We start from the raw sequence: 57671 nt of genomic DNA on the forward strand, positions 1-57671 counted from the left end.
ATACCCTCCGACCGCCGCAGCCGCCGGATCTCCGCCCAGTCCTCCACGCTCAGCACCTCCCGATGCTTCAGGAGGTGGTCCCGATTCAGCCGGAACCACGTGGTCAGTTTTCAGGCGGAACCGACAGTTGCTGTGGGTGTTCGGCTTTGCCACGGCCATTCGCCCAGTCCAGCCCCGCCAGCGCATCCGGGCGCCGAACTAATCACTGCAAACGCTCGCCCGCCAGCGCTTGAGAGCCGATGCCACGCGGGTGCTCCGTGGGTGCTCCGGCGCGATGGACGGGCCGGCGCTCAGCGGACTGGGTGGGACGTTGTCCAGCTGAAGCTGGGGACTGCCCGCGAACAGATGGACTCATGCGGCCGGACTGGACCCAATGCTTGATCGCTATCTATCTCTTAATCCGCGGGTTCGGGGTTCGAGTCCCTGGCGGCGCACCAGCAAAAAAGGCTCTGACCTGGGGTTTCACCCTGGGTCGGAGCCTTTTTCGTTTCCCCGTCGGTGGCCCGGTGCTCGGTAGGTGCTCGGGAGCGGTCGGACCGTTGCGGCTTCCCGTGGACGGGTGGCGTTGCCGTGGACGCTGGCGGTTGTCCAGGGTCTCCTGGTGCGGCTCGTTTGTGGTGGTGGTGACCGTGCCTCGTCTTCTCGCGTACGCCTGATCTCGCTGTGGTCTGGTCACCGTGGGGGCCCATCGTGAGGGTTCCCGATGCTGCGGCGTGCCTCGATTCTGTGGTGGATATTCATCGGCTTCGGCCTGCCTGTTGACTTGCTGTCACGCGGCGAATGCGCCGAGCTGCTGGTCCGTGTAAGGGTCGTCCGGACGGGGTGGTCGTGGGCGTGCAGGTGGATCCCGAGTGGTGGAGTTCGGGAGTCTGGAACGGTCGGCCGATCAGTGAGTTCCTGCGGCAGCGGGACGTAGCCGCTCTATTCCGGTTTCTCCATGCTCGCGGTGTCTCCTATGGCAGGATCGCGGCTCTCGTCGGCGTCTCGCCCAACCGTGCAGCGGAGATCGCCAAGGGGGTCCGGCAGGTCACGGCCTACGAGGTACTGGAACGGATCGCGGTCGGCCTGAGCATTTCGCGTCCGGCCATGGGGCTCGGTCGGGACGAGGACGCAAGCGCGGTGCGGGACGGCAGCAGTGCTTTCGGTTCGGGCGGCAGGGCGGACCGGCCGCTGGCCGGTGATGGCACCAGTATGGAAGTGAGTGGTCTTGCTCGGCTCCGACTGGCGATGTAGGAGATGTCAGGTTCGGTCTGCGTCTCGGCCACGCGACCGACCCTACGGGCTCGCCCGTGGCGCATAGCCCGTTACCGAAGGAAGACCGGCCGCGCCCGGTCCGCCGGCGGCCCGCCCCTGCCGGCAACCGCTACTTCGAGCACCGCACCTTCACCACCCGCGAGACCGCCTACTGCCGCACTACCCGGCAGGCCCTCGTCCGCGCCACCGCGGACCACCTCACCCCGACTGGCGGAGCAGCATGACCACGCCCTCGCCGCACTGATCAACGCCGCGCCGCAACGCCTCGACCGTCTCGGTGTCAAGCCGTCCCGGGCGGTAGCGTCGGTCGACGCCGCGACGTTCGACAACCGGCCTACCTGGGACAACCGAGGCAGCTTCGACAGCCGCCCGGGCTGGGGCAACTGGAACAAGAAGAAGTGACCCGCTGACAGCGGATCCGACACCCGGCGCGTGGGGCGGCCCGCCCGCCCCACGTCGCCTAAGAAGCAGGTAGAGGACACATGCGAACCACCACAGTCGGCGACCTGCGGATCCTGGTCCCGGATCTCGACCCCGACGGCCTCGACAGCACCAGCGAACTGACCGACGATCTCAGCGACGCCGTCGTGGAGGATGCCTCCTGGCGTGGGGCTGAGCTCGAGGGTGTCAGGATCCGCAGCAGCCGGATCACCGGAGCGGACCTCAGCGAGAGCACCTGGGAGGCGGGAACCCTCTTCGGCTGTGAGGTCACCCGCACCGACTTCTCCGGCGCGGCCCTGTCCGGCGTCACCATCGAGCGTTGCGCTGTCACCGGCTCGCGGTTCACGGGCACCAGACTCACCGACATCCGGTTCAAGGATGTCCTGTTTGAGGGATGTCGTTTCGACTACGCCACCCTCACCCGGATCACCGCCGCCGGAGCCGTGGCCTTCGTCGACTGCATCCTCACCGACGCCACGTGGTCCTCCTGTCGACTCCCCAACATAGTTCTCAGGTCCTGCCAACTCGCCCGTCTCGAACTCGTCTCCTGCCAACTCCAGGGCGCAGACCTTCGGGAGAACTCGCTGCACGACCTGAAGACCAGCCTCGGCAACCTGCACGGGATCACCCTCGACGAGGACCAGCTACCCGACATCACCCATCTGGCCGTCACCGAGCTCAACCTCACGGTGCAGCGACGATGACTCCTGGGACGCAGCAAGCCGTCTCGGTTGCACCGGGACCCGGCCGGTTCAGCAAGGTCGGCTACTTCACCTGCCACCACCCGGTGCTCCGCACAAGCCGCCGCTGTTGGCCGGACCCAGCCGAAACGCCCAGTACCTACTGATGAGAAACACCGTGCGCTACATCGAGGCCGAGAAGAAGTACAACCTGCCCGACGCCGAGGCCCTCAAGGCCAAGATCGCCGAACTCGGCGCGAAACCCGCTGAGCCCACCCGGGCGACCGCCGTCACGGCCGCCCGTCTGGCGGCCCCAAATCCCAGCTCATGGACAGTAAGGGTAGTCCGAATGGCAATACGGCCTCGCGGTCGGCAGCGACGGGAGGCAAAGAATATGCCGAACCGCCTTCCGGCTCTCGGCGAACGCCGGCGGCCGCCGTGCCAGCACTCGCGCCATGACATGGTCGGCCCGGGTGGGATCGCGTCCTGCCCGGCGGGCGCATCCAGGTCAAACGCGGAAAGCGTGCAGCCCTGTTCATGGTGTCGACCTTGATCAATGGCGCCGACTCTCGGGTAGTCCGTGAAGCGAAGCGCTGATCGGTGCCATCTTCATGTACGATCTCCATCGTCGCCGTACGAGGATGGGGATCGCCTGTGCTGCTTCGTTCGTCATCGAGTTCGCCGCATCGGGCGCGCAAGCAGTCAGTATGGGCTTGCCGCCGGGACCGACGGTCCGCGCCTGTGTCTCCGCAATCATCGGCACGAGCGACAGGTCCGGGGGCGCCGGTGTGATGCTGCTTGATGCTCGGCAGCGGCTCGTGCGATTGGGTGGGTTGGCATCGCGCACCGCCGGTCATCCGAAGCCGATACACGCAGCGTGAATTTGTGCCGATCAATCGTCATCGCGCTGATGGTCATCGACCATCTAATTGCGCCGCATCGCCCGGCCGGTCAGGAGTGCGATCGTGGACGTGCTCTTCTCCCCGATCTCGGCGGATAGGCACCGCCGTTACCCATGGACACCAGACCGGGTCCTGGTGAGAGTGGGGATGCGGAGAACGAGTGTGGCGCTACCGTGGTCGGGGGTGTTCCGGGATTCCGTAGCAATGTCCACGCTGCTCAACAGGCCGCGGAATCACGTGTTGCTGCTGGAAAGGGGGAGTTGCCTCGGTATCAGATCAGCGGATTGCTGCTGCGAGTTACCGTGCACGGACGTGATCTCCTCGAGTTCCCCTGGCCGACCTCGTTACGTTCCGGGTCGAACGGGTGAGGTTCGACAGGATCCGTCTCCGCGTCAGTGCACGCCTCGATGGCGCGCATGCCCCAGTCGGTTGGAGCAGACAGCGCCCCGCCGGCCGGCACTACGTCCCTGATTCCGGCTGCGACCCTGGTCGCAGCCGTGGAAGCGCTCCGCCGATGTCCAGGCGAGCCAGCTGCTACGGCTGGCCGAGCCGCAGTTCGACTTCAGGAAAGACGCCGTCACATCGTTGGCGAACCCATCCCCTTGGCTACGGCCAGAACGGCAAGGTGGCAGAGACATGAAGGTTCTCGTAATCGGCGGTGGTCCAGCCGGGAGCACTGCGGCAACGGCAATGGCCCAGGCCGGGCTCGACGTGCGGCTCATCGAGAGCACCCATTTTCCGCGATACCACGTGGGTGAGTCGCTTACGCCGTCGTGCCGGGTGGTGCTGGACGTGATCGGCGTGTCTAAAATTCTCGATGACTACGGTTTTGTGAAAAAGAATGGAGGCGTCATCCACTGGGATGATGACCAGTGGGCGTTTGACTGGTACCAGCAGTCCGGAATGCAATCATGGCAGGTGGATCGGAGCGAGTTCGACACGCTGCTGCTGGAGCATGCCCGCCAGAACGGGGTTACTGTCACCACCGGCGTCACCGGTCGGTCGGTTCAGTTTGCCGACGGCCGGCCAGTGGCCGTGGAGTGCTCCCCGGACGACGGTGAATCCTTTACTATCGACGATTTCGACTTTCTGATTGACGCCACCGGGCGTAACGGGCTGCTCAGCACCCGACACTTCGGCAACCGTGAGCCGCTGGATAACCTACGGAATGTCGGCATCTGGGGCTACTGGACCGGCGCCAGGCTGCTCCCCGAAACGCCGACCGGAGGAATTAATATTATTTCTTCGCCAGAGGGTTGGTACTGGGTGATCCCGATGGCCGGCGGGCGGATGAGTATCGGTTACGTTACCACTAAGGACGCCTTCGCACGTGATCGCCACGAGCACCCGTCGTCGGATGGACTGTACCTGCACCTCATTGCAGCCTCGCCGACCATAGCGGGCCTGACCGCCGGGGCGGAGTTTCTTGGTAAGACGAGAGTCGAAACCGATTACTCGTATATCGCAGATCAGTTCTGCGGACCAGGTTACGCGATTGTGGGCGACGCGGCATGTTTCCTGGATCCGCTCTTGTCCACCGGCGTGCATCTCGCGCTCTACAGCGCGTTGACCGCGGCCGCGTGTGTCGCTTCGATGGACCGTGGCGAGGTCAGCGAAACGGAGGCCCTGAGGTTTTTTGAATTTGCCTACCGTCGTGCGTACATGCGCCTCTTCGCGCTCGTCAGCATCATGTACGAGCGCTATCTCGGGAAGGACGGCTTCTTCCTCACGTCAAACCGGTTGATTGGAGACGAGCAGTCCACGCAGGCGGACGAGGGTGTTTCCTCCCAGTCCTTCGCCGAGATCATCGGTGGTCTGTCTGACCTACGTGAGGCAGCCAACTCGTCCACCCGTGTCATCACTGATCAACTGCGGGCGGAGGCGGTGAGAGCGCAGATGCGGTCAGTGCGCGCACCGGACTCCGCAGGGCCCGACTTCACCGCAGTTCGTGGCAACCCTCTCTCCGATGCGGAGTCGGCTGACTACCGCCTCGTCACCAGCCCGCAACTCGGCCTCGAGCGGGTCCGTGAGGCGCGCCCCTGATCCCGGTCAAGGTTGCTACTCGCTTCTGATCCCGATGATCTGCGCCTGACGCGGGCTCTCCGGGCACGACAGGTCTGCGCCTGGCGTGCATCCTGTCGCCCGAGGTCCGTGACGTGCTGACTGCGGAAAACAGTTTCGCGGTCGCGTAGATGATCGTGGTTGCCCTGGCCGTACGGCCAGGGCAACCTGAGGTCCCTCCGGGCTGTGGACACCGGGTCATGCCGCCTCTTCGAACCCAGGTGGGGTTGTGAGGGGGTCTGCTGCGCCGGTTCCCGGTTCACCGGCGCCAGACTCGCCGACATCCGCGTCAAGGATGTCCTGTTCGAGGGATGCCGCTTCGCTACGCCACCCTCACCCGGATCACCGCCGCCGGAGCCGTGGCCTTCGTCGACTGCATCCTCACCGACGCCACCTGGTCGGCCTGCCGACTCCCCGACACCGTCCTCCGGTCCTGCCAGCTCGCCCGCTTCGAACTCGACTCCTGCCACCTCCACGGCGCCGGCCTGCGGGGCAGTTCGCTGCACGACCCGAAGGCCAGCCTCGGCAACCTGCACGGGATCACCCTCGACGAGGACCAGCTACCCGACATCACCCACCTGGCCGTCACCGAGCTCAACCTCACGGTGCGGCGACGATGACCCCAGGGACGCAGCAAGCTGCGCCACCCCCGCTTTGATGGACTCGCCAGTGACTCGAGGGCGTACCGATCTCCAGTCATGGGTCGGCACGACACCGGACCACCGCTCCGGCCGTTCGGTGCTTTACCTGAACCTTGGTTGATGTACGAGAGTCGGGTCGGCATACGGCGAGACGAGGGGATTCCGATGACGCAGCCCAGGATCCTGGTGACCGGTGCGACGGGAAATGTCGGCGGCGCGGTGGTGACCCGACTGCACGCGGCGGGCGTCCCCGTTCGGGCGCTGGTAAGAGGGGAGGCGGACTTCCCGGAGGGGGTGCAGGCGGTACGCGGCGATCTCGGTGATCCCGCGTCGCTGGAACCGGCTCTGGAAGGCGTCCATTCGGTCTTCCTGGTGTGGCCGTTCCTGAGCGCCGAGGGTGCGTCGGACGTGCTCGACGTGATCGGGAAGCGCGCCCACCGGGTGGTCTACCTGTCATCTGCCGGGGTCCGCGACGAGGAGGACCCGGGCGAGGCGATCACCATGTTCCACACGGAGTTGGAGCGGCTGGTCGGGGCGTCGGGCCTGGAGTGGACGGCGTTGCGGCCCACCGGGTTCGCGAGCAACACGCTGGGCTGGGCGGAAGAGATCCGCAGGACCGGTACGGTACGGGCGCCACTGGCAAGGCTGGCCCGCCCGCTGATCCACGAGGCGGACATGGCTGCGGTCGCCGTCTCGGCGCTGACAAGCGACGCTCTGCTCGGCGCCCGCCCCCTGATCACCGGCCCTGAACTGATCAGCCAGGAACGGCAGGTGGCGCTGATCAGCGAGGCGATCGGGCGGCCGGTGCGGTTCGAGGAGGTTTCACTGGACGAGGCCATCGAGCAGATGAAGGCCGCAGGCTACCCGGCAGAGCTGGTGGAGGCCGTGATGCCGGCCCAGGCGGCGATGCTCGACAATCCGGAGCCGGTCAACGATGAGGTGGAGCGCATCACGGGCACCCCGGCGCGAACCTTCCGGGAGTGGGCGATCGACCACGCGGCGGACTTCCGCGGCCTGTGACATCTCGCAGTGCCGTTGTCAGCGGGGCTCACCGTCCGCGAACTGCCGGACGGGCGGCGGAAAGAACCCGCCGCCCGTCTGGAACTGCGGGCACGCTGCCGCCGCATCACGCGGAGATGTCCGGTTACGGCGAGGTCGAGGGCTTGGCCTTCTGCGGGTAGATCGTCTCGTGGCGGGCGAGCATGGCGACGAACTCGACGATCTTCCGCTCGCGGGTCTGTGCCCGTTTGACGGCGTTGAGGCGGTGGATGAGGGCGAACCGGTTGGTCTTGGTGAGGACGTCGAACATGGCCTGGGCGGCGGGGTCGGCGGCGATGGCGGCGAGGAGGTCGGCCGGCACCTCGGCCTCCGAGGGTGGGGCGTACGCGGCCGCCCACCGTCCGTCCGCCTTGGCGGCCTCCACCGCGGCGCGGCCGGAGGGCTGCATCCGTCCCTGGGCTTCCAGCCGGGCCACGTGGGTGACGTTGCGTTGCGACCAGGAGCTGCGAGGTCGGCGTGGAGTGAACCGGATCCAGGAGGTTTCCTGGTCCCGTTTCCGGGCCTGCCCGTCGATCCAGCCGAAGCACAGCGCCTCGTCGACCGCCTGCTGCCAGGTCAGCGTCGTGACGGTGCCGCCCTTCCTGGTCAGGGCGAGCCAGATGCCGGGCGACGTGGCGTGGTTCGCCGACAACCACGCGCGCAGCGCGTCGGCGTCCGCGACGATCAACTCATCCAGTTCGGCGTTCGCCATGCCGGCAGGTTAGCGCTGCGGCTGGGCGCGCAGGTGTTCAGTCTCCGTGCACGGTCGGGAACTGCTGGCGGAACTCGGTCGGCGACTGGCCGTAACGGGCGCGGAACGCCTGGCTGAAGTGTGCGGCGCTGGTGAATCCCCACCGGGCGGCGATCGCGTTGACGGTGCGGCCGGCGAGCCGGGGTTCGGCGAGGTCGCGTCGGCACCGGTCGAGGCGCTGTTCGCGGATCCAGCCGGCGACGGTGTGCTCCTCCTGCTCGAACAGCTTGTGGAGGTAGCGCACGGAGATGTGGTGCGCTGCGGCGATCGCGTTCGGGGTCAGGTCCGGGTCACCGAGATGGTCGCGGATGAAGGCGTGGATGCGGGCGGTCAGCGCCCGCTGGCGCGTGTCCGCGGGAACGACCTTCCGGGTGTCCAGCGCGTCGGCCAATGCCGTGATCAGCACGTCGAGCGTCAGGGTGGCCAGGCGCGTGTTCTCGGCCGGGGTCAGGCTGTCCATCTGGTCGGCGAGCTGTAGCAGGAAACGCGACGACAACGCGCCGATGCCGCGGGCACCGGGAATGCGGACGGCACTCAGTTCACGCAGTTCCCGGGGAGGGAACGGCAGCAGGGCCCGGGGGAAACGCAGGAGCAGCATCCGGCTCGTCGAGTCGTCCGGCCGGAGTTCGGCCACGTACGGACGTGAGGTGTCGTAGAGCACGAGATCCCCGGCGCCGAACTCCGCGCGTCTGCCGTCCTGCGTCAGCGTGCCACTGCCACGGACCATGCAGCTCATTTTGAACACTTCCGGGTCGGCCTGCCGGATCAGCCGGGGCGTGCGGCGCACCGAGTGCGCCATCGTCGTCATCAGGGTCGCCTGCACCGGGCCGAACTCGCTGATGGCGACCCGCGCCTCGAATCCGGGTCCCGTCTGCTCTTCCCTGGCCAGGTCGTACGGTACCCAGAGCTTCGCGCTGACCTCGCGCCAGAAGGCGAACCGGTCGCCCGGCGAGACGTCGGCAGTGCTGACAACGTCCATCGACCAACCATAGTGACCGACCCGGGTGAGCCCATCCGATTATCCCGTCCAGCGGCCACCCCGCCGGTGTCACCGTCACCGCTGGGCGCGGGTTCTCGATGGAGTTTCCGGGATGGTGTCGTATCAGGGGGTAGCCGTTCGTGGAACGAGTGCGGCGGCCGTTCGGGCCGCCGGACACGAGGAGCCGAAAAGGCCCTCGTCCCGGAAAGACCAGGAGGAGACGCCCATGACGGAGTACCTGATCGCCTTCAACGACGAGTGGGTGCGGCCCCACACGGCGGAGGAGATCCGCGCGAAGGGCGTGGCCGGCCGGGCCGTGATCGAGGAGATGCGGGCCGCCGATGTCCTGATCTTCAGCAACGGCGGGCTCGACCGGTCCACCGCCGTGTGCAGTGTCGAGTTGGTCGACGGCCGGCCGGTCTTCACCGACGGCCCGTACGTCGAGACCAAGGAGCACCTCGGCGGTTTCGCCGTGGTGGACGTGCCCGACGACGAGACGGCGCGGTACTGGGCCGGTAGGCTCGCGACGGCGCTCGACTGGCCGCAGGAGGTGCACCGGTTCCGAGGTCCCGGTGAGGCCCGGCGTGACGGCTCCGGAGAAAGGTGAGCGTGGTGCCCAGGTACCTGCTGTCCGTGTACGGACCGGCCGAGCCCACCGAGTTCGGCGCCTACCCTTCCCGGGAGGCCATGCTCCAGTCGTTCGCCGACACCGGCGCCTTCAACGAGCGGCTTCGCCGGGACGGTCACCTCGTCTTCGCCGACGGCCTGGAGCCCGCGACGACCGCGACCACCGTCGACGGGCAGGGCGGGAGGCCGACCTTCACCGACGGGCCCTACCTGGAGACGAAGGAGCATCTCGGCGGCTTCTGGGTCATCGAGGCGGCCGACCTCGACGTGGCGCTGGCGCTTGCCGCCGAGGGGTCGAAAGCGTGCCGCGGCAGGGTCGAGGTGCGGCCGTTCCGGACCGACGAATCCGTCCGGGCGCTGCTGGAGCCGTGACCGGTCCCACCGTCGAGCAGGCGATCACCCGTGCCTACCACGAGGAGTGGGCGCGGGTGGTCGCCGGCCTCGCACGCCGTTTCGGCGACCTCGACGTCGCCGAGGAAGCGACGGCCGAGGCGTTCGTGGCGGCTGCGGAGCGGTGGCCGCGCGACGGCGTACCGCCCCATCCCGGCGGTTGGCTCGCCACCACCGCGACCCGAAAGGCCATCGACCGGCTCCGTCGCGAATCGCAGCGCGACGCCAAGCACCGGGCGGCCCGGATCGTGTACGACGACACCCCTCCCGAGCCGACCGGCCCGGTCGAGGACGACCGGCTCCGACTGGTCTTCACCTGCTGCCATCCGGCGCTCGCGATGGAGGCCCGGGTGGCGCTCACCCTGCGTCTGCTCGGCGGTCTCACCGTCCCCGAGATCGCCCGCGCCTTTCTGGTGCAGGAGAGCACGATGGCCCGACGGATCACCCGCGCCAAGGCGAAGATCAGGGCGGCGCACATCCCCTACCGGGTGCCCTCGGCCGACGACGTCCGCGAGCGGCTCGCCGGCGTGCTCGCGGTCGTCTACCTCGTCTTCAACGAGGGCTATCTCGCCAGCGAGGGCGACGACCCGGTTCGCGTCGACCTCACCGACGAGGCGATCCGCCTCGGCCGCCTGCTCCGGACCCTCCTCCCGGACGACGGCGAGGTGGCCGGCCTGCTCGCCCTGATGCTCCTCACCGACGCCCGGCGGCCGGCCCGCGTGTCCCGTACCGGGGAACTGGTGACCCTCGACGAGCAGGACCGCAGCAAGTGGGACCGCACCCTCGTCGCCGAGGGCGCCGCCCTGGTCCGGGAGCGGTTCGAGGCGGTGGCGGCCGGCGGTGACCCACCCGGGCGCTACCAGTTACAGGCGGCCGTCAACGCGGTCCACACGGACGCCCCGACCGTCCGGGACACTGACTGGTCCACCATCGTCGCCCTCTACGGCCGCCTGGCGCTGCTCGACCCCTCACCGATCGTGTGGCTCAACCGGGCGGTCGCGGTCGCCGAGGTCGACGGCCCCGGGGCCGGGCTCGCCGAGATCGACCGGCTCGCCGGGGTCCTCGACGGCTACCACGCCTTCCACGCCGCGCGTGCCGACCTGCTGCGGCGGCTGGGGCGCGGCGACGAGTCGCGGGCGGCGTACGACCGGGCCATCGGTCTCGCCGGCAACCCTGCCGAGCGGGCCTACCTGACCCGCCGCCGCCACCAGCTCGACGGCTGACCGACTCGACGGCTGACCGACGGGTGGGGCCGGCCCGGCTCGGAGGTCGTGCACCCCGGGGCGCCGCCCGGGTGCGGTGCGCCGATCGGAGCGGGATCGAGAACCAGCGATACGGCCGATGGTGATCGGCCGCGCCGACCAGCAGAATCCGCGAATGGACTCCTGGTTGACGACGGTCGGATTGCCGGTCGCGCTCGGCATCGTCATGCTCGGCCTCGGGTTGGGGCTCACCACCGGGGACTTCCGGCGGGTGGCGGCGTATCCGAGGCTGGTGCTCATCGCCCTCGGCTGCCAGGTGCTGCTGCTGCCGGCGCTCTGCTTCGGTCTGGTCCTGCTCTTCGGGCTCCGGCCCGAGCTGGCCGTCGGCATGATGCTGCTCGCCGCCTCGCCCGGTGGGACCACCGCCAACCTGTACAGCCACCTCTTCGGCGGCCACGTCGCCGTCAACGTCACGCTCACTGCGGTCAACTCGGTGCTCGCCGTGGTCACCCTGCCGGTGGTGGTGAACCTGTCGGCGGACCACTTCCTCGGTGACGCGGCATCGATCGGGCTCCAGTTCGACAAGGTGCTCCAGGTCTTCGCGATCGTGCTGGTGCCGGTCGCTGTCGGGATGGCCCTACGGTCGCGGTTCCCCGGGTTCGCCGACCGGCTCGGTCGGCCGGTGAAGATCCTCTCGGTGGTCGTGCTGGTCGCGGTGATCCTCGGGGCGGTGCTCAAGGAACGGGCGAACCTCGCCGACTACTTCCTCGCGGTCGGCGCGGTGGTGCTGGCCTTCAACGTGATCAGCCTGCTGATCGGGTACGGCGTGCCGCGGCTGGCCGGCGTCGGCCGGCGCGAGTCGATCGCCGCCGGCATGGAGGTCGGCATTCACAACAGCACGCTGGCCATCACCATCGCGATCAGCCCGGCGCTGCTGGACAGTACCGAGATCGCGATCCCGGCCGCCGTCTACGGCATCGTCATGTTCTTCACCGCCGCCGTCTTCGGCTACCTGGTCAACCGCCGTCGTGCCCCGGTCGAGGCCGGTCGGGGCCGGGCGGCGTGAGCCGGACACCGGCGGGGGAGACCGTCAAGGAGAAGTGATCGTTGTACGAGAAGGTCAGGCACATCAAGGCGGCGTTGACCCAGCTGACCGGCAATCCCGATTCGACCGGGTTGGTGCGCGACAGGAATGTGATCACCGGTGGTTCGACGCCCAGGGAACTGCCCGACTACAAGCCGGTGGAAAAGGCCAGCGGGCGCCGCCTCTCCCAGTAGCGTCGGCATCCACTCCGCTGATCGTCATCACGCGGCATCTGTCGAGTCGAACGGGCACCCGTCGCCGGCCGCCGATTGCAGCAATTACCAGGCGTCCGGCGACGCCGTCGGCGATGCCGACTCGGGGCACGCTCCGGTAGCCCGTCGAAGCCGCTCGCGGCCACTCAGTCGAGGCAGAACTCGTTGCCCTCGACGTCCTGCATCACGAGGCACGACTCGTTGAAGCCGTCGGCACGCAGCAGTCGCACGCGTACCGCGCCGATCGCGACCAGCCGGGCGCATTCGGCCTCCAGGGCGGCCACGCGCTCCTCACCCACCAGCCCGGTGCCGACCCGCACGTCGAGGTGCACCCGGTTCTTGACGACCTTGCCCTCTCCGACGCGCTGGAAGAACAGGCGCGGGCCCACCCCGGCGGGGTCGACGCAGGCGAACGAGGCGCCCTGACGCTCGGCGGGCAGCGCCCGATCGAACTCCTCCCAACTGGCGAACCCCCTCGGGGGCGGCGGTACGACGTACCCCAGCACCTCGCACCAGAAGCTGGCGACGCGCTCCGGGTCCGCACAGTCGAAGGTGACCTGGAACTCTCTGACCGATGCCATCCGCCCACGATAGAGGCGCGCCCGTCCACGTCGCGCGGGGCGGCACGTCAGGTCCGCGCTGAGGGGGCGATCAGCCCTGCCCTCCGTTACCTGGACCGGATCTTCGCAGCCTGGTCGCGCAGCTTGCGGGCGTGGTTGCGGCAGGCGTCGATGATGTCCGGCCGGAGCAGGTGACCGAAGCCGGCGTTGGCCAGGCGGCGCACGATTCCCGGGCGGTCCGTGCCGAGGGCGGCGGCGGTGGCGTCGAGGTTCCAGTCGTGGGCGGCGAGCTTGGACAGCAGGTACCCACGGCGGGTCTGGGCCGCCGACAGCCGGAACGTCTTGAGGTACGCGAGCCGGCCGGCGGGGTCGGTGATCACCTCGCCGATGTGGTTCTCGGTGTCGGGGTCGAAGGCCGGCAGGAAGCGGGACAGCGTGAAGCGTCCCATCCGGTACACCGGCGTGACCGTGAGTCGTTCCGCCGCGAACAGTCCGCCGGCCATGACGGTGTGGAAGGCCGCCCAGTCGGCACGGGACCGGGCGAGTTGGGCGCGCAGGTCGGCGACGCTGGCGACGGCGGTGTCGTCGAGACGGGCGGTGAACGCGGGCACGGCCGGATACAGGTGGGTGTAGTGGAAGAGCAGCTCGCCGTAGAAGTCCTGCAACAGGGTCGGGTGCAGGGCGCGGTAGTCGTCGGGGTGGCTGACGACGAACGCCGCCGCGAGGGTGTCGGCGACGTAGAGCACCATGCCGCACTGGTCCGGGTGGATCTCGAAGATGCGTAGCGCGTCGTCGAGGCCGGGGATGGCGGTGCCGGCGTAGCTGGCCTCGACGCGCGGGGAGAGGCCCTGGGTGACGGCGTGCCGGGTCCACTCCTGCCAGGCGATGGGCGGGCCGCCGAACTGGAGGGCGAGGTAGCCCTCCATGGCCAGGTGCAGTGGCAGGAAACGGAGCCGCTGCCGACCGTCCCGCTGGGCCATGCGCTGCCGGACCGTCAGCCGGATGCCCACGGGGGCGGCGGACGCGGCGGGATCGTGGAGTTGGGTGCCGTAGGCGGCGGCGGGCGTCTCGTCGGTGGTCCAGCTCGCGACGAAGGCGTGCGGCACGTAGGAGACGTACGCGCTGCGCGGCCCGCTGTGGACGATCGACACCTCGTCGGGGTCGTGCAGGTGGGCGTGCAGGCGCAGATCCGTGACCGGTACGGACCGCAGCAGCGGCACCAGGCGTACCGCGCCCCACGTCTGGTCGGGGGCGAAGGTCAGCCCGGTCAGGTCGATCCCGTCCACGGTCGTGGCGGTGGTCATCAGGACCCCCCAGTGCCGGCGTCGTCGGTCAGGAACCGGTCGACCCGGTCGGCGAGGTGACGGCGCAGCTCGTCGAAGCCGGCGCCTCCGGTGGCGAAGCGGGCCAGCTCGACGAGGGCCGCGACGTCCTCGGCGTCACGCACGCCGACGCTGGCCACGCCGGGGGCGAGGCGCCGCACGTCGAAGGTGTCGGCGTCGTAGACCGGGTTGAGGTGCACGATGCTCGTGCGCTCGTCGGGGTCGAGGCGGGTACGCCACACCCGGAGCACCTCGGCGGCCTGTCCGGGCGGGGCGTTGTCCCAGCCGTCGGAGACGACGACGAGCCGGTCGGGTCGCTGTTCGAGACCGTCGAGGATGCGATCGCCGAGCCCGGTCGCTCCGACCGGGTGCACCATTAGCGGGTCGCCCCGATGGTGCAGCCACAGGCCCGTGTAGTCGGCGGCGAGCGCCTCCAGCAGGTAGTGGGTGGCGAGAGCGACGGCGAGGGGCCGGCGACGCTTCACTCCGGATCCGGAGGCGGAGTAGCTGTCGTCGAGGACCGCCACGACCCGGCCCCACGAGCCCGCCTGCCGACGGGCGGCGCGTCGGGCCGCTGCCCGCAGCGCCCCGGTCAACTCGTCGCGGCGGCGCTTCCGCTCCGGCCGGGACAGCGACAGCACGTAGACGGCGAGCCGGGTCAGGGGCGCGGTGGCGAGGTCCATGGCGACCGCGCCGACCCGGTGCCTCGTCGCGGTCGACTGGAGCCGCAGCCGTTCGCCGTCGGTGAGCTTCGGCGCGATGCCGGTCAGGAAGCGGGCCCGGTCGATGCCGTGCTGGGCGGCGAGCCCCTCGGCGACCGTGTACGGCAGTTCGTACAGCGCGCGCTGTTCGTAGTGGGCACGTCGCCACGACTCCAGGATCGGCGTCTCGTACCGCTTGGGGCGACGCCAGTCGAACAGCGCGGTGCCCACCTCGTCGGGCAGCGGCAGATGGGCGTGTCGGGCGGCGGCGGACAGCGAGCGGCGGTACTTGACCGCGTCGAACGCCAGGTCGGGTCGACCGGCCACCCAGTCGCGCACGATCGCCCTGGTCCGCCGGTTGTTGATCCCCAGCCGGCGGAGACCACGGAACACGGCGTACACCCGCTGGGGCGGCAGCAGCCGTAGCCGTGCCGCGATGAGCCGTCCCTCGACCGCCCGTTGCTCGGGGCTGGCGGTCGACGCGGTGCGCAGCAGGTTCGTCACGACCAGCGCGGCGTTGAGGTGGTTGATGTCCAGGGCTGCCGTCGCCGCGTAGAGGTCCCGGTAGTTGCCCAGCACGTACTCGTGCAGGAAAGCGAGCGACATCCGCTGCGTCTCCGCGCGGCCGTGGAACTCGCGCTGCGCCGTCGAGGCGATCGCCGCGTTGACGAACATGAGTACGTCCTCGCACGCGACCCGCTCGGACAGCGACTCCACAGCGACCCCGCTTCCTCGACGGGCGGCACGGATGCCGGCCGGGGAATGACGGCACGAACTGCGAAGTATCGCCTCAAATGCGGGTTCCGGAAGTCGCACCAGAGTCCCGCGGCCGGCCCGGCCACCATACAGTGATCATCACCACCGACGCCACGAAGATCCGCCGCACCGGCGGCAGCCACCCGCCGCACCGACGGCAGCCACCCGGCGGGCCGCGCGGACGCCGCCGAAACCCTGGCCACCTTCCTGACGGCCCTGCACCGACCCGCCCCCGACGGCGCGCCCGCAGGCCGGGACCGTGGCGGGCCACTGGCCGACCGCGCCGAGCAGTTCACCGCCGGGCTCGCCGCCGCCACCGGGCGGGGGCTGGTCGACGACCCGGAGGCCGTCCGCGCCGTCTGGCACGACGCGGTCACCGCGCCCCGCTGGACAGGTCCGGCGCGGTGGCTCCACGCCGACCTGCACCCGGCCACCGTCCTCACCGCTGACTGACTGAGCGGCCGGCGCGGAGTCGGCCCCACCTCGCCACGCATGATCGTCTATGTTGTCCCTCCGGTGTCGCATCGATGTCCGACCGGACCGAGAAGAGGGCGTGGCATGACCAGGGAGACGGTGGCAAGGCGGCGGTGGGCGTTCCTGTCCCTCCTGGCCGTCCTGTGCGGACTCGTGCTCGTGCCGGCACAGCCGGTGGGCGCCGTCGCGGGAGCCATGATCCAGCCGGTCGGCGGGCGGGTGACCGGGGTGTTGTCGAACCGGTGCGGTTCGGTGGACGCCGACCACTATGGGGTGGACGTCGCGGGCAACAGCGGGGCGGCGATCGGGGCGGCCTATCCCGGCACGGTCGCGGCGGCCGGCTTCACCAGCGGTGGCGGATACCTGGTCACCCTGAACCACGCCGCCGGTTACCAGACGCGGTACCTGCACATGGTGCGGCAGCCGTCGGTGGTGGTCGGGCAGCAGGTGGGTCAGGGCCAACTGCTGGGGTACGTCGGCAGCACCGGCAACTCGACCGGTCCGCACCTGCACTTCGAGATCCGCCGCAACGGCGCGGTGTACGACATCGGGCCGGCCTACACCTGCGGCGGCACGGTGACGAAGGGCGCGCCGATCAACCTGCCCTTCGCCGACCTGGCCCCGGTCATCGCGATCCCCGACCGGTTCGCGTTCGTGAACTCGGCCGGGGTGCTGTATGCGAAGGACGGGGCGTACGCGCCGTGGCAGGCGGTCAACGCCGGTGGGGCGTCGAAGGTGGTGCTGGGCGGCAACTGGATCGGCTGGTTGCAGGGCGGCAACTTCTACGCCAAGGACGGGGTGTACGCCCCGTGGCTGACGATGGCCGAGGGCGGTCAGGTGCGGGACATCGCGGTCAGTGGTGACCGGTTCGCGTTCGTGAACTCCGCCGGTGTGCTCTACGTCAAGGACGGGGCGTACGCGTCCTGGCGGGCGATCAACAGCGGTGGGGCGTCGCGGGTGGTGCTGGCCGGTAACTGGATCGGCTGGGTGGAGCGGGGCAACTTCTACGCCAAGAACGGCATCGACGCCCAATGGCTGACGCTGGCCGGCGGTGGTCAGGTGCGGGACATCGCGGTCAGTGGTGACCGGTTCGCGTTCGTGAACTCCGCCGGTGTGCTCTACGCCAAGGACGGGGCGTACGCGCCGTGGCAGGCGGTCAACGCTGGTGGGGCGTCGAAGGTGGTGTTGGCCGGCAACTGGATCGGCTGGTTGCAGGGCGGCAACTTCTACGCCAAGGACGGGGTGTACGGCCCCTGGCTGGCGATGGCCGAGGGGGGCCAGGTGCGGGACGTCGCGCTCGGACCCGACGACTGGTTCGCCTTCGTCGGGAGCGGCAACTTCTATGCCAAGCAGGGCGCGTACGCCGGCTGGATCTCCATGGCCGGTGGCGGTCAGGTCGGCGGGATCGCCGTCACCAGCTGACCTCGGACCGAGCACCCGTAGGAGATCAGCGAGCAGGTCCTCCGGCGGGCGGCAGAACGCTCCCCGCCGAGGCGGCGGGGAGCGCGACGCCGGCGTGTGGCGCCCGGGACGATGCCGGGCGGCCGATGCCGGCGTACCGGTGATCGGGGTCAGCCGGCGGGCGGCGGGGTCCAGCCGGTCGGCAGGCCCCCGATCCGGACCCGCTGCGGGTGGTCGCCGACCGCCACGCTGGTGACCTTCTGGCCGGTGGCGAAGTTGATCGCGGTGACCCGGTCGGTGTCCGATTCGGAGATCACGCAGTCCCGGCCGTCCCCGCTGACCGTCGCCCAGTACGGCTTGCCGGCCGTCACCAGCGGTCCGGGCGCGAGAGTGGCGCGGTCGACGATGGTGGCGTAGTTGTCCATGGTGCCGGCCACGCAGAGCTTCGACCCGTCCGGGCTCATCGACAGGCCGTGGTGCCGGGAGTCGTTGACCCAGGTCGTCCGGTCCTCGTTGGTGTCCGGGTTCTTCGGCAGCGTGGCGATCCGGGTAATGGCGTCGGAGGCGACGTCGTACTCCAGGAACCCGTTGAAGAACGACACCTGGAAGTAGAACTTCGTCTCGTCGGGCGTGAAGACCGCCGGGCGGACGGCGTCGGAGAGGTCGGTGCGGCCGACGGCGTTCAGCCGGGGCCGCATGTCGATGGTCCGTACGGTGGCGAAGGTGTTGGCGTCGGCGACGACGATCTTCCGGTCGCCCTTGGTCCAGTCCTGGGACGGGTCGTCGAGCGAGGTGGTCACCTCCCCGATCGACATGTTCCAGATGTGCCGGCGGTCCTTGGTGTAGATGTTCTCGTGCGGCTTGTCCCCGGTCTTGAACGACCCGAGTTCCCGGCCGGTGTTGATGTCGAGCACGTGCACCCGGTTGGACAGGGAGGCCGAGACCGCGACCCTGGTGCCGTCGGGGGAGACGGCCATGTGGTCCGAGCGGTACCCGGAGACCGGGAACCGCCAGCGGACGGCGCCGGTGGCGACGTCGATCGAGACCACGTCGGCGAAGCTGGGCCGGGAGGCGACCACCGCCGTGCCGTCCGGCGTGCTGTACATGTCGTCGACCAGTTGGTCGTGCCCCTCACCCGGCCCCTCCCGGACACCCAGGTAGAAGGCGAGCTTGATGGGGTTCAGGTAGATCTCCCAGAGCCGTTCGGTCTTGTCCGGGACCACGTTGATCCGGCCGAGTCTGGCGTAGTCGCCCCGGGCGCGGATGACGTCGACCGTGCCCTCCCGATTGTTGCCGACGAACATCACCTCCTGGAGGCTGGCGCCGCTGACCGGGGCGGCGGCCCGGACCGGGCCGGTGGGACCGGCGGCGCCGGCCGGGACGGGGGCGCCGGTGACGAGGAGGGCGAGGGTGGCGACGGTCGCGCCGTACCAGCGGCGACGCCTGCCACGGGCGTGCGGGGACGCGGATGCTGCTGCTGTCATGGACCGCTCCTGACCGTGGGGTGCCCGTGCCGGCGTTCCGTTCGACGCGACACGGTGTTACTTTGCGGTAACGGAAGGAAATCAGTCGAACCTGGACTCTCGGTAGGTGCCGAGGTCCAACACCCGGACGAACCGTTGTGCGTGAGCCACAGCGACGGTCGAGGGAGCGGGGTCGATGGTGCTGCCGGAGCGGCTCGTGTCCCTCGGGGCGCTGCTACGCGACATCGCCGCCGACCAGCGGATCGTGGACGAGATGGTCGAGGCGGCGCGGGCCAGCTCGGTCGAGGTCGCCCGACTGCCGTGGGCGGAGAACCGCCGGCACGTGGCGGCCCTCCTCGCCGCCGGGCTCGCCTCCTTCGAGCTGCTGGCCGACCCGACCGAACGCGACTTCGCCGAGGCCCGGCTGCTGGGCGCGGACCGGGCCGCCCAGGGCGTACCGATGACCGGGCTGCTCCGGGGGGTCGAGGCCGGACGGCGGGTGGTGGTGGAGGCCGCCCTCGACCGGGGCCGGGCGGTCGGCATCCCGGACGCCGCGCTCCTGGCGGGCCTGCTCGACCTCGACCGGTACGCGGGCGCGTTGGAACGTGCCCTGATCGACGGCTACCACGCGGCCGAACGCGACCTGGCCCGGACCGACCAGGACGATCGCAACCGGATGCTGCGCCGGCTGCTCGCCGACGGGCCGACCGCCGGCTGTCGGGAGGACCTGCTCCGCTTCGGGCTGCGGCCGGACGGGCGGTACCACTGCGTGGTCACCGACCTGACCGACCCGGCCCGGATCCGCGCGGCCGAGCGCCGGCTGTCCCGCTGCGGCGGCGTGTTCGGTACGGTCGACGACCGGCTCGCCGGGCTCGCCCCGCGCCGGCTACCGACCGACGCCCTCGACGCCACCACCCTCGTGGTGGTGGCGCCCGCCCGGCCGCTGGACCGGCTGCCCGCCCTGCACGCGCTCTGCGTCGCCGCCCTGCACGTCGCCGCCGGTGCCGGGCTGCGCGGCCGGCACACCCTCGTCGAGCTGGCCGGGGAGACCGCCCTGGCCGCCCAGCCGGTCCTGGCCGACCTGCTCGGTACGACCCTGCTGGCCGCCCTGGACCCGGCCGACGGGTTCCACCGGCAGTTGGCCTCGACCGCGTTGGCCTACCTGGACCACGGACAGCGGCTCGACCACACGGCGGCGGCCCTGCACCTGCATCCCAACACCGTCCGGTACCGGATGCGCCGGTTGCGGGAGCTGGTCGGCATGCCGCCGCTGCTGGCCGAACCGGACGGCCGGTGGCCGGTGCTGGTCACCCTGCGCTGGTGGTGGGCGCTGCGGACCTGGCTGGCTCGGACGGGCGGCGGCTATTCCACGTCCGTCCTGCCGTCACCGTGACACCGACTTCGCCGGCTGTCACCGGGCGTGCAAAAGGCCCCGGGTCGGCGGGACCCAGGGCCTTCGCGTCGCAGGACGTCGTACGAGTGGACGTGAACGCGCGTCAGGTCATTCACGGCGCGCGAATGTGCGGCCTGACGTTGCCTTTCGAAGGTGTTCCGTCAATCCTGTGCGGGATTTCGTGCGGACATGAAGCTTCTGAAGCTGGTAACGACGTGCGTGGTCCGCGTTTGCGTTCAGACCTTCACATCCCATGTTACCGATGAGGAAACAAGTGGCTGATCTTTGAAGGGGAGTCGTGCTCCGGTGTGCCTCAGATGTGCATACAGCTCCCTTGGTCACTGGTAATCATGGGGGAGGCGGGGCTTCGCATGTGCCTCGGACTCCCACCGACACTTTGACACCCAGGCCCTCGAGTCTCGTTCGCACGTCGCACGGCTGCGATTTGATCATCGTCCAGGCCACGCCCAGGACCATGATCAATATTGCGCCGGCGAGAGCTGTTCGCAGAACAGGTGGGCCGCCATTCTCCGGGCGGCCCATGGGTCCTACCTGCACACGAGGCTGGCTGGGCGGGCCCGGCGATCAGGGCGTACGGTCATCCCTCTCCATTCGTTCGTCGGGAAACGGCCATTGTGAACGCCGCACAGTGGCGTCTGGGCGGGACAGTACCAGTTGTCGGCCACAGTGCGGGGCAATGAGCGAACGCGCTTTGCGGGGTGGCTGGCAATGGTTGTAGGTTCGCTGGCGACTCTCCGAAAGCAAGTTCCTGGACGTCGGGTTCGGCGTGGCGTCAGCGCGTTGTGCGGGGGTCTTGACCACGGCAAATAGCTACCACTATTCTGTCCTGCTCGGATCCGCCCGAGCGTCGTGCATGCTTGGAGGAAGCCATGGAGAATCAGCCGGGTCCAATGCGTCCGAGAGCGCAACTTCCACGCCCGCTGCCCGTGCTGGTGCTCGCCGATGTCAGCGGCAGCATGGCGCAGGACGGCAAGATCGGCGTCTTGAACCAGAGCATATCCGCGATGATCAGGAGCTTCGCCGCCGAGGACACCGTCCGGGGTGAGATCGTGGTCGGGGTGGTGACGTTCGGCGGCGACGGGGCCCGGCTGCACCACGCGCCGGTACCGGCGCGTGAGGCGCAGTGGACGGACATGGCGGCGAGCGGCCGGACGCCGCTCGGTGGGGCTCTCGATCTACTGGCCGACCTCCTGCAGGACGAGGAGATCATTCCCCGGCGGGCCTTCCAGCCGACCCTGGTGCTCGTCTCCGACGGGATGCCGACCGACGAGTGGCACGAGGCGCTGACCCGGCTGCTCGGCACCGAGCGTGGCGGCAAAGCCGTACGCCTGGCGGTCGGGATCGGCCAGGACATGGATCAGGACGCCTTTACGGTGCTGAACCAGTTTGTCGCCAATCCGGCGATCCCGGTGATGCGCGCGGACGAGATCCACCGCCTCTCGTCCTTCTTCGCCTGGGTGACGATGAGCGTGACGACGCGGGTGCGTAGCGGTCGGCCGGAAGATCCCGCCGTGATGCGGCCAGAGGACCTCCTCGACTTCATGAACTGACGGCGACTCCGGAGAGGATCGGGCGTGCTCGCAGCGGGACAGGCCGCCACTTGGTCGACGACCGGCATCCGCAACATCGTGTACCAGGAGAACGGCGAACCGTTGGAGCTGACGCGAAGGTTGGGCGTCGGCGGGCAGGGGGAGGTGTGGGTAGCCGGGCGGCGACACGCCGTCAAGGTGCTCCGCTCCAGGAGCCAGTCGGACGCGTCCCGGCTGCACCAGCGTCTCCGGGTGGTGAAGCGTCTGGACCTCGATGGCCTGCCGCTGTCCCGGCCACTGGCGATGCTCCAGCCACCGCACCTCGGGTACGTGATGGAACTGCTCGACGACATGGTCGCGCTGGAGACGCTGTCGGCCGCACCCTCCGCTGAGGACTTTCTGACCTGGTACGGACGTACGGGCGGTCTACGGCGGCGGCTGCGTCTGCTCAGCCGGCTCGCTGACGCGCTCTCCTCCCTGCACGCGCGGGGAATGGTGTACGGCGACCCGTCGCCCGCCAACGTGCTGGTCTCCGAGCCGGTGGAGCACGACGAGGTGTGGCTCATCGACGTGGACAACATCGCGGTCATGTCGGAGGCCCGCGACGAGCAGTACATGACACCGGGCTATGCCGCCCCCGAGCTCGTCGCCGGCCGCAGCGGCGTGACCAGTCTCAGTGACGCGCACGCGTTCGCGGTGATGGTGTTCCAGGTGATGGCGGTGACACATCCGTTCGTCGGTGACGTGGTGCACGACGGGGAACCCGACCTCGAGAGAAGGGCGTTCGCCGGCGAGCTGCCCTGGATCCACCACCCCGACGACGACACCAACCGGTCGAGCTTCGGCATCGACTGGCGGTACGTGTTGACCCCTGCGCTCCGGACACTGGCGGAACGGACGTTCGTCGACGGGCTGCACGATCCGACGCGTCGGCCGACGGTCGGGGAGTGGCGAACCAAGCTGTACGACGCCGCCGCCGTCACCCTTCGGTGCGACGGGTGCGGGGGCTCGTTCTACGCGAACGTCGACGCGTGTCCCTGGTGTCGCCGGGGCGCGCCGCCAGCGCTCGCCGCCACCGTTCACACGTACGTACCGGACCTGGCATCGGTCGACGGACGTCCCCTGACGGCGCTCGTCCTCCAGATGGAGGATCCGGTCGTGGTCACCGCCCGCACCGCGATCCTCGACCAGCAACAGTCGGAGCGTCCCGTCGTCGAGCTGCGGTGGAACCGGGCCGGGCAACTGGTGACCCGTAACCACTGGAACCGACCGGTGTGGTTCACCGCCGGCGACGGTGACGCCGCGTTGTCGGTGGAGCCGGCCACCGAGTACGCGTTCCCCGGACCGGACGCACTGCCGGGCTGGGCGCTGCACTTCGGCCAGAGAGGCGAGCCGCACCGGTTGCTCCGCTTCGTCCGGATGCTTCGGGGCGGTAGCAAATGACCAACGCTCCCCGACCGGGCCGGCGGCCCGCGCATTCCGGCGGTGCCCGGGTCAGCCCGTTACCTGGCACGGCGCAGTTGGTCTGGCTGCGGTGGCGGGGCCGTTTGCCGATGCCGCGCGTCGAACCGGAGCGCACCGAGATCATCCTGGGACGTACACCGAATGGCGACGTCATCGCCGGGATCGATGGTGTCAGCGGCCGGGTCGAAGGCATGGACACCGGAAACGGGCAGGTACTCCAGCGCGTGCTGGGGGCGAGCTCGGCGCGGATCGCCTTCGTGGTGGACGTCGACCGGTCGCCCCGACACGGACCCGGCGGACCGCGGCCGGGGGTGTGCCTCGCGGTCAACATCCACAGTTACGAACGGGGCCCCACCTGGGAGCCGCTGTCGATCGGGGTCGGTGACAGGCCGCTGGAGACGGTCGTCAGGGCCGGCGGTCTGCGCAAGGAGCAACGACCGGCCGCACGGGCGATCAGTTGGATCACCCAGCGACTCCTGTTGCCGGCACTGCCGGGGTCGCCCGCTGGCACGCCCGGCCGGTTCGTCTCGTCGGCGGGGGTCGACGGGAACCTGGCGCGGGAGGCGGGGTTCCGGATTCACGGTCGGGGCCTGGTCGCCGATGTCAAGGCGGTGGGCGACCGGCTGGAGGTCGTCCGGGTGGTTCGCCAGGTGCGGGGTGACCAGCCGGGCGTGATGAAACTCGTCCACTGCGACGTCACCTTCACGGACGTCTCGGCGGCCACCGTGCTGGAGGCGGCCAAGCGGCGGCAGATGGCCGAACTCGCTGCGGGCCGGGGTTTCCTCGCCATGTGGAACGACTACAACCGCCTGGAGAGTCAGTACCTGTCGAGAACGGTGCGCCAGATCGGGTTCGCCCAGTACCACCGGGTCGAGCGGCTGAAGGACGGCACGTATCGCTTCACCACGGCGAACCCACACCTTGGCGAAGGCGACATCGGGTCGCTCGCGGAGTATGCCCGGCAGCTGACCGAGACCGGCGAGTCACTGGAGTTGGAAGCCGCACCGCGCCTTCCGGCGGTGCTGACCGGTGCGTCTCCGGAGGAGCCCTCGGCCGAAGAGGACTGGGGGCTGCTGGACACCGAGATGCCCACGGACACCGTCAGCGGCACCGTGGTCCGTGCCGATCCGCAGGCTGGCACGATCGACCTGCGGCTCACCATGCTCGAGGTCCAGACGCTCGGCGGCATCGGGATCAAGCGGCGGGTGGAGCCGCCCGATGCCGGATTCCTGTACCGCTCCTTCCGGGGCGACCGCCGGCAGATGCTGCGACGGCGGACGGCATGGCGGCGTGTGCTCGACCGGGGCACGCGGATACCGCACCTGCTCTCGCTGCTCGAAGGAGAGCGGGTGGAGGTGCCGGTGCTGTCCCGGATCAAGCCCCGGTCCGTCGCCGCGCTGGACCGCTTCCACGGCGGTCAGCCCACACAGATTCAGGAGATGGCCCTCGACGTCGCCCTGAACACGCCGGACATCGCCATCATCCAGGGGCCGCCCGGCACCGGCAAGACCCAGGTGATCACCGCCTTGCAGGCGCGGCTCGCCGAGGAGGGGCGGGTCTTCGCCCGGGTGCGGGGCAGCATGCTGCTCGCCAGCTACCAGCACGCCGCCGTCGACGAGCTGGTGGAGCGATCGGTCGTGTTCGGGCTGCCGGCGAACAAGATCGACCGGACCGGCCGGGGAACGACCGTCCAGACCGACCAGTGGCGGCGGGACGCGATCGACTCGGTGACCCGGACCATCGTCGGGAGCGCGCACGGGCGCAGCCTCACGGCCCTGCAGGCCGTGGCGGCTACGCACGCGGGATACCTGCTTGCGCCGAAGCCCGCCGCCGGTGTGGCGCGGATGTTGAAAGACATCGAGGAGCAGGTCGGTGACCTGGTGCCCGGCCAACTCGCCGACGAGCTGCGCCAGCGTAGGGGCGCGTTCGAGCGGACGTCTACCGACGGTGCCGCAGTGCTGACCGATGAATGCGAGCTCGCGATCCGTGCGGTCCGCGGCCTCCGGATCTCCCCGGAGTCGTTCGGCGACGACGGGCCGCGCGTGGCGGCCAAGGTGTTGCGGCGCGTCCGCGCGTTGCCGGACGTGGGCGATCAACCGGACGTGGCCGAGTGCCTACGGGTGCTCGCCGAGGCGGCAAGTTGGTCGGCACCCGAGCCGCCACCGGCCCTGCCGAGCTTCGCCGCGGTGCGGGACACCCTGCTCGACCGGCTGACGCCGACGACGGGGCCCGCCCCGGAACCGGTGGTCGATCCGGGCGTGGCCGACCTGCTGGCCCGAGTGACCAACGCGCTGGAGGAGCGTGTGCGGGAGACCCGTGGCGACGGCGCCGAGCTCGCCCTCCTGGATTATCTCGAGGCGCTCAAGGGCGACCCGGAGGCGGTGGCCTGGACCCTGCGCGAGTACACCGCCTCGTACGCGGCGACGTGCCAGCAGGTCAGCTCACCCTCGATGGCCGACGCCAAGCAGACCAGGGTCGACGACGTGGTGTTCGACACCGTCATCGTGGACGAGGCGGCTCGTGCCAACCCGCTCGACCTGATGATCCCGCTCATCCACGCGGGGCGGCGCATCGTCCTGGTGGGCGACCACAACCAGCTTCCGCACATGCTGGAGCCGGACGTGGAGCGGATGTTCCAGGAGCGCGACCCGGCCGCCCCGGCACAGCTCAAGGAAAGCCTGTTCGAGCGGCTGTTCACCCGGTTGGGCGGTCGGGACGCACCCATCCGACGCGTGGTCACGCTCGACACCCAGTTCCGGATGCACCCCGTGCTCGGTGACTTCGTCAGCCGCAACTTCTACGGCGGCGGGCTGCGGTCGGGACGGCCGCCCGAGCATTTCGTACACGACCTGCCCGGCTACGGATCGGCGGTCGCCGCCTGGCTGTCGGTGCCGCCGGAGCGCGGTCGGGAGTACAGCGCGCGGAGCAAGTACCGGCCGGTCGAGGCGCGTCGCGTCGCCGAGGAGGTCAGCAGGTTGGTCCGCGCTGCGCCGAACCTGACCTTCGGCGTGATCTCGTTCTACGCGGCGCAGGTCCAGGAGATCTGGAAACAACTGGAGCGGCTCGACCTCGCCAAGCGGACCGACGAGGGCTACGAGGTGCCGGACTCGCTCCGGTACGGCGTCGACGGCCAGCGGGTCGACCGGTTGCGGGTCGGCACGGTCGACGCGTTCCAGGGCAAGGAGTTCGACGTCGTGCTTCTGTCGGTCACCCGTTGCTGGCCGGAGAGCGAGCAGCCGCCGGACGTCACCAGCCCCGCATACCATCGCTGGGTCCGTCGGCGGTACGGGCACCTGATCCTGCGCAACCGGCTGTGCGTCGCGCTCAGCCGGCAACGGCGGCTGCTCATCGCCGTGGGTGCGGACGAGATGTTCGCTTCCGGCATCGCGCCCACCGAGGTCGCGCCGTTGGTGGACCTGCTCCGACTGGCTCGGGAGGAGGGCGGCCATGGCCGCTTCGTTTCCGGCTAGCGCGCGGGTCGTCCAGTGCGCTGCCGCACCGCGCCGCTCGGCGCACCGGCTCGGCGTGCTGTGGCCGGCGTGGGCGTACCGGATCACGGCGCCCATCCTCCAGAAGCGCGGCCTGGACCTTTTCGAACGCGCGGTGCTCGGGCTGTGCCAGGCCGGGGTGCGTAGCCCGGAGGGGATCGGTGAGCTGCTGGGACTCGACATCCGGCTGTGTGCCCACATCCTCGATCGCGCCACCACGGCCGGGCACCTGGACCGACACCGGGAGCCGACAGAGCAGGGACGGGAGAGCCTGCGAACCGGTTCGGTGATCGAGTCGCCCGAGTGGCGGGTGTTCTACGTGTTCCAGGACCCCTTCACCAACGAGCTGTGGCCGCGTACGGTCGAGCAGCTCGAGGACGCCTACGTCCTCCTCAGTCGGGACGACGAGGTACTGCTCCAACTCGGCACGGCGGGGAAGGACGACAGGCTGCGCGCCCGCCGGATCGTCCCGCCCGACGGGGTGCCACCGAAGCCGAGCGTCGCCCAGGTGCTGGGGGCGGTCAGCACGGACCACGCTGATCGCCGGGTGGAGCAGGTCCGGGAGTTCGAGCGGGCGCAGGGCCTGGAACCGGTCGCCGTACCGGAGGAGACCCTCCTCGGCAGCAGAGGGCCCGGCGCGTTCGGCGGTGCGGCGTCCGACATCCACCGGATCTCCTTCGTCGCCGAGGAGGAACCCGTGTTCCTCGTGTGTTTCGTCGAGGCGAACGCTGCCGGGGCGGGGAGCCACGCGGAGGGCTGGGTGGCGCACGACCCGTTCGGCGTGGGACACAGCGACCTGCTGCGGACGCTGATCGACCGGTACGCCCCCGACGACAGTCAGATCGACGAGGACATCCGGCAGCGGGTGGAGGCCGAGGTGGAGCGGGCGGGCAGGCGCCTACGGGAGGCGGAGCACGAGGCGCGCGGTCCGCTCGAGGTCCGCATGGTGCACGACCTGGGCCCGGCGATCCGTGATCATCGGGCCGCCTACGACCTCATGATGGGTGTGGAGATCGCCGTGGCGCGGGGCGACCGGGTCGACGCGATCGACCACGTCATGCTGGCCACCCAGAAGCTGTACGAGGAGCTGTTCCGACGGATGGCGGTCGCGTACCCGCTGCCCCGCAAGACGGAGGCCGAGTTTACGAAGTCGCTGCGGGTGCGGCGGGCCGGATTGGAGAAGGCGGCGCAGGTCGTCGGCTTCCACACGCTGCCCGGCCTCTACAACCGGGACCTCGGCTCCGGCGCGCCCAAGCCGTACGTCAAGGACCTCGTCCCGTACTGCCTGCTCGCCGCGGCGAGCAGTGCCCACCCGGGCCACCCGCTGCGCCGGATGGCCCAGCGCCGTCCCGACCTGCTCGAAGCGCTCGAACTGCTCAACCCACTGCGCAACCGTGCTTCACACGCCGCCCCCGACCCGACGAGCGTGCAGGACGCCCGGTGGTGTCGGAGAGTCGCCCTAGAAGCCGCCCGCGAACTCATCAACCTGCCCGAAGTCGAACCTGAGAGGAAAGAACGCTGATGGCGCGGAGGAGGACCCCGCCGAAGAAGCAGACGCCGCCCGCTCCACGCCCGCGGACGCGACCCGCCACGGGCCCGGCCGACCTGGTCGAGGAGGCGGCGGACGCGGCGGCGAAGGCGAAGGCGGTGCTCCCGGACAGCGTGCCGCTGTCCGAGCCTGCGGCCACACCCGAGACCGGCGTCGACGAGTCCACGTTGCGGTCCGCGTACGAGCGGTACGCGCAGGCGCAACAGGCGTACGAACTGGCGTTGCGGGAACTCGACAAGCGCGGGGCCGCGGTTGCGGCGGCCGAGGCGGAGGTGGCCCGGCGTGCCGACGAAATCGACGAGCGGGATGCCGTGCAGGACGCCCGCGAGATGGACCTGCGCCGCAGGGACGACGAGGCGGCCCAGCTACGGGTCAAGCTCGACGAGCGGGACAGCGAACTGCTCGCCGGGGAGATGAGGCTGGTCGAGCGGCAGGAGCGGGAGAAGGAGGAGATTCTCGCCAGTGCCCGGGTGGCGCTGGCGGCCACGTTGGAGCGGGTCGAGGCGGAGCGGCGGGCGCTCGACGAGGAGCGGGAGCGGGGGCGGGAACAGCTCCGCGCCGAACTCGACGACCAGCGGCGGCAGTTGCACGAGGAGCGGGTGCGACTGCAGAAGGAACGGCGTGAGCTACGCGACCTGAAGCGGGAGCTCGACCTCCGGCAGGAAGACCTGGACGACCTGAAGGAGCTTTACGACGAGCGGCTGGAGAACGCCGCGGAGGCCGCCACCGAGAGCCTACGGTTGCAGTACAAGCACCTGGAGGAACGGCACAGCGCGGCGCGTGAGCAGCTCGACCGGCTGGAGGAGCAGGCTGCCGAACTGGAACGGCTCCGGCGGGCGTTCGGCCATCGGGAGCCGCGCGACGTGCTCGAGAGCCTCGCGACCCTGGAGAGGGAGAACACCGCGCTACGCCAGAGCCAGCGTTCCTTCCCGGAGGACGCGATGGCGCGTCTCACCGCGTTGCAGGAGGAGAAGCTGCACTGGGCGGAGGAGCATGCCGTGCTCGTCGCCGAGAACGCAAGCCTGCAGCGGCGCCTCGGCGCGTACGAGAGCAACGCCGTCGAGTTGGAACGCATGAAGGTGACCAAGGAGGCGGCCGAGGCGACGGTGCGTGCGTACCAGGCGACCGTGGAGGACCTCCGGAAGGACATGGAGGGGCTCATCGAACGCCGCGAGGGTGCTGCGCCGTTCCCCGCCTGCACGAAGATGGACAGCACCTACGGCACGCCGCCGGAGGAACTGCTGGACGAGGTACCCCCACTGCCGGAGCTGATCTCCCGAATTCGGGCGTACATCGCCCAACAGCACCGGATCTACTACTCCGAGCGGGATCTGCGCTGCTTTCTCGCCGGTCTGGCGACCAGCCAACTGCATCTCCTCCAGGGCATCAGCGGCATCGGCAAGACCCAGCTTCCGCAGCGGTTCGCCGAGGCCATCGGCGCGGCGTCGTCGATCGTCTCGGTCGGGGCGGACTGGCGTACGCCGCAGGACCTGATGGGCTACTACAACGCGTTCGAGCGGAAGTTCTACGAGTCGGAGTTCACGCAGGCGCTCTACCAGGCGCAGTGTCCGGAGTTCGGGCGGCAGCCGTTCTTCGTGGTCCTCGACGAGATGAACCTCTCCTACCCCGAGCAGTACTTCAACGACGTGTTGTCCGCGATGGAACTCACCCAACGGCGGGGCGCCGCACCGCCGAGTCTCGTGCTGATGAGCGCCGGGGTCGAGCCCGCTCCCGCCCTTCTCCGCGAGGGCCGGAAGCTGCTCCTGCCCGGGAACGTGTGGTTCGTCGGCACGGCCAACCACGACGAGACGACCGTCTCGTTCGCCGACAAGACCTACGACCGCGCGCACGTCCTCGAACTGCCCGCCGAACACCAGTCCTTCAAGCCGCAGCCGGTCGAGCCGCTCGGGGCGATCTCGACGGCCGCGCTGAAGCGATCCTTCACGGCGGCCCGCAGGCAGCACGGCAAGCGGGTCGACGACGTCCGCGAGTTCCTCGACGGGGCGCTGGCGCCACGGATGCTGAGCGAGTTCCGCATCTCCTGGGGCAGTCGGGTACGCCGGCAGCTCGGCAGCTACGTGTCGGTGGTGCTCGCCAGCGGTGGCTCGATCACCGAGGCCGTGGACCACGTCGTGGCGACCAAGGTCCTACGTAAGCTGCGCGGACGCCACGAGGTGCGGGCGCAGAAGCTCGACAACCTGCGGAACGAGCTGACGGCGATGTGGCACCTCCTGGATCCGGACGAGCCGCCGACCTACTCGATCCGTCTCCTGGACGAGGAGATCTACCTCCGCGGTGACGTGTGATGGCCGGGGTCGCGATCTGGGACCGGTTTCTCGGCCGCGAGGTGTACGCACCGAAGGGGCGCGATCCGCTCGGCCGCTACACGTTCGTGCCGGGGACCCGACCGGTCAGCATCGCCGGTCAGCCCGCCGAAGTCGGCAGGTACCTCGCCAGCGGCACCGGGCCGTGGAGACTCACGACCGATCGTGGCCGGTCGGGTCTGGCCGGCGACTTCGGGACGGACCCGCTGCCCGGCGATGTCACGGTGGACACCGTCATCGCCATTGGTGGCCACGTCCGCGAGGTGTACGAGCGGGCGGAGTCCCTCGGCACCATGCTCGCCCTGTCCCCGCTCCTGGCCGACGCCGATGCCCGGCTGCGGGAGAGCGCCCTCGAACGGGCAGTGGACGAAGGGCTGGGCTCTCTGCGAGCCGTCTGCTTCCGGCCGGCGACCCGGCTGCGCCCGGTCCACGAACTCGTGCCCGCCTCCCGGTCACGCCGGATCACCCCGCAGACGATCGCCCGGCTGGCCGCGCACAGCGAGGACTGGGCGCGGCTAGGACCCGATGGCGTCCGACCCGATCGGGTGCTCAGCCCGACGCGGGAGTTCGACACCGACCTGTACGAGAACCGTGTCGCAGCCCGACTCGTCGACCATCTCTGGCGGTTCCTCAACAAGCGGATCACCGAGGTCCGGCGGATCGACTGGATGGTCGAGGACGCGAAGCGGCTCGCCACCGAGATCGCGCAGCGCCCATGGCGTACGCACGAGCACCTGTTCGACCTCTTCGCCGGCTTCGTCAACGACGACACGTGGCAGACGCGGACCGTCGAGCGGCTCGTCGCGTTGGAGCGGCTCAGCCATGCGGTGGCCAGCCTGATGGGTTCGCCGGTCCACCGTGGCGTCAACCGGCATGCCGAGCTGGGCATGCTGCTCCGCAGTACGAACATCTTCGTCAACGACGATCGGTACCGGCGGGTCGGTGAGCTGTGGCAGGCATGGCTGAAGACCCATGCGGGCACCACCCTCCAGAGCGATCTCGCCCGGCACGTCCAACAGTGGTGCGACAGCTTCGCCCACTACAACGCGTTGCTGCTCATGCGGGCCTTCGACCAGCTCGGCCTGGAGACCGACCGATCGCAGCCGGCACCCGGCCCCGGCGGCACCGTGACGTTCGAGGGACGGCACGGCCTGGTGTCCCTCGAATGGCACGAGGACGGTGCGTTCGTCGTCCGCCGGGGAGCGGAGGCCGCGTTACGGATCGTGCCGATCCCGCATGCGCTGGCGGCGTCGAGCCAGCAGGGGGGCAACGCCGATCTGCTCACCCACCTCCACCGGGTGCCAGTCGCCACACCGACGCTGGTCCTGTATCCCGGTAACCGCGACGAGCGCGAGGGCGACCGGGTCGCCAGGGAGATCCTGCTGCGTGCGTTCGAGGGTCCGGAATCCCCCGCGCCAGCGCGCCTGCCGGTGCCGGTCTTCCTGCTGCCGGTGTCTCCGTTGGAGATCGACAGCGTTACGCGGATCGCACGCGCCCTGCGGTGGGTGATCGATGCTCCACGGCTCAGCGCGTACCCGCCGGTGGTCGCCTGCACCGACGAGGAGGGGCAGGCGATCGTCCGGAACACGAGCTGGCTCGCCGTGGCACCGGAGGGTCTGCGTGGGGTACGTCCGCCCGCCGACCACGAGCTGGCCGCCGTGCGCACTGCCACCCTGGCGCTTCGCGAGGAAACCTCCCGACTGCGGCGGCGGGGAGCCAACATCGAGCGCGTCGAGCAGCTCTGGCGCAGCCTGGACCAGGCGGCCCGCCACCTGACCGGTCTGACCTGGTGCCCGGTCTGCGACAAGCCGGCCGCGCGCCCCGAACGCCGCCTCCAGCCACGCCCTGACGGCACCTACCGGTGCGAGTGCGAGAGCTGTGGCTCTGCCTGGGAGTCGCGGCTCTGCCGCGCGTGTGGGAACACCTATCCCGTGCTGATCCCGATGCAGCAGGCCGCGACCGGCGGATACGGCGACCATCTCGACCGGGTGTTCGGGGCGGAGCTTCTCGCCGGCCCGTGCTGGATCCGGGACCGCGTCTTCATCTGCCCGCGATGCACGACCTGTGCCGAACGGGAGTCGGAGAGGTGGGTCTCCTGTGATCGCTGCGGAGATGCCCAAACCGTCAGGGGCGGATGACCGCTGCCCTCACCAATGCTGGTCGACCTCACCTGTCACCAATCGTCCGGAGCCGGACGAGGACAGCAGCGATCTCCCGGGTCTCCTCGTGGTCCGGCCCGTAGACCACGCAGAGGTCCTCGTGCAACGGAACGAACTCGGCCTTCGCCGCCTCGGTGTCCCGCTCGGAGAGCAGGAGCATGCCGATGTCGCGCCGCAGTTCCAGAGCCGTCGTGGAGACGTCGCCCTCGGCTGCCCGGACGTGGGCGAGGACCTGCCGGAACTGGCGCAGTGCCGTGGTGGCCTGACCCAGTCCGGCCCGGCAGTGGGCCGCCTGCCGGAGGCAGGCCATCGTCGCGTCACCGGTCGGTCCCTGGGTGCGCGCGAACGCGGAGGCGAGCGCGTCGAACTCCGGCAGCGCGGTGCGGAAGTCGCCACCGATGACGAGGATCGCCGCCCGGCGCTGCCGGAGGGCGAGGACACGCCGGTGCTCCGCGCCGAGCACCGCGCCGGCCTGTTCGACCATCTCGTGCAGGGCCTCGGCGGCGTGGGCGTACCGCTCGTCGGCGAGCAGATCGTTGGAGTACGCCACCGCGTCGCTGATGGCGTGGCGCAGCGCCGTGCCGGCGACCGCGTCCGGCGGCTGACTGTCGACGGCCGGGGCGGCGGCCGACCCGGGCGGGGGGTCGGTGCGGGGCCGGGGCGCGTTGGGCCGGCGGTACAGCAGCGTCGGGTCCGGCACGCCGGTGCCCGGTCGATGTGTGGCCGGCGGTGCGGCCCCAGGCAGCGGCAGGAAGGGCAGCAGCCGCTCGTACACCTCGTACGCGTCGTCGGGCCGCTGCTCGGGGCGCTTGGCGGTGAGGTCGAGCACCAACCGTTCCACTGCCTCGGGCACGTCCGGGCGGAGGGCGCGCAGCGGGATCGGTTCGTCGTAGACGTGCTGGCGCATCAGCGTGAACTCGGTGGCCCCGTCGAACAGCGGCCGACCAACGAGCATCTCGTGCAGCACACAGCCGAGCGCGTACAGGTCGCTCTGCGGAACGACCTGGGCACCCTGGACCTGCTCGGGCGACATGTAGCGGTGGGTGCCGAGGGCCTGGCCGGTGGCGGTCAGCCGGGTCACGTCGGTGCGCAGGATCGCCGCCACCCCGAAGTCCAGCACCTTCACCGTGCCGGCGTCGGTGACCAGCACGTTGTCCGGCTTGAGGTCGCGGTGCACCACGGGGATGGCGTGCGCGTGCGAGAGCACCGTGCAGATCTGGGCGGCGACGGCGGCGGCCCAGCCGACGGAGAGCGGCCGGACCGGGTCGACGTACGCCCGCAGCGAGGTGCCCCGTACGTACTCCATGACCAGGTACACCCGGTCGTACGACTCGTCGAGCGCCGCGTCGTACACCTGGGGGACGCCGTGGTGCTGGATGCGGGCGGTGATCCGGGCCTCGCGGCGGAAGCGGCGGGCGAACTCGTCGGCCTCCTCGGCTGAGGAGATCACATCCGTGCGGATCAGCTTGACGGCCACCTCGCGGTCGAGCACCGCGTCGTAGCCACGCCACACCTGCCCCATGCCACCGGGGCCGATCGGTTCGACCAGTTCGTACCGGCCGGCGACCCGGTCCTGCCGCGCTGCCACCTCGACTCCTTCTTCCTCCGATATGGACGGGGCGTTCCCGGCCCGGGCCGCTGATCCGTCCATCGCCAACGGACGGCAGCGGTCAGGCGGCGTCGTCCACCACGCCCTCCTGCTCGCGGATGATCCGCCACGCGGCGCTGCGGGCACTGCGGTTCAGCGAGCTGCGGAAGTCTCCGTCCGAGCCGTGGTACCTGCGGCTCAGGTCGGCGACGGCGTCGAAGCGGTCCATCATCTTCCCCTCGAAGACCGGCTCGAAGACGTGGCCGAAGTTCTCCTCGTCGTTGACCACGGCGGCGGCGCGCACCTTCGGGTCGGCCATCGTCTCGTTGATGACGACGACCAGGTCCTCGTCGCTGAAGCTCGTGCCGAACCGGGCGTTGAACCTGGCGATCAGCTCCGACAGCAGGGACTTCTCCGGCTCATGCGCGCCGCCGGTCCCGTCGCCGAAGCCCGTCATCTCGGCGGCGCCTTCCGGGTCGAGGCGGACGTCGTGCTCGCCGGTCTTCTCCACCCGCAGGTGGCTGAGGTCGACCTCGCCGATGTCGACGCCACCGTCCCCGCGTCGGGGCAGCTTGTTGAGCAGGTGCCGGCCGTAGAGGTAGAGCCGTTCCAGGTCGGTGTCGGTGTAGGGCACGATCTGGGCGAGGAAGCCGTACTTGCGGACGTAGTCGGTCAGGTCGGACCGGAAGGTCTCAGCGGTCTCCCGGTCCTCGTCGTCCTCTCCGTGCAGCAGCGCCGCGAAGCGTGCGACGGCGGGGGAGAGGTGCCGGTACAGCTCGGCGTGCAGCTTCGCCCAGGCCGCCTCGTTGCCGGCGGTCTGCTCCTCGGCCGTCAGGAACGCCTCGACGAACTCCTGCATCTCCGCCTCGACCAGCAGCGGCGGCGACATCACCCGGCTCTGCGCGGTGTAGAGCAGGTTCGGGTCCGACGGCAGCGTTTCGGCCTCTTCGAAGTACGGCCGGAACGCCTCCCTGATCTCCTCGGCGTCGTTCACGAAGTCCAGTACCGCCAGGTCGGCCTGGCTCTTGCGGTCGGCGGTCCGGTTGAGCCGGGACAGCGTCTGCACCGCCGAGATGCCGGCAAGCTTCTTGTTGACGTACATGGTGGTGAGCAACGGCTGGTCGAAGCCGGTCTGATACTTCTCCGCGACCACCAGGATCCGGTACTCGCGCTGCCCGGCGGCGCTGCCGGCGCGGGCGCTGCGGTCGTCGGCCCGGGTGTAGGCGAACGCCTTCGGCAGGGCGCGTTCGGCCAGCCCACCGTTCTCCCGGACCTCGGTGACCTCCTCGCCGTCGTAGGTCAGGCTGCCGGAGAAGGCGACCAGCACCCCCGGGTCCGGGTAGCCGCGGTCGCCGAGGTAACGCTTGATCGCCCGGGACATCTGCACCGCGCTCTGCCGGGACGAGGTGACCACCATCGCCTTGGCCCGGCCGCCGAGCCGGCCGGCGGTGTGCGCCCGGAAGTGCTCCACCACGATCTGCGCGTGCTGCGCCACTGTGGAGTGGTGGGTGAGTGCGTACCGGGCGAGTTCCTTGTTCGCCCTGGCCGAGTCCACCTCGCGCTCGTCCGGGTTGGCGTTGACCAGCTTCCAGAACGTGTCGTACGTGACGTAGCTGCGCAGCGGATCGAGGATGAAGCCCTCCTCGATCGCCTGCCGCATGGAGTACGTGTGGAACGGGTGGTACTTCCCGTCCTCGCCGAGCGTGCCGAACAGCTCCAGGGTCTTCGCCTTCGGCGTGGCGGTGAAGGCGAAGTAGGAGAGGCTGCCGCTGCGCTGCCGCCGCCGGGCGCTCACCGTGAGCTTCTCCTCGGCGGTGCGGGGGCCGGCGGCACTGGTCGCCCCGGCGTCGTCGGAGTAGGCGTCGAGACCGAGGTCCCGCAGCACCCGGCGGACGTCGGTGGCCGCCTCGCCGGCCTGCGACGAGTGCGCCTCGTCGAGGACGACTGCGAACCGGCTGCCCCGGATCTCGGTCGGGCTGTGTCGCAGGTAGTCGACGAGCGCCGGGAAGGTCTGCAGGGTGACCGTGACGATCTTGCCGGTCTCCCGGGAGAGCGCCTTGGCGAGCTGCTCCGACTTCGCCCCGCGCTTCTCGTCGATCTTCACGACCAGGCCGGCGGTCTGCTCGAAGCTGCCCACGGTCTCCCGGAGCTGGGCGTCCAGGTTCGTCCGGTCGGTGATGATGACGACCTTGTCGAAGACCGGGCTACCGGGTCGCACCCCGGCGGTGAGCGCGGCCGGGTCGAGTGCCGCCGGGTCGTTCGGCGTGTGCAGGGACGAGAGCCGGTGGGCGAGCCAGGCGATGGTGTTCGACTTGCCGGAACCGGCCGAGGCCATCACCAGGTAGTTGTGCCCGGCACCGTGCCGGGCGGCGTGCGCGGTCAGCGTCCGCACCGCGTGCCACTGGTGGTAGCGCGGGAAGATCACGGTCTTCCGGGTACGCCCGTCCGCGCCCTTCTCCTGATGTAGGTGGACGAAGCGTTCCAGCAGGTCGAGCCAGTTGTCGCGCTGCCAGATCTCCTCCCAGAGGTACGAGGTGGGGTAGGCCCCGTATCCGGTGGCCGGCGGGTTGCCCCGGCCGCCGGGGCGGCCCGGTCCGGCGCTGCCGGTGTTGAACGGCAGGAAGCGGGTCTTCGGGCCGCGCAGCTGGGTGGTGACGAAGACCAGGTCCGGGTCCACGGCGAAGTTCGCGACCACCCGACGCGAGAAGATCAGCTCCATCGGGTCACGCTGTGTCCGGTACTGCTCCTTGGCGTGTTCGACGCCGGAACCGGTGAGCGGGTTCTTCAGTTCGGCGGTGACGACCGGGATGCCGTTGACGAAGAGCGTCAGGTCGAGCCGGTTGCCGCGGTCGGCCTGTTTGGTGGCGTACTCAAGTTCCCGGACCACGGTGAGCCGGTTGGCCCGGTAGTCGGCCAGGACCGCGTCCGACTCCACGAGGGACGGCCGGAAGTACGCGACACGGAACGGTAGGCCGCGGACCCTGAAGCCCTTACGGAGCACAGACAGCACCCCGTCGTCGTTGATCGCCCGGTCGATCCCCTTGGTGAACTCGCGTTGGGCCTCGTCCCGGTCGCTGCCGCAGCGGACGACCAGATCTTCCCACTCCTGCGCCTGGGTTGCGCCGACGAAGGTGAAGAGCTGCGCCGTGTCGAGGCCGAGTTCGGGGCGATAGTCGGCCGGATCGCCCTGCGTCCAGCCGCCGGCGAGGAGAGCGGCGACGATCGCGTCCCCGAACACCGACTCGTGATGCACCGCCATGCCGCCTCCCGACCACAACCGGACGCCCGACCGGATCAAGGTCGGAGCGTACTGATCAGCACCCCTTGCCGCACAGTCACCTTCCGGCAACGGGGAGGGACTCTACACTAGACGGAGGCCGTGTAAACGGTTTGACGATGCTTTCACGACATGCTGTGCTAGGGTCGTTTTCACTCCGGCAGATTGCGGCAGCACCAGCCCTGCGACCTCCCTGTCCGAGTGCACGGGCTCACTGCTCCCGCGAAGCCTCGTACCCCTTTCCTCACCCCCGAGAGGCACGACGTGACCGACGACCACCGGAGCGAAGCTGTCGACCGCCTCATCTACGACCACCTCGACCGTGCCGGCCTGCCCGAGGTCACCCAGGACCTCATCGTCGCCGCCCTCTGCGGCGAGCAGGACCTCGCCGCGCTGCTCGGCGGGGCTGCGCCTCCGCCGCGCCCCGCACCGTCCACGTCGAACGACGTGTCGGCCGGACCGGTCGGCACCTATCTCGACAGCATCGAGGTGACCGGGTTCCGGGGCATCGGTCCCACCGCGACCCTCAAGCTCGTGCCCGGGCCGGGCCTGACCATCGTCACCGGCCGCAACGGTTCCGGGAAGTCCAGCTTCGCCGAGGCGGCCGAACTTGCCCTTACCGGGGAGAACAAGCGTTGGGCCGGTCGCAGCACCATCTGGAAGAAGGGTTGGCGGAACCTGCACGCGGGCGACGAACCGGCGATCCGCGTCCGGCTGGGACTCACCGGCCAGCGCGACGGCGCGACCGTCGAATGCCACTGGCCCGACGGTGCCGGCCTCGCCGACCACGACCGCTTCCTCCGGACTGCTCGCGGGCCACGCCGCCCCGTCGCCGACCTCGGCTGGGGGCGCGGCCTGGAGCTGTACCGGCCGTTCCTCTCCTACGCCGAGCTGGGCGGTCTGATCGGCAGCCCGCCCAGCGAGCTGCACGACTCCCTGCACCGGATTCTCGGCCTCGACCGGCTCGTCCACGTCGAGACCATGCTCAAGGCCGCCCGGCGGAAAGCCGACCAGCGCCGCAAGCTGGGCGACGAACGCCGACCGGCCCTGCTGGCCACCCTCGCCGGACACCCCGACCCGCGCGCCCGCCGTGCCGAGCGTGCCCTGGTCGGCCGGCACGCCGACCTCGGCGCGCTCGACGCCCTGGCGACCAGCGGCGAACGGGACGACGACGCGACCGTCGAACCCCTGCGCCAACTCGACGCCCTGCGCCTGCCCGACCGGGTGGCCGTCACCGCCGAGGTGGACCGGCTCCGAGCGGGGCTGCGCCAGGTCGCCGAGCTGGCCGGCACGCCCGCCGAAGAGGCCCGCGCGGTGGCCGGGCTGCTCCGTGACGCGCTGCGTCACCACGACAGCCACCCGGACCAGCCCTGCCCGGTGTGCGGGGGTCGCACCCTGGACGAGGCGTGGGCCGAGCAGGCCCGCACGACGATGGACCAGCTCACCGCACGAGCTGAGCAGCTCGACGCCGCGCACCGGGCCGAACGGGAGGCCCGCCGGGCGCTGCGCCGGCTCGTCCCCGCCCGTCCGCCCGTCCTCGGCGAGACGTCACCGGCGCTCGTCGCCGAGCAGGTCGACCCTGCCGAGGCGGCGCTGGCCTGGCAACGGTGGGACGACCTGCTCGCCACCGCAGACTCCGCGTCGGTCGGCGCGTCGGCGCTGGCCGCCTTCGACACCCTGGCCTCCGCGCTGGCCCCGGTGCGGGCCGCCGCGCGGGCCGCGCTGGACCGTCGTCGGCAGGCGTGGCAGCCGGTCGCCGACGAGATCCGCGCCTGGACCGGGACGGACCGCGCCAGCCGGCAGGCCGCCGTCCTCTACCCCGCCCTGAAACGGGCGGTCACCGAACTCCAGGCGATCGCGGCGAAGATCCGCGCCGACCGCCTGGCACCGATCGCCGCCGAGGCCACCCGGATCTGGAACGACCTGCGGCAGGACAGCAACGTCGACCTGGGCGCGGTGAAGCTGGCCGGCAACGGGCCCGCCCGCCGCGTCGACCTCGACGTGACCGTCGACGGGGTGGCCGGGGCCGCGCTCAGCGTGATGAGCCAGGGCGAGCTGCACTCTCTCGCGCTGGCGCTGTTCCTGCCCCGCGCGACCATGCCGGAGAGCCCGTTCCGGTTCCTGCTGATCGACGACCCGGTGCAGTCGATGGACCCGAGCAAGGTGTACGGGCTCGCCCAGGTGCTCGCCGAGGTCGCCCGGCACCGGCAGGTCGTCGTCTTCACCCACGACGACCGGCTGCCCGCCGCCGTCCGGCACCTGCACATCGACGCCCGGATCCTCACCGTGAGCCGCCTCGCCCGGTCCCACGTGACGGTCGACGGCACCCGGGACGGTGACCCCGCCCAGCGCTACCTCAACGACGCGCAGGCCCTCGCCATGGACGAGGGCGTTCCGGAGAAGGCCCGGCTCACCATCGCCTGCAACCTCGTCCGCGACGCCCTGGAGTACGCCTGTCACGAGCGCATCCGGACCAGCGGTTTCCGCGCCGGCACGCCCTTCGTCGAGACGGAGGAGGCCATCACCCGGGCGAACGGACTGCGGCAGACCCTGGCGCTGGCCCTGCTCGGCGACCACCGACGCGTGGGGGACGTGGACGCCGCCCTGGCCCGGATCGACCCTCGCGCGGATCGGCTGGTACGAGCCGTCAACACGGGCGCGCACGGCAATCCCGTACCGAACCTCCCTGCGCTCATCGACTACGCGCGCCAGGTAGCCCGGAAGGTGAGCCAGGTATGACCCCGCACGAACTCCTCGACGAGGCCGCCGACCTGCTGGTCAGGCCCCGACCGAGCATGCGCCGCTGCTGGCAGCGCGGCTGCGCCTGCCTGACCCGGGTCGCCCTGGAACAGGGGCTGCGCCACTACTGGGAGCAGGTCGCCCCGGAGGTGGCCGGCTGCCACACGACCCACCAGCTGCTGGCGCTGCGTGCGTACACCGACCAAGAGACCGCGCTGGTCGCCCGGATCGCCTGGCACGGACTCTCCCGGGCGATGCACCACCACGCGTACGAGCTGGCGCCCACCGTGACGGAGCTGCGCGGCTGGCACCGGGACGTCGCCACCCTCCTGCCCCGCCTCGTCCGGTGACCCGTTCCCCTCCCCTGACGGTCAGGGGCGCGGCGGTCGAAGCCGCCACGCCCTGACTGCGGTATCGGTGCGGGTCGGGTCAGCCGGTCCGGCAAGTGACCGTCGGCCAGGTCCAGTTGCCGTTGGCCATGATCGTGACCCCGAAGTTGTTGCCGTTGCCGTTCGGCCGGGCGGTGACGGACCCGCTGGTGCCGCTGACCTGGGCGTTCCAACTGTTCTGGATGCTCTGGCCACCGTTCAGGTTGAGGGTGACCACCCAGTTGTTGGTGCCACTGACCGCGACGTTCAGGTTGAACCGGTCACCCCACTGCTGACCGGCCGAGAGCACCGCGGTGCAGTTGCCGCTCGGCGGAGGGGTGGTGGGATTGCCGCCACCGCCCTCCCAGACGGTGATGTCGGAGCTTCCCTGGCTCTGGTAACCCTCGGTGGCCATGATCTGGTAGTAGTGGCTGCCGAGGTTCAGTCCGGCGCGGGCCCAGGCGTCGAAGTGGTTGGCGGTGGTGATGGTGCCGCTGCTCCGCTTCTGCTGACGCACGCTCCAGTACTGGTAGAAGGTGCAACGGTCGCCGTCGATGCAGGGCGCGTTGACCCGCTGGCTGCGGAGGATGTCGTAGGTGCCGCCGTCGGTGGTGACCGAACCGAGCCGCTGGGCACCGCTGCTCGGGTTGTAGCTGCCGAAGTTCTCCACCACGTAGTACTCGATGAGCGGGTTGCGCGTCCATCCGTACAGGGCGAGGTAGGTGTTGTTGTTGCCCGGGTTGTAGCTGCCCGAGTAACTGATCGTCCGGCGGGTGCCGGTGGCCCAGCCCTTGCCGCCGACCCAGTTGTTGGTGCTCCGGTCCCAACTGCTGCTGTACCGGCCGTCGGCGCGCAGCGTCATGCTGGCGTTGCCACTGTCCTTCCAGAACGAGAAGTAGTAGCCGTTGTGCGTGCCGGTGGTGTTCGACGTGAGGGTCCGGTCCGCCTCGGCCTGGGCAGCGTGCGGTGCGGCCAGGACCGTGCCGCTGATCGCGAGCGCGGTGGCGCACATGGCGCCGAGGAGCAGCCGGACACGGCTACGCCTCCTCGGTGTGGTCGGGTGGCTCATGTGCCTTTCCTCCTCGGGACAGCTGGCGGGGGCCAGCAGCGCGGTTGCGACCCGGCAGGCTTGGGGGCCAGGTGCGGGCAGCCGGACGCCCGGCGTGGTCGTGCGGTGGGGGTGCGCCGGTCGTCCCGCACGCTCGCGGCGGCGGGTCGTGGTGGTGGCATCGACAGTGATTCGGTCCTGTCGATGGCGACGCTATTGGCCGGGTCCAAGGCCTGTCAACGACTTTCGGAAATGTTACGGAAACAATCCCGTGACCTCGGATTTCTCGTCGAAGGTCATTCATGCTGGCCAGTGGTCCTGTGGGGAAGATCAGCCCAGAGGGGTGGCCCATCCGCGATCACCGCAGCGGAGCGAGCCGGAGCGATAGTTTCGGAACTTTCGGAGCCGCGTCGTCGACGCCTGTCGGGCTCTGCCTCAATCGTCGCGACGTTCGGGTGCGTCGAAAACCGACCCCGTCCGAGCCGTTCACCATCCGTGCGCGCGGTGCTACTTTCTGCTCACTGTTTGCCTTGGTGGTCCGTCACGAGCCCGTGCGGGCCCCGGGCGTGACGAAGGGAAGGCGCTTTGTTCGCCACGTTCCGCAAGGTCGCCCGAACGTCCCTGACCGCCCTGGCGGTCTCCGCTCTCGGCGCAGCCTGCCTGGTCACCACCGGCGCAACTCCGGCCTACGCGCACAGCCAGCAGGGTGCCATCAGGGCCGCCTGCGGCCCGAACTACTCCCTCCTGGAGGGTGGACTCAGCGAGGTGAAGACCGAGGCCGGCGAGGTCTGGGGCGAGGTGATGCTGACCTACAACGCGACGAAGGACAAGTTCTGTGTGGTGACCCGCAAGATCGCCTTCCACGGCGAGCCCACCCGGGTCATCGCGGGCATCTTCCACGAGAGTGAGGGCGTCGTGGTCACGGACCGGGCGAAGGTCAGTCACCAGGCGTCGGTGAAGCTCCCCGCAGGTGGTGAGTGCGCCAAGTACTACGGCTACGTGTTCGACCCGGGCGGCACATCCGCCTTCGGCGGCGGTGCGAACCACACAATTCCCTACATCTGCCCCTGACGGAGGGCGGCGCGGACGGTCCGGCGCGGCAGATGTGCGCGCACGCGGTGCCGGGCCGCAGCGGCTTGCCAGACGGCGAGCGGCGATCGGGTTGGTGTCGGGGCGATCTGGTGCTTCTTCTGGCTGGTGGCGACCGTCCTGAGTAGACGGTTTCGGTCATCTTCGTTACGGTCGATGCACCCATAGTCTCCCAGCAGTCGATGCCCGGGCTTGTGCGAGGTGTTCGAGCTGGCGAGCGCTGCACTTTCAAGGAGTCAGCGATTAGCACCTCAGGCGATGCGAGTCGTACGTTCACCTCCGCAGATGTCGATCGTGCCCGGACCGAGGGATTTGCCCGCTTCTCGGGCTGGGGATTGAAGAGTCTGCCGGCATCGATCAGCGAGTTGGGTGATCTTGACCGGCTGTATCTCATACATAACCAGCTCGAAGTTCTGCCACCAGGAATTGGTCACCTGGTCAACCTGACGGAACTTGACGTGCGGAGCAATCTCCTCTCCTCGTTGCCGAAGGAGATTGGCGAGCTACAGAAGTTGGAAGAACTCTATCTCGATGACAACGAGATAGCCAGATTGCCGCCCGAGATCGGGAATCTGACAGAACTCCGTGAACTGGACCTGGACGGCAATAAAATCGAGATCCTGCCCCCGGAACTGTTCCGCCTGCGTAACCTGGAGCAGCTCGACCTCAGGAACAACAGGCTGACGCACCTGCCTCCCGAGATCGGCAACCTTACCAATCTGCGCCGCCTTTATCTCAGCAACAACCAGCTGCGCGAGTTGCCTTCGGAATTGGGTCTGCTTACCAAGCTCGACAAGTTGGAGTTGGACGGCAACAACATTACCGAGCTGCCCCGCGAGATGGCGCAGCTTCTCGGCCGCTCGATTTCGCTCTCCCTTGCCAGGAATCCACTCGCCGACCCCTTGCCCGACTTGGTCATGCGAGGGCTGGACGCGCTCGCCGCGTACCTCCGTAGCCTCGAGGACGCCGTCCCGCACTACGAGGCGAAGGTGTTGATCGTGGGCGAGGGCGCGGTTGGCAAGACATCGTTGCTCGCGGCGATGAAGGGCGAGGAATTCGTAGAAAACCGGAACACGACTCACGGCCTGGAGATCTACCCGCTAAGCTTCCGGCACCCTGATCTGGACACCGATATGACAGTCCGCGCCTGGGACTTCGGTGGGCAGGAGGTTTACCGGATAACGCACCAATTCTTCTTTAGCCGTCGAGCCCTGTACGTGCTGGTCTGGAATGCGCGCAAGGGTCAGGAGCAGAGTGAGGTCGAGGACTGGCTGAGGCGGATACGATTGCGGGTGGGGCGCGAGGCCCGAGCGATCCTCGTGCCGACCCACTGCGACCAGCGCAACCCCGAGATCGATCTGGAGCAGCTCAAGCAGGCGTTCCCCCACATGCTGTCCGGGCAGTTTCCGGTGGACAACAAGAGTGGAATCGGGATCCCGGAACTTCGGGACGAGGTCGCGAAGGAGGCTGCCGCTCTCCCGCAGATGGGCAGGGTTCTCAGTCCTCGATGGATTGCGGCCCGCGACGACATTCTGGCGCGTTACCAGAGCGAACCGCAAATCTCGTGGGTGGATTTCGTCGCCGCCTGCAAGGCGCAGCAATTGAACGATGAGGAGACGGTCACGCTCGCCGAACTCCTGCACGACCTGGGACAGGTCATCTACTACGGCGACGACGAAGGTCTGAGAGACATTGTCGTCCTGAACCCCGAGTGGTTGACGAAGGCTATTGCATACGTGCTGGAAGATGCGCCGACCAGAGAGGCGAACGGCGTACTAGATCATGCCAGGCTTCGTAAGATATGGCAGGACGGTCCGTCCGTGGAAATCTATCCGGTCCGGCATCACCCCTATTTTCTGCGGCTCATGGAGAAGTTCGACATCTCCTACCGGCTCGATGACCACGAGAAGAAGAGTCTGATCGCTCAGCTTGTCCCACACTCGCGGCCCGCGCTGCCCTGGATGTTCCGGACGCCGATGTCGGTCAACATCCGTGCGGTGACGTTAATCTGCAAGCTGCAGGAGCCGGCGCCCGGCGTGATTGCCTGGCTGACGGTTAGGCACCATAACGCGTCGGTGGGCAAGCACTGGCGGAGGGGCGTGTTCCTGCGCCACCCCACGGCCGCCTACGCGTCTGAGGCTCTCATCGAGCTGCAGCAGGACAACCGGCTCATGCTGCAGGTTCGCGCCCCGTCGCCAGACCTGTTCTTCAACGTGCTTCGGGACAGTCTGGAACATCTGCTCCAGCGTCGCTGGCCGGGGCTTCAGTACCAATTCCTGGTCCCCTGTCCGACGCCGGGATGCGCAGGTGAGTTCCCACTCAGCGGGCTGCTCCGCCGACGAGAAAAGGGCCAGGCGTTACGTGACTGCCTGGAATGCGACCAGGACCATGACATCTCTGTCCTACTGACCGGATTCACGTCGGGGCAGGTGGAGATCCGGTCCCAGCTTGAGGCGTTGCACGAGGAGCTGGGGGCTATCGCGGGCAGCATCGACAGGATGGAGGGAAGCGTGCAACGGGTGGAGATGTTCGCCGCCCAGAGCGCTGACTCGCTGCGCCGGGTGCTGAAGGTCGTCGCAGCCGAGGTGATCGACTGTCCGCGCATGTTCACCCTGGCGCTGCCGCCCAAGAGCGCGGACCTGCTTAAGCCGGCGGCCATGCTCAGACAGCGAAGACTGACCTTCCAACTCGTCTATCTCACTCTTTGGTGTGAACACCCGGGCGAGTGGCATCCCTGGCAGCCGGCCACCTACGAACTCAGGCAAGAGCGGGAATGGCTGATAAAGGTAGCCCCGTACGCGAACTTTGTGCTGAAGACATTGCGCCTAGCGGTGCCCATCGTCGGTGCGATCTCCGGGGTTACCCTGCCTAAGCAGGAGGTGGAGGACCTCGCCAAGCGGGTGGAACTGATGAAGGTCCTTGCCGAGAAGCTACCGACTGAGGTGGATCGGCAGGAGCTTCTTGAGGGGATACCACCCACCAATGAACTGACCAAGGCGGAAGGGCAGGCCCTGCGTGGCCTCAGGGCGCTGCTCTTCAGGTACGACGAGAGCCGGCTTTTCGGGGACCTCCGACGGGTGCAGGCACCTTCGGGGGAACTGCTGTGGGTGTGTCCGCGCCATTACCAGCAGTACGACCCCGGCTTGCCTGATCTGCCGGAACCCTCGTTCGAGGGGCGGGCGTAGGCAGTCAGTTCCGGGTCAGGCCGATGGTGGTGGCGAGGCGGGTGACGTCAGCCGGGGTGGGGCCGGCGTGGAGGACGGCCAACAACGCCGCGTGGGCGGCGGGTCGGAGCCGGACCTCGGCGGGGGCCATCCGGTCGGCGGTGAGCAGAGCGCGGCCGGCGGCGTGAAGGTCGCCCAGGTCGAGGTGGGCCCGGGTGACGTCGATCAGGTGCGCGGCCCGGCGTTCGGCGGGTAGCCGCGGCCAGGCGTCGTCGCCGGTGGCGCGCTGGTGCAGGGTGACGGCCCGGTAGTTGTCGCCGAGTCGGGCAGCGGCCACCGCGCGGGCCAGGTCGACCACGACCGGCCCGAATCCGTCCTCGTCGTGGTGGTGTCCGGCGTGGAGGGCGGCGAGGTGGGCGGCGCGTGCGGTGAGGTCGTCCACGGCGGCGGCGTCGCCGCAGGTGGCGGCGGCGAGGGCGGCTTCGGTGAGCAGGGTGCCGGCGAGGGCGGCGTCGTCGGGTGCGGGTTCGCGGTGCGGGGCCGGGTCGAGCGGGCGTACGGCGGTGGTGGCGGCGGCCATCGCGAGCCGGCCGCGGTTGAGGGCCCGGAGTGCCTGGGCCAGCGGTACGGCGGCGAGGGCGGTACCCCGTGGGTCACCGGCGGCGGTAGTCATCGCCCGGTCGGCGGCCAGCCAGGCGAGGTACGGCTCACCGAGCTTGACCAGCACCTGGGCGGTGACCCGGTACACCCGCACCAGCCGCAGGGACGCCGCCGCATCCCCGGTCCGGTGGTCCGCGTGCCGGGTGGCGGCGAGCAGTCCCGGCAGCAGCCGAAGCACCTGGAGATGGTGAGCGTGCCGGTACGCCGTGCGGGCGTACCCGATCCGGTCGTCGAGGTCGGCCGGCGGCGACGGGCCGTCACCGTCGGGCGGGGTGTCGTAGCTGGCCAGAGCCGCGCGGACCTGCTCGACGGCGGCCGTGGCGTCGGTGGCGGGTGCTGACCTGGCCTGCCGGCCGACCAGCACGGCCGGGGCGACGCCGAGGGCGGCGGCCACCGTCTCGATCATCGGCAGCCGGTCGAGGGTACGCACACCGCGTTCCACCTTGTCCACCCAGCTCTTCGACCGGCCGATCCGATCGGCGAAGACCTGCTGACTCATGCCCCGGCGTACGCGCAACTGGGCGACCCGCCGCCCGATGGGCAGCTCACGGCGGTTGTGTTGGCGCGGGTCGCTCATCGCTGGTCGGCCCGGTTGACGGGCTCGGTGTACTCACCGCAGCGCGGGCACCAGCGGGACTTGACCCGGAACGCGAGCAGCCCGAGCAGGAACCCCGGCACCAGCCCACCGAACACCATCGCCACGATCTCGGAAACCACGAACACTCTCACCTTCCGCCGAGTCCCCCTACCTGGGCGGGTGAGGGGTATGGCTCACGGAGGCGCACCCTGTCCGGCGCGCATCGGGCCGCTCAGCTGCGCACCCATTTTGCGCGCGCAAAGTAGGCAGGTCAATCACGACGCGTCAACTGATACCAACGGCGTGTGGCTGGTGACAGGTGCCTGGGAAGGCAGAAGATGTGAGCGTGGAAAGCCCAACCTTCGTGCGGTTCCAGCTCGGTGCTCAACTCAAGCAAGCGCGCGAGAAGGCCGGAGTGACCACCGAGCAAGCAGCCGCACTCATCGAGGTGTCGCCGAGCACCCTCCGGAGGATCGAGCAGGGCAGGGTCGGATTGAAGGGTCCGGCACTTAACGCCTTGCTTGACCGGTACGGCGTGACCGATGCGGAGAAACGCGAGACGTGGCTCTCGATGGCTCGGGCGGGCAAGCAGCGCGGCTGGTGGGCGAAGTATGGCGACCTGCCCAACTCCTACCGGCAGTACATCGGACTTGAGTCTGCAGCGTCCGAGATCCAGAACTTCGAAACCCTGGTCGTGCCCGGCCTGTTGCAGACCGCCGAATACGCCCGAGCAATCATCAGCGCCGACGCATCCCAGCCCACACCGCAGGCGACAGACGAGCGGGTGATCGTGCGGTTGGAGCGGCAGAAGCTGCTCGCCGAGGAGAAACTACGGCTGGTTGCGGTGATCGACGAGGCGGTCCTGCACCGGCAGATCGGCGGACCCGAGGTCATGCGGGATCAACTTTCGGCGCTTCTCACCGCGCAGAAGCGATGGAACGTGAACGTCCAGGTCATTCCGTTCCGGGAAGGGGCCTACGCCTCGATGGTGTCGAGCTTCCACATCCTCAGCTTCGACGAGGGGCCAGGGGTGGTGTACATCGAGGGCCTGACCGGCGACCTCTACGCTGAAGGTGAGGACGTCGACAGGTGCACGCGGGTGTTCAGCAGCCTTCGTGCAGCCGCCCTGTCACCCACGGCTTCAACCACTATGATCAAGAGGATTCGGGACGAGGAGACGCCATGAAGGCGCTCAACAGCCAGTGGCGTACCAGCAGCCGCAGCGGCGGCAACGGCGCGTGCGTCGAGGCCCGGTACGGCGGCCACATCACTCAGGTTCGCGACAGCAAGGACCGGCGGGGACCGGTGCTGATGTTCGGCCCCGATCAGTGGACCGGCTTCATCGAGGGTATCAAGGCCGGCGCCTTCGCGGGCTGAGCGACGAGCGCCTTCGGGGTGACGAATCATGCCGGGGCAGCCATGTTCGAGGGGCGTAGGCGCTGGGCCAGTGTGGAGACTCCGATCGGTGGGCTGTTCTTTCAAGTCGAGCGGTGACCTGGCGCGACTGACAGTGCGGTGCCCGACGATCTGAGGATGCTGGCCAGGTCGCCGGCCGAGTCGTTCACCCTTGTCAAGGGAGCTGAGCGAACATCCAGCTAACCTCTGATGCACGTCGAGCCGTTCCGGCAGCAACAGTCAATGCGTCGAGGTTCTTGACCGGGTGCCGCGGTCGACGTACGCCCTAAGCAAAAGAGCCGCCCAGTCCTCTGCTGAGATACGGACGAACTCCACTGATCCTAGTCGTTGCCTGAATCAGGCGACTCGCCCTCTGTCTGTTGGTCGCTCGTCAGTCATCCGACTTGAGCATGCCAATCTGCCCGGTCACAGCTGCTGCAATCAATGCCTGCCGCTTCTGTTTCATAGTAGCAGAAAACTGCGTGAGCAGATTGCGTGCTCGAACCACTCCATCAAGAAAGTGGTCTAGGTGTTTTGCTGCCGTCACTTGAGTGCCCTTGGGTGGCAGGTGGATTGGAAATGACCTAAGGGTTTCATTGTTGATAATTCGGATGCGGGAGTATTGAGCCCAAGCCCGAATCTCTTCTTCTGCGGCCCATAGTTGCCAGGCCAAGAACTTCCCGTCCGAGCCTTGGTTGGGCGTCATTGCCGTTATCTGCTGATTCCCAGTGGCGTCCCGATCTAGAAAACCCACCTTTCCTAGTGATTCGCCAATGCCGGTTATGAGGATGCTTCCTGCGGGAAAGTGTGGCACTTCCTGTGCCTTCTCGGCGGGAACGAACTTCTCTGCCTCTCCTACCGACAAGAGCCCGCTGAGGGCTGCTGGCGTGTACCAGGGGATTGCGTCGTGGCAGGTAGCCTCATTTCGGTCCTGCAAGTTGCCCGGGGTTGTGCCGGTTTGGACTGCCTGAAGCGCTCGCCTGAGTGGCACGGTCAGTTCGCGTGATCCGTCCGCGTCCAGCTGTAGAAGAGCACGGCCTGTAGCCTCTACTGCTCTTGCCTTCAAGGCTGCCGTAAGTAGGTTGGCCTGCTTGCCCCTTATTGCGAGTAGTTGGTCAATTCGAGCCGCTTCTACATCGAGAAAATTGACAATTCGGTGCTGTTCTGTGAGCGGCGGGATCGGAATCTGTGCACTTACAAGGCGGTCCCGATTGAGTTCGATTTGGTTAGTTGCCCCAACGGTCAGCGCGGCAGAAATGTACTCTTGGAAGGGCTGTGACTGGATCCAATAGTAACCGAAACGTGGGTGGATCAACTCTGCTTTGAAGCGAGCCACGGTAATGTGACTATCTGCCATCGATGGTAATTTGTCTGGCCCGCCATCAAAGAATCCGACGCGCCCAAGTGTTCCTGTGCCGGTGGAGTTGATGATTACGTCGCTGGGCCTCAGGATGCCCTTCAAGCCGGAGGCGTCGCCGTGATAATCGTGAAAACGAGTCAGCTTCCAGTCGATTCCGGTGTTCTTGTTTGCTGCCTGTCCGATGACGCGCACCGGGCCAGTATCTACATAGGCGGGGGTGGTTCCACGTCTTAGACAGGAAGTTACGTGCCTCAGCGGCGCCCGCGACCAATGGTTCGGGAGCGAGATCCCTAGGATCCGCGTCATTTCGTCACCTCGCCCAGTAGTGCCTGGATCTCGGCTTCGAGGGCTTTTAGTTCGGCGTCGATCTCGGCGAGGGGCCTCGGGGGCTTGTAGACGTAGAAGTGGCGGGTGAAGGGGATCTCGTACCCGATCTTGGTCTTGGTGTGGTCGATCCAGGCGTTCGGGACGTGCGGGAGCACCTCGCGGCGGAGGTATTCCTCCACGTCCTCGTGGAGCGGCACGTTCTCGTAGTCGCGCAGTTCGGTGTCCGGCTCGGGCTCGCCCTTGAGCATCTGCACCTCGCCCTCCGGGTCGCGCACGCCGAGCACGTCGCGGAGCGCCTTCTGGAAGGGTGCGCCGCTGGGCCAGAGCACGCCGCCCTCGGCCATCGCCTTGCGGACCGCGTCCCAGGCCGCCCGTTTGGTCTCCCATGACTTGCCGACCAGCGGTTTCAACGCCGCCTCGAACGCGTCGACGTTCACCGCCCGCGCGATCTGCTTCGATTCGCGTACGGCGGTCAGGGTCTCCTCGGTGACCTCGAAGCGGAGCGTGAGGGGCCGCTCGACGGTGATCCGCTGATAGCCGAAGTCCTGGTTGGCGAAGACCTTGACCTTCCGGTGGTGCGGGTGCTCCGGGTCGGCGGCGGCGTGCAGCGCCTCGCCGTAGAGCTGGGTGATCTCCTTGATGTGGTCGGCGGTGAGGTACTTGCGCTTGTCGCCGAGGGACTTGCGCATCTTGGCGAAGTGCTCCCGGGCGTCCAGCAGGATCACCTTGCCCCGGTGGTCGGGCAGCTTGCGGTTCGTGAGGACCCAGAAGTACGTGGAGATGCCTGTGTTGTAGAAAAGCTGGTCGGGCAGGGCGACGATGCCCTCCAACCAGTCGTTCTCCAGAATCCACTGCCGGATGCGCGACTCGCCGGACTCGGCCGCCCCGGTGAACAGCGGCGAACCGTTGAAGACGATGGCGACCCGGCTGCCGCCCTTGCCGTCGGCCGTGGGCTGTTTCATTTTTGAAATCATGTGCTGGAGGAAGAGGAGCGAGCCGTCGTTGATCCGGGGCAGGCCGGCACCGAACCGACCGCTCTCGCCGAGCTTCTCGTACTCGGCTTCGACCTCGTCCTTGACCTTCTTCCACTCGACCCCGAACGGCGGGTTGGCGAGCAGGTAGTCGAAGTGCGCGCCGCGGTGGCCGTCGTCGCTGAACGAGTTGCCGAACTTGATGTCGTCCGGGTCCTGGCCCTTGATCATCATGTCGGACCGGCAGATCGCCCAGGACTCCGGGTTCAGCTCCTGACCGAAGACCTTGACCGTGGCGTGCGGGTTCAGCTTGGTGATGTGCTCCTCGGCCGCGCTGAGCATGCCGCCGGTGCCGCAGGCCGGGTCCATGACCGTGCGCACCACAGCCGGCACGCTGAGCGCGTCGTGGTCCGGCGCGACCAGCAGGTTGACCATCAGCTCGATGACCTCGCGCGGGGTGAAGTGCTCACCGGCGGTCTCGTTGGACTGCTCGGCGAAGCGTCGGATCAGCTCCTCGAAGACGTACCCCATCTGGTGGTTGTCGACGTTCGGCAGCGGTTGGCCGTGCTCGTCGGTCAGGACCTCGCCGGTCTCCCTGTCCCGCTGCACCGGGTCGAGGTCGAGGTCCGCGAAGCGGGCGGCCACCCGGTAGAGCAGGTTCGCCGCGTCGAGGCGGCGGATCTGCTGCGGGAACTCGTACCGGTCCAGCACCTCCCGCGCGTTGTCGGAGAACGCGCCGACGTAGGCGAGCAGGTGCTTCGCCGTCTGGCCCGGGTCTGCTGTGATCGACTTCAGGGTGTAGCCGCTGGTGTTGTAGAAGCGGTGGGGTTCGGCGGCGCGGAGCAGGAAGCGGCTCACGTCGACGTCCTGGTCCCGGAACCGCTCGTACGTCTGGTGCACCTTCTCCCGGGTCGGCGCGAGGACACACTCCAGGCGACGCAGCACCGTGAACGGCAGGATCACCTTGCCGTAGTCGGACTGCTTGTAGTCGCCGCGCAGGAGATCGGCGACCGACCAGGCGTGGTTGGCCAGTTCGGTGTGTCTGCTGGTGCTCAACGAGGTCCTTCCGATGAATCCGGGGGGAGCAGTGCGCCGCCGGTCAGGCCCGCCGCCAGGGTGCGGGCCGTCTCGTCGGCGAGGCGGTTGGCGATGTCGGCCGCCGCGCGTAGGGCGGTGAGGCGCCGGAACGCCTGACCGTACCGCTGCTGTTCGGCGAGGGGGAGCAGCGGCACCCGCAGCCGGCGCGGGTCGACCCGGACCACGGTGCTGCCCGAGGCAGCGGCGTGCAGGTTGTCCTCGGCGGCGAGGAAGCCGGCGAGGAACCACGGGTCGAGCCGGGCCGGGTCGGGCCGCAGCAGGTACAGATGCCGACCGAGGAGGCTGCCCACGTCGCGGGCGTCGGCCACCCGGGCGGTGCCGACGCCGCTGTGCAACATCTCCGGGAGGATGACGTCCCCCTTCTCGACGGTGACCTCCACGGGCGCGCGGAGAAGCGTCAGGGCCTCGCCGCGCAGCAGGTCGGCGACGGTCGCGGTGCGCCAGGAGCGGGCGGTGGCCCCGACGGGGGGCCACCGCTCGCCCCCGCTGAGCGCCAGCACGCCGGTGGTCGCCCGGCGCAGTCGGCGGCGCAGCGCGTACGCGGCCTCGGCGAGTTCGTCGGGCCGACCCGGCACCGCCACCCGGACGTGCCGGGCGGGCGTCAGGTCGACGGTCTCGTCGAGCAGGTCGAGGGCGCTGACGACGCGGGCCGTGCCCGGCACGGCTTCGAAGCCCTCCGGATGCAGGTCGAATTCCCGCCAGGTCTGCACGACGAGGGTGTGCAGGGCGGGCCAGTCCGGTACGGGCCGCCGGCCGGTCGGCTCCTCGGACCCGACCGGGTCCACCTGCGCGGTGTCGACGAAGAGGACGCCCTGCGGCGGGACCGCCTGCTCGGGCGGGCGTTGGATCAGCCACAGGTGCAGGCCGACGTGCAACGGTTGGGCCACACCGGCCGGCAGTGCCACGACGGCCCGGAGCGCCCCGCCGCGGACCAGCGCAGCCCGGATCCGTCGACCCGAGGCCCGTTCGGCGCTCGCCGGCGGCATGAGCAGAACGGCCCGGCCACCGGGGGTGAGCCGGGCCAGGCAGTGCTGGAGCCAGGCGAGTTCCGACTCGATCTTCGCCGGCAGGCCGAGGACCCAGCGGGGGTCGTACGCCAGGTCGTCGTGTCCCCAGTCGCGCTGCCCGTAGGGCGGCGCGCAGAGCACGGCGTCGGCGACGAGAGCGGGGAACGCGTCGGCGCGGAGGCTGTCGCCGGCCCGTACCCGGACCGTCGCGTCGGTCGGGATGGCGAGGCGGGCAGCGGCCTGGGCGGCCTGCGTCGGCGCGAGGTCCTGGCCGACCAGTTCGCGCGCCCCGCGCGCGGCGGCGGCGAGCAGGAGGCCGCCGGCCCCGCACGCCGGATCGAGGACGGTGCCCGGGTACGCCTCGCCCGAGACGGTGATCAGGTCGGCCATCAGGTCGGCCACCGGTGCCGGGGTCGGATAGTTGCCACCGGCGCTGCTGTCGTCGGGATCGCTCTCGGCGAGCACGTCGAGTGCCCGGAGCGGCCCCTCTTCGACAACGCACCGCAGCAACGCCCGGAGCACCGGAACCTGGTCGGGGTGGAACGGCGGCCTGCCGGGCTCGGGCGGTTCGTCGGCCCCGGGTGGGACCGCCTTGCGCCGGAGGAGACGGAGCTGGTCGTCGGGCAGTGCGGCAAGCGTCCTCAGTCGACTGTCGGATCGACGACTCGCGGCGGCGACGAGTAGCGTCAGCTCGCACCGTGTGGTGGCATCGACCGCGGCGACCCGCAGGGCGGCGCGTAGGTCGTCGGCGGGGGAGCTCTCCGGGAGCTGCCCCCGCGCGGACAGCCATGCCCGTACGGCATCCAGGTCGTAGGCCGGGCTGCTCTCCGTTCCGCCGGACGGGGCGGGAAAGTCCGGGTGGCGGCGACGCCAGTTGCTCACCGTTGCCCGCGTGACGCCGGCCAACCGGGAGATTTCGGCGGCGGTGACCTGGGCTGCCTGCGGCATCGGACGTCCTGTCGGTCGGTGCAAGATCGAGCTCGACGACGACTCTACACCACACCGCTAGCTTGTAAACAGTTTGACGATGTTTTCACGATCGGGTGTGCTAGGGTCGCTTTCACTTCCGGCCCGCAGCCCGCTGCGGTTGCCGCCCCTTCCCCCTGCTCGGGCCTGGCCGCCCGTGTCCCTTCGCCCCCGGAGGTTCTCCTTCGTGTCCATCACCATGCCCACCGCTGCCGTCGAGGGCATCCAGCTCACCGTAATCCCCTTCCGTTCCGACGCGGTGATCGGCACGATCGGACTGCCGGCGCTGCTCCAACTGGTGCCCTCGCCCAAGCGGGAGGAGGACCGCCGGGCCATGAAGATCGCCTCCGGTGCGGTGCGGCGGCACGCCGAGATTCGTTCGCTGGTGCAGCGCACGCTCAAGCAGACCCAGAAGGGCCGCAACGTCGCCGACTACGCCCGCTACATCGCCTCGGGTGTGAACGGGGAGTTCGGGTCCGGCTGGTCGACCCCGCCGATCACCCTCTGGCTCGCCGACGAGCCCGGTGCGGTCAGCGGCGAGCTCGTCCCCGGTAGCGGCATCTGCCGGATCACCCTCCTGGCCGGCTCCCCGGTCGTGGCCATCGACGGCGAGACCCAGGTGACCGCGCTGCACGAGCTCTACGACGACCCGGAGAGCTTCGGCATCACCTACCAGAAGTTGAACGCCGTCCGGCTCCCCTTCGAGCTGTACTGGGGTCTCGGCGTCGAGGACGCCCGGCAGATCTTCTACGACCGCAACGTCGAGGGCGTACCGGTGGCGAAGAACCTCGCCATGTCCATGGACCAGCGGGACTTCGGTACCCAACTGGCCCACCGGATCGCGGAGGCGGTCAAGGTCGAGCACGAGGGGAAGATCGTCCCCCTGGGCCGGCTCGTGCAGTCCCGCAAGCGGCAGCTCACCCGCACCGACCCGGAGCTGATCACCCTCTCCGCCCTGCGGGTCCTCGTCGTCACCACCATCTTCGGCCGGACCGGGCTGGCGCAGTCCTCGGCCACCGTGCGCGACACGGACATGCCCGCCGACACCACGGCCGAGCAGGTCGAACGGCGCGTGGTGCCGCTGCTGTCCAACCTGCTCGACCAGCTCTACCCGCAGCTCGCCGCCCGGTCCGCCGTCGCCGCGCCGGCCGTGCTCGCGGGCATCGGCATCGCCGCCCACCAGGCCACCGGTTGGGCGACCTCGGGCCGTCGACTCACCGAGGCGGACCTGTTCGACCTGATCGCCGCCGTTCGTTGGGAGCGGGAGGCCCGGTACTGGGACGGCGTGGCCGCCAGCGCCAACGCCTCCGGCGTCCTCAACTTCGGCGGCGGCGCCAAGGACTCCGGTGGCCGGGTCGCCGACGCCATCCTCTACCCCGACACGGAGACCGGCCGCAAGATCCGCGGCTGGTGACGGAGCCGGCTCAGGAACTGTCGGGAATCTGACGCACTGGCCGTAGGGGCAAGGCCCATATCCTGTAGGGCTTTGCCCCGGGCCGGCTGGTCCCGTGAATCTCCCTTGCCGTAGGTCGACTGACACGGAGAAGCGATGCTGTTGACTCAACCGGACGTGCTCGGCCTCGTGCAGCAGGCCGCCGGTAGGTGGGCCGACCAACTGATCGACTTCGGTCCCCGGAACACGCTGCTCTACTTCAAGGAGCGGCAGGCCGCCACCCTGGACCTCGGCCAGGCGACGACCGACGGGATGGCCGAACTGCTCGCCGGGAGGAAGGTGCGCCTGCGTGCGCTCTTCCCGGATCAGGACCGCCACAACGCCGCCTGCGTCACGGCCCGGGGCCTCCGCCGCAAGCTCGTCGAGCTGGAGGAGGAGCAGGGCATCCAGGCCGGATGGGTGGCTCGCGGCCTGGTCTGCATGGTCGGGACGTACACCAGGGGATCCGTTCCGATGCAACCCCTGCGGGCGCCGTTGATCCTCCACCAGATGGGGCTGGACAGCCGGACCGCGACCGAGAACGACTTCACCCTGGAGCTTTCCGAGCCGCCGGAGATCAACCCGGTGCTGCTGTACGCGCTCGAGCGGCAGTACGGCGTCGAGGCGGACATCAGCGCACTCGGCGACCAGCTGAGCACGATGCTGGCCGAGACGCCGGACCCGCAGGCGCAGCTCGGCAACGCCTTCGAACTGATCGACAAGGCGGTGGCACCCAGCGGCCTGTGCCTTCGGCTGGAACCGGCACTGCTCGCCGGGGTGTTCAGCTTCGACAAGCTCGCGATGGTGAAGGACCTGCGCACCTCGGCCGAGCTGCTGGCGTCACACCCGGTCGTCGCGGCGATGGCGGGGGACCAGGAATCCCGGCACTACCTGCGCGGCGAGCCGTTCACCGGGTCGAGCTCCAGCGCCGACCGGGTCGACCCGGCCAAGGAGTTCCTGGTCCAGGACGCCGACTCCTCCCAGCAGGGTGCCATCGACGCCGTGCTCGCCGGCCGGCACGTGGTGATCGAGGGACCGCCGGGGACCGGCAAGAGCCAGACGATCGCCAACATCATCGCGAGCATGTCCGCAGCCGGTCGCAGCGTGCTGTTCGTCTCCGAGAAGCGCGCCGCGATCGAGGCGGTGATGAACCGACTCGGTGACGTGGGACTCGACAACCTCATCTTCGACCTGCACGATCGCAAGATCAGCAAGCGGCTCGTCGCCCAGCGGATCGCCGCCGTGCTGACCCGGGCCGGCAGCGAACCGCCGCCCGACACGGGCAACCTGCACCGGCTCCTGCAAACCCGACGCAAGGCCGCCCGACAACATCCGGCCGAGCTGCACGAGGTGCGGCAGCCCTGGGGACTGAGCGCGTTCGAGGTGATCGAGCAGCTGCTCGCGCTGCCCGGCTACGACGTCTCCCGGTACAACCTGCGCGCCTCCGGTCTGCTGCACCTCGACCGGACCCGGTTGGAAGCCGTACAGGAGGACCTGCGTGCCTTCGTGGACAGCGGTGGGCTGCGGGTCTGGCGCGGCGAGTCCCCGTGGGCGAAGGCCGCGATCCGCACGGTCGACGACGTCGACGGGATGCTGGCCCACCTCGACGGGCTCGCCGCGAACGCGCTCGAGAACGCTCAGGCGGACATCCGCGCGCTGGTCGACCGGGCCGGACTGGACGTGCCCGACGACTTCACCGCGTGGGCGGAGCTGTTCGAACTGCTCACCGAGGTGGAACG

General features: G+C 69.4%; 41 protein-coding genes and 1 pseudogene (1 of these 42 running past the window's edge). 28 read left to right on the forward strand and 14 right to left on the reverse strand.

Annotated elements, in window-relative coordinates:
- The first annotated feature begins 828 nt into the window (after window positions 1-828).
- The 6 genes and pseudogenes from QSK20_RS20675 to QSK20_RS20705 all read left to right on the forward strand — a co-directional run bounded on the left by QSK20_RS20675 (window position 829) and on the right by QSK20_RS20705 (window position 6999).
- The gene (locus tag QSK20_RS20675) at window positions 829-1233 is read left to right on the forward strand and encodes a hypothetical protein (RefSeq protein ID WP_285790247.1); all 405 of its coding nucleotides are present in this window, start codon (window positions 829-831) and stop codon (window positions 1231-1233) included.
- Between the two features lie 228 nt (window positions 1234-1461).
- On the forward strand, window positions 1462-1656 hold the full coding sequence (gene amcA / locus QSK20_RS20685; RefSeq protein WP_502888973.1) for a multiple cyclophane-containing RiPP AmcA: 195 nt from the start codon (window positions 1462-1464) through the stop codon (window positions 1654-1656).
- An 80-nt stretch (window positions 1657-1736) separates the two neighbouring features.
- Window positions 1737-2399 carry a pentapeptide repeat-containing protein gene (locus QSK20_RS20690; protein ID WP_285790248.1) on the forward strand — a complete coding sequence of 221 codons (663 nt, stop codon included), beginning with the start codon at window positions 1737-1739 and terminating at the stop codon, window positions 2397-2399.
- Window positions 2400-3913: 1514 nt separating this feature from the next.
- Window positions 3914-5320 carry an NAD(P)/FAD-dependent oxidoreductase gene (locus QSK20_RS20695; protein WP_285790249.1) on the forward strand — a complete coding sequence of 469 codons (1407 nt, stop codon included), beginning with the start codon at window positions 3914-3916 and terminating at the stop codon, window positions 5318-5320.
- Between the two features lie 264 nt (window positions 5321-5584).
- Window positions 5585-5958 (forward strand): annotated as a pseudogene (locus QSK20_RS20700) (pentapeptide repeat-containing protein); the annotation flags it as partial.
- 78 nt (window positions 5959-6036) lie between these two features.
- Window positions 6037-6999 (forward strand): NmrA family NAD(P)-binding protein, encoded by a 963-nt coding sequence (locus QSK20_RS20705; RefSeq protein ID WP_285790250.1) that lies wholly within the window; start codon window positions 6037-6039, stop codon window positions 6997-6999.
- Window positions 7000-7123: 124 nt separating this feature from the next.
- Here QSK20_RS20705 and QSK20_RS20710 read toward each other — a convergent pair whose 3' ends face one another.
- Both QSK20_RS20710 and QSK20_RS20715 read right to left on the reverse strand, forming a co-directional pair.
- A complete protein-coding gene (locus QSK20_RS20710; RefSeq protein WP_285790251.1) occupies window positions 7124-7729 on the reverse strand; it encodes a YdeI/OmpD-associated family protein in 606 nt (201 codons plus the stop codon).
- Window positions 7730-7766: 37 nt separating this feature from the next.
- The gene (locus QSK20_RS20715) at window positions 7767-8747 is read right to left on the reverse strand and encodes an AraC-like ligand-binding domain-containing protein (RefSeq protein WP_285790252.1); all 981 of its coding nucleotides are present in this window, start codon (window positions 8745-8747) and stop codon (window positions 7767-7769) included.
- 226 nt (window positions 8748-8973) lie between these two features.
- On the opposite strand from QSK20_RS20715, the gene QSK20_RS20720 reads away from it, so the two are divergent.
- From QSK20_RS20720 to QSK20_RS20740, 5 genes are all read left to right on the forward strand, one after another.
- Complete coding sequence (locus QSK20_RS20720) at window positions 8974-9354, forward strand: YciI family protein (protein WP_088980350.1); 381 nt, start codon at window positions 8974-8976, stop codon at window positions 9352-9354.
- Window positions 9351-9746, forward strand: a complete 396-nt coding sequence (locus tag QSK20_RS20725) for a YciI family protein (RefSeq protein ID WP_285790253.1) — start codon at window positions 9351-9353, stop codon at window positions 9744-9746. The genes QSK20_RS20720 and QSK20_RS20725 overlap by 4 nt, the downstream gene beginning before the upstream one ends.
- Window positions 9743-10987, forward strand: a complete 1245-nt coding sequence (locus QSK20_RS20730) for an RNA polymerase sigma factor (RefSeq protein WP_285790254.1) — start codon at window positions 9743-9745, stop codon at window positions 10985-10987. Before QSK20_RS20725 ends, QSK20_RS20730 begins: the two co-directional genes overlap by 4 nt.
- A 154-nt stretch (window positions 10988-11141) precedes the next feature.
- Complete coding sequence (locus QSK20_RS20735; RefSeq protein WP_285790255.1) at window positions 11142-12032, forward strand: bile acid:sodium symporter family protein; 891 nt, start codon at window positions 11142-11144, stop codon at window positions 12030-12032.
- A gap of 41 nt (window positions 12033-12073) precedes the next feature.
- Window positions 12074-12244 (forward strand): hypothetical protein, encoded by a 171-nt coding sequence (locus QSK20_RS20740; protein ID WP_285790256.1) that lies wholly within the window; start codon window positions 12074-12076, stop codon window positions 12242-12244.
- A gap of 164 nt (window positions 12245-12408) precedes the next feature.
- Here QSK20_RS20740 and QSK20_RS20745 read toward each other — a convergent pair whose 3' ends face one another.
- The 3 genes from QSK20_RS20745 to QSK20_RS20755 form a co-directional block, all read right to left on the reverse strand.
- Window positions 12409-12843, reverse strand: coding sequence for a VOC family protein (locus tag QSK20_RS20745; protein WP_285790257.1), 435 nt, complete (start codon window positions 12841-12843; stop codon window positions 12409-12411).
- A gap of 86 nt (window positions 12844-12929) precedes the next feature.
- Window positions 12930-14126 (reverse strand): ARPP-2 domain-containing protein, encoded by a 1197-nt coding sequence (locus QSK20_RS20750; protein ID WP_285790258.1) that lies wholly within the window; start codon window positions 14124-14126, stop codon window positions 12930-12932.
- Entirely contained in the window at window positions 14126-15562 is a 1437-nt protein-coding gene (locus tag QSK20_RS20755) for a hypothetical protein (protein ID WP_285790259.1), read from the reverse strand. The genes QSK20_RS20750 and QSK20_RS20755 overlap by 1 nt, the downstream gene beginning before the upstream one ends.
- A 234-nt stretch (window positions 15563-15796) precedes the next feature.
- Here QSK20_RS20755 and QSK20_RS20760 point away from each other — a divergent pair, with 234 nt between their 5' ends.
- Both QSK20_RS20760 and QSK20_RS20765 read left to right on the forward strand, forming a co-directional pair.
- Window positions 15797-16054: a protein kinase family protein gene (locus QSK20_RS20760; RefSeq protein WP_502888974.1), complete on the forward strand. Its 258-nt coding sequence runs from the start codon at window positions 15797-15799 to the stop codon at window positions 16052-16054.
- A 105-nt stretch (window positions 16055-16159) separates the two neighbouring features.
- Window positions 16160-17497, forward strand: a complete 1338-nt coding sequence (locus QSK20_RS20765) for a M23 family metallopeptidase (protein ID WP_285790260.1) — start codon at window positions 16160-16162, stop codon at window positions 17495-17497.
- Window positions 17498-17646: 149 nt separating this feature from the next.
- Here QSK20_RS20765 and QSK20_RS20770 read toward each other — a convergent pair whose 3' ends face one another.
- A complete protein-coding gene (locus tag QSK20_RS20770) occupies window positions 17647-18960 on the reverse strand; it encodes a YncE family protein (RefSeq protein ID WP_285790261.1) in 1314 nt (437 codons plus the stop codon).
- A 175-nt stretch (window positions 18961-19135) separates the two neighbouring features.
- Here QSK20_RS20770 and QSK20_RS20775 point away from each other — a divergent pair, with 175 nt between their 5' ends.
- The 7 genes from QSK20_RS20775 to QSK20_RS20805 all read left to right on the forward strand — a co-directional run bounded on the left by QSK20_RS20775 (window position 19136) and on the right by QSK20_RS20805 (window position 32845).
- Window positions 19136-20332, forward strand: coding sequence for an RsbRD N-terminal domain-containing protein (locus QSK20_RS20775; protein ID WP_285790262.1), 1197 nt, complete (start codon window positions 19136-19138; stop codon window positions 20330-20332).
- 947 nt (window positions 20333-21279) lie between these two features.
- Window positions 21280-21903: a vWA domain-containing protein gene (locus QSK20_RS20780; RefSeq protein ID WP_285790263.1), complete on the forward strand. Its 624-nt coding sequence runs from the start codon at window positions 21280-21282 to the stop codon at window positions 21901-21903.
- A 24-nt stretch (window positions 21904-21927) separates the two neighbouring features.
- Window positions 21928-23325, forward strand: coding sequence for a protein kinase domain-containing protein (locus QSK20_RS20785; RefSeq protein ID WP_285790264.1), 1398 nt, complete (start codon window positions 21928-21930; stop codon window positions 23323-23325).
- A gap of 212 nt (window positions 23326-23537) precedes the next feature.
- Window positions 23538-26816, forward strand: coding sequence for a DEAD/DEAH box helicase (locus QSK20_RS20790; protein ID WP_285790265.1), 3279 nt, complete (start codon window positions 23538-23540; stop codon window positions 26814-26816).
- Window positions 26794-28356, forward strand: coding sequence for a hypothetical protein (locus QSK20_RS20795; protein WP_285790266.1), 1563 nt, complete (start codon window positions 26794-26796; stop codon window positions 28354-28356). Before QSK20_RS20790 ends, QSK20_RS20795 begins: the two co-directional genes overlap by 23 nt.
- Window positions 28356-30689, forward strand: a complete 2334-nt coding sequence (locus QSK20_RS20800) for a DUF8727 domain-containing protein (protein WP_285790267.1) — start codon at window positions 28356-28358, stop codon at window positions 30687-30689. The genes QSK20_RS20795 and QSK20_RS20800 overlap by 1 nt, the downstream gene beginning before the upstream one ends.
- Complete coding sequence (locus tag QSK20_RS20805) at window positions 30689-32845, forward strand: hypothetical protein (protein ID WP_285790268.1); 2157 nt, start codon at window positions 30689-30691, stop codon at window positions 32843-32845. The genes QSK20_RS20800 and QSK20_RS20805 overlap by 1 nt, the downstream gene beginning before the upstream one ends.
- 28 nt (window positions 32846-32873) lie before the next feature.
- Here the strand turns inward: QSK20_RS20805 and QSK20_RS20810 are convergent, their stop codons facing one another.
- Both QSK20_RS20810 and QSK20_RS20815 read right to left on the reverse strand, forming a co-directional pair.
- A complete protein-coding gene (locus QSK20_RS20810) occupies window positions 32874-34454 on the reverse strand; it encodes a serine/threonine-protein kinase (protein WP_285790269.1) in 1581 nt (526 codons plus the stop codon).
- Window positions 34455-34536: 82 nt separating this feature from the next.
- Window positions 34537-37713, reverse strand: a complete 3177-nt coding sequence (locus QSK20_RS20815) for a type I restriction endonuclease subunit R (RefSeq protein WP_285790270.1) — start codon at window positions 37711-37713, stop codon at window positions 34537-34539.
- A gap of 282 nt (window positions 37714-37995) precedes the next feature.
- Here QSK20_RS20815 and QSK20_RS20820 point away from each other — a divergent pair, with 282 nt between their 5' ends.
- Together QSK20_RS20820 and QSK20_RS20825 are read left to right on the forward strand one after the other, a co-directional pair.
- Entirely contained in the window at window positions 37996-40470 is a 2475-nt protein-coding gene (locus QSK20_RS20820; protein WP_285790271.1) for an AAA family ATPase, read from the forward strand.
- Window positions 40467-40820 carry a hypothetical protein gene (locus QSK20_RS20825; protein ID WP_285790272.1) on the forward strand — a complete coding sequence of 118 codons (354 nt, stop codon included), beginning with the start codon at window positions 40467-40469 and terminating at the stop codon, window positions 40818-40820. The genes QSK20_RS20820 and QSK20_RS20825 overlap by 4 nt, the downstream gene beginning before the upstream one ends.
- 79 nt (window positions 40821-40899) lie before the next feature.
- Here the strand turns inward: QSK20_RS20825 and QSK20_RS20830 are convergent, their stop codons facing one another.
- Window positions 40900-41907 carry a glycoside hydrolase family 11 protein gene (locus QSK20_RS20830; RefSeq protein ID WP_285790273.1) on the reverse strand — a complete coding sequence of 336 codons (1008 nt, stop codon included), beginning with the start codon at window positions 41905-41907 and terminating at the stop codon, window positions 40900-40902.
- 564 nt (window positions 41908-42471) lie between these two features.
- Between QSK20_RS20830 and QSK20_RS20835 the strand changes: the two genes are divergently transcribed.
- A complete protein-coding gene (locus QSK20_RS20835; RefSeq protein WP_285790274.1) occupies window positions 42472-42957 on the forward strand; it encodes a hypothetical protein in 486 nt (161 codons plus the stop codon).
- Window positions 42958-43157: 200 nt separating this feature from the next.
- The gene (locus tag QSK20_RS20840) at window positions 43158-46160 is read left to right on the forward strand and encodes a COR domain-containing protein (protein WP_285790275.1); all 3003 of its coding nucleotides are present in this window, start codon (window positions 43158-43160) and stop codon (window positions 46158-46160) included.
- Window positions 46161-46164: 4 nt separating this feature from the next.
- On the opposite strand, the gene QSK20_RS20845 is transcribed toward QSK20_RS20840, so the two are convergent.
- Window positions 46165-47376 (reverse strand): helix-turn-helix domain-containing protein, encoded by a 1212-nt coding sequence (locus QSK20_RS20845; protein ID WP_285790276.1) that lies wholly within the window; start codon window positions 47374-47376, stop codon window positions 46165-46167.
- Window positions 47373-47516, reverse strand: coding sequence for a hypothetical protein (locus QSK20_RS20850; RefSeq protein ID WP_285790277.1), 144 nt, complete (start codon window positions 47514-47516; stop codon window positions 47373-47375). Before QSK20_RS20850 ends, QSK20_RS20845 begins: the two co-directional genes overlap by 4 nt.
- 200 nt (window positions 47517-47716) lie before the next feature.
- Here QSK20_RS20850 and QSK20_RS20855 point away from each other — a divergent pair, with 200 nt between their 5' ends.
- Together QSK20_RS20855 and QSK20_RS20860 are read left to right on the forward strand one after the other, a co-directional pair.
- Entirely contained in the window at window positions 47717-48562 is an 846-nt protein-coding gene (locus QSK20_RS20855; RefSeq protein WP_285790278.1) for a helix-turn-helix domain-containing protein, read from the forward strand.
- A complete protein-coding gene (locus tag QSK20_RS20860) occupies window positions 48559-48753 on the forward strand; it encodes a DUF397 domain-containing protein (RefSeq protein WP_285790279.1) in 195 nt (64 codons plus the stop codon). Before QSK20_RS20855 ends, QSK20_RS20860 begins: the two co-directional genes overlap by 4 nt.
- Before the next feature lie 409 nt (window positions 48754-49162).
- Here the strand turns inward: QSK20_RS20860 and QSK20_RS20865 are convergent, their stop codons facing one another.
- From QSK20_RS20865 to QSK20_RS20875, 3 genes are all read right to left on the reverse strand, one after another.
- Window positions 49163-50323 carry a restriction endonuclease subunit S gene (locus QSK20_RS20865; protein WP_285790280.1) on the reverse strand — a complete coding sequence of 387 codons (1161 nt, stop codon included), beginning with the start codon at window positions 50321-50323 and terminating at the stop codon, window positions 49163-49165.
- Window positions 50324-50433: 110 nt separating this feature from the next.
- Entirely contained in the window at window positions 50434-52485 is a 2052-nt protein-coding gene (locus QSK20_RS20870) for a type I restriction-modification system subunit M (RefSeq protein ID WP_285790281.1), read from the reverse strand.
- Window positions 52482-54482: an N-6 DNA methylase gene (locus QSK20_RS20875; protein ID WP_285790282.1), complete on the reverse strand. Its 2001-nt coding sequence runs from the start codon at window positions 54480-54482 to the stop codon at window positions 52482-52484. Before QSK20_RS20875 ends, QSK20_RS20870 begins: the two co-directional genes overlap by 4 nt.
- Window positions 54483-54687: 205 nt before the next feature.
- Here QSK20_RS20875 and QSK20_RS20880 point away from each other — a divergent pair, with 205 nt between their 5' ends.
- Together QSK20_RS20880 and QSK20_RS20885 are read left to right on the forward strand one after the other, a co-directional pair.
- Window positions 54688-55914: a DNA sulfur modification protein DndB gene (locus QSK20_RS20880; RefSeq protein WP_285790283.1), complete on the forward strand. Its 1227-nt coding sequence runs from the start codon at window positions 54688-54690 to the stop codon at window positions 55912-55914.
- Window positions 55915-56049: 135 nt separating this feature from the next.
- Window positions 56050-57671, forward strand: the start of a protein-coding gene (locus tag QSK20_RS20885) for a PDDEXK-like endonuclease domain-containing protein (protein WP_285790284.1). The gene runs 2431 nt beyond the window's last position; 1622 of the gene's 4053 nt are visible here — the first part of the coding sequence; its start codon is at window positions 56050-56052; its stop codon lies beyond the right edge, outside the window.

The sequence above is a fragment of the Micromonospora sp. NBRC 101691 genome, from assembly GCF_030269285.1.
Lineage (GTDB): Bacteria > Actinomycetota > Actinomycetes > Mycobacteriales > Micromonosporaceae > Micromonospora > Micromonospora echinospora.

Coding starts and splice junctions, on each gene's coding strand:
- QSK20_RS20775 (WP_285790262.1), top strand. CDS start 19,136: ATGGTGCTGCCGGAGCGGCTCGTGTCCCTCGGGGCGCTGCTACGCGAC.
- QSK20_RS20875 (WP_285790282.1), bottom strand. CDS start 54,482: ATGCCGCAGGCAGCCCAGGTCACCGCCGCCGAAATCTCCCGGTTGGCC.
- QSK20_RS20695 (WP_285790249.1), top strand. CDS start 3,914: ATGAAGGTTCTCGTAATCGGCGGTGGTCCAGCCGGGAGCACTGCGGCA.
- QSK20_RS20815 (WP_285790270.1), bottom strand. CDS start 37,713: ATGGCGGTGCATCACGAGTCGGTGTTCGGGGACGCGATCGTCGCCGCT.
- QSK20_RS20705 (WP_285790250.1), top strand. CDS start 6,037: ATGGGTCGGCACGACACCGGACCACCGCTCCGGCCGTTCGGTGCTTTA.
- QSK20_RS20805 (WP_285790268.1), top strand. CDS start 30,689: ATGGCCGGGGTCGCGATCTGGGACCGGTTTCTCGGCCGCGAGGTGTAC.
- QSK20_RS20690 (WP_285790248.1), top strand. CDS start 1,737: ATGCGAACCACCACAGTCGGCGACCTGCGGATCCTGGTCCCGGATCTC.
- QSK20_RS20860 (WP_285790279.1), top strand. CDS start 48,559: ATGAAGGCGCTCAACAGCCAGTGGCGTACCAGCAGCCGCAGCGGCGGC.
- QSK20_RS20795 (WP_285790266.1), top strand. CDS start 26,794: ATGGCCGCTTCGTTTCCGGCTAGCGCGCGGGTCGTCCAGTGCGCTGCC.
- QSK20_RS20710 (WP_285790251.1), bottom strand. CDS start 7,729: ATGGCGAACGCCGAACTGGATGAGTTGATCGTCGCGGACGCCGACGCG.
- QSK20_RS20790 (WP_285790265.1), top strand. CDS start 23,538: ATGGACACCGGAAACGGGCAGGTACTCCAGCGCGTGCTGGGGGCGAGC.
- QSK20_RS20770 (WP_285790261.1), bottom strand. CDS start 18,960: ATGACAGCAGCAGCATCCGCGTCCCCGCACGCCCGTGGCAGGCGTCGC.
- QSK20_RS20745 (WP_285790257.1), bottom strand. CDS start 12,843: ATGGCATCGGTCAGAGAGTTCCAGGTCACCTTCGACTGTGCGGACCCG.
- QSK20_RS20735 (WP_285790255.1), top strand. CDS start 11,142: ATGGACTCCTGGTTGACGACGGTCGGATTGCCGGTCGCGCTCGGCATC.
- QSK20_RS20845 (WP_285790276.1), bottom strand. CDS start 47,376: ATGAGCGACCCGCGCCAACACAACCGCCGTGAGCTGCCCATCGGGCGG.
- QSK20_RS20830 (WP_285790273.1), bottom strand. CDS start 41,907: ATGAGCCACCCGACCACACCGAGGAGGCGTAGCCGTGTCCGGCTGCTC.
- QSK20_RS20800 (WP_285790267.1), top strand. CDS start 28,356: ATGGCGCGGAGGAGGACCCCGCCGAAGAAGCAGACGCCGCCCGCTCCA.
- QSK20_RS20715 (WP_285790252.1), bottom strand. CDS start 8,747: ATGGACGTTGTCAGCACTGCCGACGTCTCGCCGGGCGACCGGTTCGCC.
- QSK20_RS20720 (WP_088980350.1), top strand. CDS start 8,974: ATGACGGAGTACCTGATCGCCTTCAACGACGAGTGGGTGCGGCCCCAC.
- QSK20_RS20750 (WP_285790258.1), bottom strand. CDS start 14,126: ATGACCACCGCCACGACCGTGGACGGGATCGACCTGACCGGGCTGACC.
- QSK20_RS20840 (WP_285790275.1), top strand. CDS start 43,158: ATGCCCGGGCTTGTGCGAGGTGTTCGAGCTGGCGAGCGCTGCACTTTC.
- QSK20_RS20825 (WP_285790272.1), top strand. CDS start 40,467: ATGACCCCGCACGAACTCCTCGACGAGGCCGCCGACCTGCTGGTCAGG.
- QSK20_RS20765 (WP_285790260.1), top strand. CDS start 16,160: ATGACCAGGGAGACGGTGGCAAGGCGGCGGTGGGCGTTCCTGTCCCTC.